Source organism: Bradyrhizobium sp. WSM4874 (genome assembly GCF_055811835.1).
In genome coordinates this window covers 1-56501 of record NZ_JBVVPR010000038.1, presented here as the reverse complement: position 1 = coordinate 56501, position 56501 = coordinate 1, and the positions used below count along the sequence as shown (strand labels likewise).

The 56501-nt window shown below is 64.3% G+C and carries 54 protein-coding genes (1 of these 54 running past the window's edge); 40 read left to right on the top strand and 14 right to left on the bottom strand.

Annotated elements, in window-relative coordinates; genetic code table 11:
* The 3 genes in view from AC0L3P_RS30015 to AC0L3P_RS30005 are tightly spaced (at most 15 nt apart) and all read left to right on the top strand, a layout consistent with a single transcriptional unit that may run on beyond the window.
* Positions 1–377, top strand: the end of a protein-coding gene (locus AC0L3P_RS30015; protein WP_354065886.1) for an FAD/NAD(P)-dependent oxidoreductase. It extends 1042 nt beyond the left edge of the window; only the last 377 of its 1419 coding nucleotides appear in the window; its start codon lies off the left edge, out of view; its stop codon occupies positions 375–377.
* On the top strand, positions 374–1495 hold the full coding sequence (locus AC0L3P_RS30010; protein ID WP_354065888.1) for an NAD(P)/FAD-dependent oxidoreductase: 1122 nt from the start codon (positions 374–376) through the stop codon (positions 1493–1495). Before AC0L3P_RS30015 ends, AC0L3P_RS30010 begins: the two co-directional genes overlap by 4 nt.
* A 15-nt stretch (positions 1496–1510) precedes the next feature.
* Complete coding sequence (locus tag AC0L3P_RS30005; protein WP_354065890.1) at positions 1511–1858, top strand: RidA family protein; 348 nt, start codon at positions 1511–1513, stop codon at positions 1856–1858.
* A gap of 264 nt (positions 1859–2122) precedes the next feature.
* On the opposite strand, the gene AC0L3P_RS30000 is transcribed toward AC0L3P_RS30005, so the two are convergent.
* Positions 2123–3457: a dicarboxylate/amino acid:cation symporter gene (locus tag AC0L3P_RS30000; protein WP_354065892.1), complete on the bottom strand. Its 1335-nt coding sequence runs from the start codon at positions 3455–3457 to the stop codon at positions 2123–2125.
* A 125-nt stretch (positions 3458–3582) separates the two neighbouring features.
* Between AC0L3P_RS30000 and AC0L3P_RS29995 the strand changes: the two genes are divergently transcribed.
* The 11 genes from AC0L3P_RS29995 to AC0L3P_RS29945 all read left to right on the top strand — a co-directional run bounded on the left by AC0L3P_RS29995 (position 3583) and on the right by AC0L3P_RS29945 (position 16885).
* On the top strand, positions 3583–4902 hold the full coding sequence (locus AC0L3P_RS29995) for a solute carrier family 23 protein (protein WP_473307513.1): 1320 nt from the start codon (positions 3583–3585) through the stop codon (positions 4900–4902).
* Positions 4903–4974: 72 nt separating this feature from the next.
* A complete protein-coding gene (locus tag AC0L3P_RS29990) occupies positions 4975–5811 on the top strand; it encodes an SDR family oxidoreductase (RefSeq protein ID WP_473307511.1) in 837 nt (278 codons plus the stop codon).
* A gap of 52 nt (positions 5812–5863) precedes the next feature.
* The gene (locus tag AC0L3P_RS29985; protein ID WP_473307509.1) at positions 5864–6670 is read left to right on the top strand and encodes an NAD-dependent protein deacetylase; all 807 of its coding nucleotides are present in this window, start codon (positions 5864–5866) and stop codon (positions 6668–6670) included.
* A 140-nt stretch (positions 6671–6810) separates the two neighbouring features.
* Positions 6811–8895: a hydantoinase/oxoprolinase family protein gene (locus AC0L3P_RS29980; protein WP_473307505.1), complete on the top strand. Its 2085-nt coding sequence runs from the start codon at positions 6811–6813 to the stop codon at positions 8893–8895.
* 2 nt (positions 8896–8897) lie between these two features.
* A complete protein-coding gene (locus AC0L3P_RS29975) occupies positions 8898–10556 on the top strand; it encodes a hydantoinase B/oxoprolinase family protein (RefSeq protein ID WP_473307503.1) in 1659 nt (552 codons plus the stop codon).
* 39 nt (positions 10557–10595) lie between these two features.
* Positions 10596–11594, top strand: coding sequence for a TRAP transporter substrate-binding protein (locus tag AC0L3P_RS29970; RefSeq protein WP_247400993.1), 999 nt, complete (start codon positions 10596–10598; stop codon positions 11592–11594).
* Between the two features lie 9 nt (positions 11595–11603).
* Positions 11604–12197 (top strand): TRAP transporter small permease subunit, encoded by a 594-nt coding sequence (locus AC0L3P_RS29965; RefSeq protein WP_354065906.1) that lies wholly within the window; start codon positions 11604–11606, stop codon positions 12195–12197.
* Positions 12198–12231: 34 nt separating this feature from the next.
* On the top strand, positions 12232–13536 hold the full coding sequence (locus tag AC0L3P_RS29960; protein WP_354204673.1) for a TRAP transporter large permease: 1305 nt from the start codon (positions 12232–12234) through the stop codon (positions 13534–13536).
* A 359-nt stretch (positions 13537–13895) separates the two neighbouring features.
* Positions 13896–15614 carry a pyrroloquinoline quinone-dependent dehydrogenase gene (locus AC0L3P_RS29955; RefSeq protein ID WP_275169622.1) on the top strand — a complete coding sequence of 573 codons (1719 nt, stop codon included), beginning with the start codon at positions 13896–13898 and terminating at the stop codon, positions 15612–15614.
* A 118-nt stretch (positions 15615–15732) separates the two neighbouring features.
* Entirely contained in the window at positions 15733–16083 is a 351-nt protein-coding gene (locus tag AC0L3P_RS29950) for a c-type cytochrome (RefSeq protein ID WP_275169621.1), read from the top strand.
* 34 nt (positions 16084–16117) lie between these two features.
* The gene (locus AC0L3P_RS29945) at positions 16118–16885 is read left to right on the top strand and encodes a substrate-binding periplasmic protein (protein WP_275169620.1); all 768 of its coding nucleotides are present in this window, start codon (positions 16118–16120) and stop codon (positions 16883–16885) included.
* Between the two features lie 85 nt (positions 16886–16970).
* Here the strand turns inward: AC0L3P_RS29945 and AC0L3P_RS29940 are convergent, their stop codons facing one another.
* A complete protein-coding gene (locus AC0L3P_RS29940; protein ID WP_473307499.1) occupies positions 16971–17615 on the bottom strand; it encodes a glutathione binding-like protein in 645 nt (214 codons plus the stop codon).
* Positions 17616–17731: 116 nt separating this feature from the next.
* On the opposite strand from AC0L3P_RS29940, the gene AC0L3P_RS29935 reads away from it, so the two are divergent.
* A complete protein-coding gene (locus tag AC0L3P_RS29935) occupies positions 17732–18376 on the top strand; it encodes a TetR/AcrR family transcriptional regulator (protein WP_473307497.1) in 645 nt (214 codons plus the stop codon).
* A gap of 170 nt (positions 18377–18546) precedes the next feature.
* Here the strand turns inward: AC0L3P_RS29935 and AC0L3P_RS29930 are convergent, their stop codons facing one another.
* Together AC0L3P_RS29930 and AC0L3P_RS29925 are read right to left on the bottom strand one after the other, a co-directional pair.
* Entirely contained in the window at positions 18547–20514 is a 1968-nt protein-coding gene (locus AC0L3P_RS29930; protein WP_275169617.1) for a methyl-accepting chemotaxis protein, read from the bottom strand.
* Positions 20515–20632: 118 nt separating this feature from the next.
* Positions 20633–21598 carry a 2-hydroxyacid dehydrogenase gene (locus AC0L3P_RS29925; protein WP_473307494.1) on the bottom strand — a complete coding sequence of 322 codons (966 nt, stop codon included), beginning with the start codon at positions 21596–21598 and terminating at the stop codon, positions 20633–20635.
* A gap of 144 nt (positions 21599–21742) precedes the next feature.
* Here AC0L3P_RS29925 and AC0L3P_RS29920 point away from each other — a divergent pair, with 144 nt between their 5' ends.
* The 4 genes from AC0L3P_RS29920 to AC0L3P_RS29905 all read left to right on the top strand — a co-directional run bounded on the left by AC0L3P_RS29920 (position 21743) and on the right by AC0L3P_RS29905 (position 24506).
* Positions 21743–22111: a YciI family protein gene (locus AC0L3P_RS29920; protein WP_275169615.1), complete on the top strand. Its 369-nt coding sequence runs from the start codon at positions 21743–21745 to the stop codon at positions 22109–22111.
* A complete protein-coding gene (locus AC0L3P_RS29915; protein WP_473307492.1) occupies positions 22108–23418 on the top strand; it encodes an RNA polymerase sigma factor in 1311 nt (436 codons plus the stop codon). The genes AC0L3P_RS29920 and AC0L3P_RS29915 overlap by 4 nt, the downstream gene beginning before the upstream one ends.
* A gap of 99 nt (positions 23419–23517) precedes the next feature.
* A complete protein-coding gene (locus AC0L3P_RS29910; protein ID WP_354065926.1) occupies positions 23518–24054 on the top strand; it encodes an SRPBCC family protein in 537 nt (178 codons plus the stop codon).
* A 38-nt stretch (positions 24055–24092) separates the two neighbouring features.
* Complete coding sequence (locus tag AC0L3P_RS29905; protein WP_354065928.1) at positions 24093–24506, top strand: VOC family protein; 414 nt, start codon at positions 24093–24095, stop codon at positions 24504–24506.
* 107 nt (positions 24507–24613) lie between these two features.
* On the opposite strand, the gene AC0L3P_RS29900 is transcribed toward AC0L3P_RS29905, so the two are convergent.
* From AC0L3P_RS29900 to AC0L3P_RS29885, 4 genes are all read right to left on the bottom strand, one after another.
* Positions 24614–24967, bottom strand: a complete 354-nt coding sequence (locus AC0L3P_RS29900; RefSeq protein ID WP_275169611.1) for a hypothetical protein — start codon at positions 24965–24967, stop codon at positions 24614–24616.
* A gap of 529 nt (positions 24968–25496) precedes the next feature.
* Positions 25497–25934, bottom strand: a complete 438-nt coding sequence (locus AC0L3P_RS29895) for a hypothetical protein (RefSeq protein ID WP_275169610.1) — start codon at positions 25932–25934, stop codon at positions 25497–25499.
* Between the two features lie 82 nt (positions 25935–26016).
* Positions 26017–26805 (bottom strand): SDR family NAD(P)-dependent oxidoreductase, encoded by a 789-nt coding sequence (locus AC0L3P_RS29890; protein WP_275169609.1) that lies wholly within the window; start codon positions 26803–26805, stop codon positions 26017–26019.
* A 118-nt stretch (positions 26806–26923) separates the two neighbouring features.
* Positions 26924–28588, bottom strand: a complete 1665-nt coding sequence (locus tag AC0L3P_RS29885) for a methyl-accepting chemotaxis protein (protein ID WP_275169608.1) — start codon at positions 28586–28588, stop codon at positions 26924–26926.
* A 314-nt stretch (positions 28589–28902) separates the two neighbouring features.
* On the opposite strand from AC0L3P_RS29885, the gene AC0L3P_RS29880 reads away from it, so the two are divergent.
* The 5 genes from AC0L3P_RS29880 to AC0L3P_RS29860 all read left to right on the top strand — a co-directional run bounded on the left by AC0L3P_RS29880 (position 28903) and on the right by AC0L3P_RS29860 (position 31690).
* Positions 28903–29265: a nuclear transport factor 2 family protein gene (locus AC0L3P_RS29880; RefSeq protein ID WP_354065931.1), complete on the top strand. Its 363-nt coding sequence runs from the start codon at positions 28903–28905 to the stop codon at positions 29263–29265.
* A 100-nt stretch (positions 29266–29365) separates the two neighbouring features.
* Positions 29366–29773, top strand: coding sequence for a YciI family protein (locus AC0L3P_RS29875; RefSeq protein WP_354065933.1), 408 nt, complete (start codon positions 29366–29368; stop codon positions 29771–29773).
* Positions 29774–29840: 67 nt separating this feature from the next.
* Positions 29841–30206 carry a YciI family protein gene (locus AC0L3P_RS29870; protein WP_275169606.1) on the top strand — a complete coding sequence of 122 codons (366 nt, stop codon included), beginning with the start codon at positions 29841–29843 and terminating at the stop codon, positions 30204–30206.
* 137 nt (positions 30207–30343) lie between these two features.
* Complete coding sequence (locus tag AC0L3P_RS29865) at positions 30344–31084, top strand: TetR/AcrR family transcriptional regulator (protein ID WP_063994768.1); 741 nt, start codon at positions 30344–30346, stop codon at positions 31082–31084.
* 120 nt (positions 31085–31204) lie between these two features.
* Positions 31205–31690, top strand: coding sequence for a DUF2852 domain-containing protein (locus AC0L3P_RS29860; protein ID WP_007596323.1), 486 nt, complete (start codon positions 31205–31207; stop codon positions 31688–31690).
* A gap of 189 nt (positions 31691–31879) precedes the next feature.
* Here AC0L3P_RS29860 and AC0L3P_RS29855 read toward each other — a convergent pair whose 3' ends face one another.
* Entirely contained in the window at positions 31880–33043 is a 1164-nt protein-coding gene (locus tag AC0L3P_RS29855; RefSeq protein WP_354065938.1) for an acyl-CoA desaturase, read from the bottom strand.
* A gap of 313 nt (positions 33044–33356) precedes the next feature.
* On the opposite strand from AC0L3P_RS29855, the gene AC0L3P_RS29850 reads away from it, so the two are divergent.
* On the top strand, positions 33357–34202 hold the full coding sequence (locus tag AC0L3P_RS29850; protein WP_473307487.1) for a serine acetyltransferase domain-containing protein: 846 nt from the start codon (positions 33357–33359) through the stop codon (positions 34200–34202).
* On the opposite strand, the gene AC0L3P_RS29845 is transcribed toward AC0L3P_RS29850, so the two are convergent.
* Positions 34159–34677 (bottom strand): DUF2231 domain-containing protein, encoded by a 519-nt coding sequence (locus AC0L3P_RS29845; protein ID WP_473307485.1) that lies wholly within the window; start codon positions 34675–34677, stop codon positions 34159–34161. The two genes, AC0L3P_RS29850 and AC0L3P_RS29845, sit on opposite strands and share 44 nt — an antisense overlap.
* Positions 34678–35091: 414 nt before the next feature.
* On the opposite strand from AC0L3P_RS29845, the gene tolQ reads away from it, so the two are divergent.
* From tolQ to AC0L3P_RS29790, 11 genes are all read left to right on the top strand, one after another.
* Positions 35092–35808 carry a protein TolQ gene (gene tolQ, locus AC0L3P_RS29840; protein ID WP_007596319.1) on the top strand — a complete coding sequence of 239 codons (717 nt, stop codon included), beginning with the start codon at positions 35092–35094 and terminating at the stop codon, positions 35806–35808.
* A 43-nt stretch (positions 35809–35851) separates the two neighbouring features.
* Positions 35852–36301 carry a protein TolR gene (tolR, locus tag AC0L3P_RS29835; protein ID WP_018453789.1) on the top strand — a complete coding sequence of 150 codons (450 nt, stop codon included), beginning with the start codon at positions 35852–35854 and terminating at the stop codon, positions 36299–36301.
* A gap of 3 nt (positions 36302–36304) precedes the next feature.
* A complete protein-coding gene (locus tag AC0L3P_RS29830; protein ID WP_354065944.1) occupies positions 36305–37264 on the top strand; it encodes a protein TolA in 960 nt (319 codons plus the stop codon).
* Between the two features lie 41 nt (positions 37265–37305).
* Complete coding sequence (gene tolB, locus AC0L3P_RS29825; protein WP_275169703.1) at positions 37306–38649, top strand: Tol-Pal system beta propeller repeat protein TolB; 1344 nt, start codon at positions 37306–37308, stop codon at positions 38647–38649.
* Between the two features lie 242 nt (positions 38650–38891).
* Positions 38892–41222, top strand: a complete 2331-nt coding sequence (locus tag AC0L3P_RS29820; RefSeq protein WP_473307482.1) for a putative bifunctional diguanylate cyclase/phosphodiesterase — start codon at positions 38892–38894, stop codon at positions 41220–41222.
* Between the two features lie 159 nt (positions 41223–41381).
* Positions 41382–42146 (top strand): N-acyl amino acid synthase FeeM domain-containing protein, encoded by a 765-nt coding sequence (locus AC0L3P_RS29815; protein WP_473307480.1) that lies wholly within the window; start codon positions 41382–41384, stop codon positions 42144–42146.
* A gap of 268 nt (positions 42147–42414) precedes the next feature.
* The gene (gene pal, locus AC0L3P_RS29810) at positions 42415–42903 is read left to right on the top strand and encodes a peptidoglycan-associated lipoprotein Pal (RefSeq protein WP_026232595.1); all 489 of its coding nucleotides are present in this window, start codon (positions 42415–42417) and stop codon (positions 42901–42903) included.
* Positions 42904–43090: 187 nt separating this feature from the next.
* A complete protein-coding gene (ybgF, locus tag AC0L3P_RS29805) occupies positions 43091–44122 on the top strand; it encodes a tol-pal system protein YbgF (protein ID WP_473307478.1) in 1032 nt (343 codons plus the stop codon).
* Between the two features lie 76 nt (positions 44123–44198).
* Positions 44199–45251: a tRNA lysidine(34) synthetase TilS gene (gene tilS / locus AC0L3P_RS29800; RefSeq protein WP_473307476.1), complete on the top strand. Its 1053-nt coding sequence runs from the start codon at positions 44199–44201 to the stop codon at positions 45249–45251.
* 266 nt (positions 45252–45517) lie between these two features.
* Positions 45518–47440, top strand: a complete 1923-nt coding sequence (gene ftsH, locus AC0L3P_RS29795) for an ATP-dependent zinc metalloprotease FtsH (RefSeq protein WP_007596301.1) — start codon at positions 45518–45520, stop codon at positions 47438–47440.
* Positions 47441–47643: 203 nt separating this feature from the next.
* Entirely contained in the window at positions 47644–48858 is a 1215-nt protein-coding gene (locus AC0L3P_RS29790; protein ID WP_473307556.1) for an ABC transporter substrate-binding protein, read from the top strand.
* Between the two features lie 248 nt (positions 48859–49106).
* Here the strand turns inward: AC0L3P_RS29790 and AC0L3P_RS29785 are convergent, their stop codons facing one another.
* Entirely contained in the window at positions 49107–50588 is a 1482-nt protein-coding gene (locus tag AC0L3P_RS29785; protein WP_473307474.1) for a hypothetical protein, read from the bottom strand.
* A 297-nt stretch (positions 50589–50885) separates the two neighbouring features.
* Here AC0L3P_RS29785 and AC0L3P_RS29780 point away from each other — a divergent pair, with 297 nt between their 5' ends.
* The gene (locus AC0L3P_RS29780; RefSeq protein ID WP_106941974.1) at positions 50886–51050 is read left to right on the top strand and encodes a Flp family type IVb pilin; all 165 of its coding nucleotides are present in this window, start codon (positions 50886–50888) and stop codon (positions 51048–51050) included.
* Positions 51051–51283: 233 nt separating this feature from the next.
* On the opposite strand, the gene AC0L3P_RS29775 is transcribed toward AC0L3P_RS29780, so the two are convergent.
* Positions 51284–52267: a phosphatase PAP2 family protein gene (locus AC0L3P_RS29775; RefSeq protein WP_473307472.1), complete on the bottom strand. Its 984-nt coding sequence runs from the start codon at positions 52265–52267 to the stop codon at positions 51284–51286.
* Between the two features lie 270 nt (positions 52268–52537).
* Here AC0L3P_RS29775 and AC0L3P_RS29770 point away from each other — a divergent pair, with 270 nt between their 5' ends.
* Positions 52538–53218, top strand: coding sequence for a TetR/AcrR family transcriptional regulator (locus AC0L3P_RS29770; protein WP_275169593.1), 681 nt, complete (start codon positions 52538–52540; stop codon positions 53216–53218).
* 150 nt (positions 53219–53368) lie between these two features.
* On the opposite strand, the gene pyk is transcribed toward AC0L3P_RS29770, so the two are convergent.
* Positions 53369–54805, bottom strand: coding sequence for a pyruvate kinase (gene pyk, locus AC0L3P_RS29765; protein ID WP_354065960.1), 1437 nt, complete (start codon positions 54803–54805; stop codon positions 53369–53371).
* On the bottom strand, positions 54802–55395 hold the full coding sequence (locus tag AC0L3P_RS29760; RefSeq protein ID WP_275169591.1) for a DUF1036 domain-containing protein: 594 nt from the start codon (positions 55393–55395) through the stop codon (positions 54802–54804). Before AC0L3P_RS29760 ends, pyk begins: the two co-directional genes overlap by 4 nt.
* A gap of 177 nt (positions 55396–55572) precedes the next feature.
* On the opposite strand from AC0L3P_RS29760, the gene AC0L3P_RS29755 reads away from it, so the two are divergent.
* Complete coding sequence (locus AC0L3P_RS29755; protein ID WP_473307468.1) at positions 55573–55875, top strand: DUF1244 domain-containing protein; 303 nt, start codon at positions 55573–55575, stop codon at positions 55873–55875.
* A gap of 209 nt (positions 55876–56084) precedes the next feature.
* Positions 56085–56357, top strand: a complete 273-nt coding sequence (locus tag AC0L3P_RS29750; protein ID WP_007596286.1) for a DUF2312 domain-containing protein — start codon at positions 56085–56087, stop codon at positions 56355–56357.
* Positions 56358–56501 lie beyond the last annotated feature (144 nt).

Genomic DNA, 56501 nt, shown 5'->3' with positions numbered 1-56501 from the left:
CAGATCTCGCCAAGGCCGACCGTGGCCGCGTTTTCCTCGATAAGCTGTTCCGTCCGGCGCCGCAGTTTCGCATTCCCGCGGGCGACACCATCGTCTGTCGCTGCGAGGAGGTCACTGCCAAGGATATTCTCGACGCCGTCGCGATCGGCGCGACCGGGCCGAACCAGCTCAAGGCCTATCGCCGCACCGGCATGGGTCCGTGCCAGGGCCGGCTCTGCGGCCTCACCGTGACCGAGCTGATGGCGCAGGCGCGGGGCAAGAGCCCGCAGGAGATCGGCTATTACCGGCTGCGCGCGCCGGTCAAGCCGATCACGCTCGCCGAGCTTGCCGCGGTTCCGAAGAGCGAAGACGACATCAAGGCGGTGGTGCGCGGATGACGAAAAACGTGGATGCGATCGTCGTCGGCGGCGGCATCCACGGATGCTCGACTGCGCTGCATCTGTGTCTCGCCGGCCTGAAGCCGGTGCTGATCGAGAAGGATTATGCCGGCCGCCACGCCTCCGGCGTCAATGCCGGAGGCGTGCGCCAGCTTGCGCGGCACATCCCGGAAATCCCGCTTTCGATCCGCTCGATGGGAATCTGGGAGAAGATCACCGACCTCCTCGACGACGATTGCAGCTTTGAGAGCTATGGTCAGGTTCTCGTCGCAGAGAACGAGGAGGAACTCGCGGTCTGCCGTGCACGTGTGGCCGAGCTCAACGCGCTCGGCTTCACCCACGAGGAGCTGATCGATGCGGCCGAGCTGCGGCGCCTCGTGCCTGCGGTCGCCGAGACCTGTCCCGGCGGCGTGGTCTCGCGCCGCGACGGCGCGGCCAATCCGGCGCAGACGACGACGGCGTTCCGGCGCAAGGCCGGGCAGCTCGGTGCGACCGTGCGCGAGGGCATTGCCGCCACGAACATCAGGTACACCGATGGCCTCTGGCATGTCGATGTCGGCGCTGAGAGCTTTGCCGCGCCGGTGCTCGTGAACGCCGCCGGCGCCTGGGCCGGGACCATCGCAGCCGCGCTCGGTGAGCCCGTTCCGGTCGAGACCGTGGCGCCGATGCTGATGATCACCTCGCGCGTGCCGCACTTCATCGATCCCGTCGTGATCCTGCGGGGGCGCAAACTGTCCTTCAAGCAATTCAAGAACGGCACGGTGCTGATCGGCGGCGGCCATCTGGCCACGCCCTATCAGGATCGAAACGAGACGGTGCTGGACTGGAAGAGCCTCGCGACCAGCGCCCGCACAGTGTTCGAGCTGTTCCCGGTGATGCGCGACGCGACGATCATGCGGGCCTGGGCCGGTATCGAGGCGAAGATGAAGGACGACATCCCGGTGTTCGGACCGAGCAGCCGCCACAAGGGCCTCTATCACCAGTTCGGCTTCTCGCTGCACGGTTTCCAGCTCGGCCCCGGCGCGGGCGCCGTCATGGCGGAGCTGATCGTCAACGGCGGCACCCAAACCCGCATCGGCGATCTCGGCATCGACCGTTTCCATCCTTCCACGCTCTAGCATCAAGAGGACATCATGAGCATTAGCCGCAGCATCCGCACCCCCATCATGCACCGCGCCGTCGAAGCCAACGGGTTCGTCTTCATTGGCGGCACCATCGCCGACGACACTTCGGTGTCGATGGGCGAGCAGACCCGCAACATCCTCGGCAAGATCGCCGGCTATCTGAAGGAAGCGGGCACCGACAAGTCGCGCGTCGTGAGCACCTCGATCTTCGTCACGGATCTTTCGAAGAAGAAGGAGATGGACGCGGTCTGGACCGAGTTCTTCGGCGACAATCTGCCGACCCGTGCCACCGTCGGCGTTGCCGATCTCGGCGGCAGCGCGCAGATCGAGGTCGTGGTCACCGCGCTCAAAGGCTAACGGCGTCTGCCGATGTGGACTGAAGCCCGGCGTCCAGCCGCAGGAACGACGATGCCAATCCAGGCCGTCGACGGCGCGCCGGTCCCGGCGCGTCGCCCCTTGCAGTGATTTTCAAAAACCCGACGCCCTGCCCCCAGCGCGTCGGGTGGAAAACATGAGTATCAATCCGTGATCCCAACGCGATAGTTGTGACTCGCGGCGCGCCAATTGACCACTCCGGGAAACTACCGCGTTGGAACCGGGCTCCGCCAACCTGCGCGCGGCCTAGGAGGCGGCGCTGCCGCCCGGTTCAAGCGCCTCACCCATCTCCAGCGGATGGGCCATGGTCTCGTGCAGCGCATCGCGGTCGAGCTCGCCCTCGGAGATGCTGATGACGACGCAGGCGACGCCATTGCCGATCAGATTGGTCAGCGCGCGGCACTCGCTCATGAACTTGTCGATGCCGACCAGGATCGCGATCGATTGGATCGGGATGTCAGGCACGATCGAGAGCGTTGCTGCGAGCGTGATGAAGCCCGCCCCGGTCACGCCCGAGGCGCCCTTCGAGGTGATCATGGCGATGCCGAGAATGCCGAGCTCCTGCCAGATGGTCAGATGGGTATTGGTCGCCTGCGCCAGGAACAGCGTCGCCAGCGTCATGTAGATGTTGGTGCCGTCGAGGTTGAAGCTGTAACCGGTCGGAATGACGAGCCCGACCACCGAACGCGAGGCGCCGAGATGCTCCATCTTCTGGATCATCTGCGGCAGCACCGTCTCTGATGACGAGGTGCCGAGCACGATCAGCAGCTCGTCCTTGATGTAGGCGATGAAACGCAGGATCGAGAAGCCGGCGAGCCGCGCGATTGCGCCGAGCACGACCACAACGAACAGGATGCTGGTGAGATAGAACGTGCCGATCAGGGCCGCGAGGTTGAGCAGCGAGCCGAGGCCGTAGGCACCGACGGTGAAGGCCATTGCGCCGAACGCCCCGATCGGGGCGACGCGCACGATGATGCGGATGATGCCGAAGAACATCTTCGCGGCCTTGTCGATCGCCTCCGCAATGGGCTCGCCGGCCTTGCCGAGGAACGCGATGGCGAAGCCCGACAGGATCGAGATCAACAGCACCTGCAACAGATCGCCGCGCGCGATGGCGCCCAGATAGCTGTCGGGAATGATCGCCAACAGATGGGCGACGATGCCTTCTTCCTTGGCCTTGGTGACGTAGGTTGCCACCGACTTCGGGTCGATCGTGGCGGGATCGATATTGAAGCCGTGCCCGGGCTGGAGCACCTCACCGACCAGCAGGCCGACCGCGAGCGCGACGGTCGAGACCGTCTCGAAATAGATTAGTGACTTCAGACCGACCCGGCCGACGCGCTTAAGGTCGCCCATCGAGGAGATGCCGTGCACCACGGTGCAGAAGATCACCGGCGCGATCATCATCTTGATCAGCGCGATGAAGCCGTCGCCGAGCGGCTTCAGGGCCTTGCCGAGATCGGGATAGAAATAGCCGACGAGCACCCCGAGTGCGATCGCGATCAGCACCTGGATGTAGAGGATCTTGTACCAAGGCTGGTGCCGCCGGTGGATGGCTGGCTGGATCGCAATCTGTGTCATAGAATAGGCCCCGGAACGTATTGATCTTGTTTGATTTGCATCATGTGATGGCCGCCGCAGAAGCGACAATCACATTTTTGTCTGTTCGCACGAAGATCGGTCGCTGCACCGCAACTGGGGGGAACATGCCGATTGCAACGGGCTCCGCACAGCGAGCGCAAGGCTATTTCCCGCGTTGGACTTTGAAGTCCTCCGGCGTGATCATGCCTGAGGAGCGGCTGCCGCTTGGGCAGACCGTCGTCTCCGGTCTCCAGCATTGCGTCGCAATGTCGGGCTCGACGATCATCGCGCCGTTGCTGATGGGATTCGATCCCAATGTTGCGGTGCTGTTTTCCGGCATCGGCACGCTGATCTTCTTCGTCATCGTCGCGGGGCGTGTGCCGAGCTATCTCGGCTCGAGCTTCGCGTTCATCGCGGTCGTTATCGCCGCCACAGGCTATGCCGGGCACGGGCCGAACCCGAACCTGTCGGTTGCGCTTGGCGGCATCGTCGGGGCCGGCGTCCTCTACGGCGTGATCGCGCTGATCGTGATGTGGTCGGGGGTCGGCTGGGTCGAGAGGCTGTTGCCGCCGGCCGTCACCGGCGCCGTGGTCGCCGCGATCGGCCTCAACCTCGCACCGGTGGCGGTGAAGGCAGTGAGCGCCAATGCGTTCGACACAGGAATCGGGCTTGCGACCGTTCTGATCATTGGCGTGGTTGCCGTTGGCTCACCTGGCTTGTGGCGCCGCCTGCCGATCATTCTCGGCGCGATCGGCGGATATCTTTTGTACTTGCTGTTCGCGAACGGCCTCGGCTTCGGCAAGCCGATTGACTTCACCCCGCTTGCGGCCGCGCCGTGGATTGGACTGCCGGGTTTTACCACGCCGACCTTCCAGGCCGATGCGATCGTCCTGATCGCGCCGGTTGCGATCATCCTCGTCGCCGAGAACCTCGGTCACATCAAGGCCGTCGGCGCCATGACGGGCCGGAGCCTCGATGACTATCTCGGCCGCGCCTTGCTCGCCGACAGCCTCGCGACCATCGTGGCGGCAAGCGGCGGCGGCACCGGCGTTACCACCTATGCCGAAAACATCGGCGTCATGGCGGCGACGAAGGTCTATTCGACCTTGCTGTTTGCCTTCGCGGCCCTGGTGTCGATCGTGCTCGGCTTCTCGCCGAAATTCGGCGCGCTGATCCTCTCGATCCCGGGTCCCGTCATCGGTGGGCTCTCGATCGTGCTGTTCGGATTGATCGCCGCGATGGCCGGCCGGATCTGGGTCGAGAACAAGGTCGACTTCTCAAGTCCGGCAAACCTGATCACCGTCGCGGTCGCGCTCACCGCAGGCGCCGGCGATCTCACGCTCAAATTCGGCGCCTTCACGATCGGCGGGATCGGCACCGCAACCTTTGGCGCTATCATCCTGTATCAGATACTGACCTCGCCATTCGCGCGCCGCGCCGAATGAATCGCAGCGATGCGCTGAGGGATGGAACAAAAAGCCGGTTCCGTCGCTGATCAGGCATCCCGGAGAGAACCCATGCCACAAACCGATCGCTCGACCTCGTTTCACTCGCGTCTTGTCGGCCAGTACGCGCTGGTGACCGGCGCCTCCCAAGGCATCGGCCGTGCCGTCGCCATCCGGCTTGCCCAGGAAGGCGCGACCGTCGCCATCAACTATTTCGGTCACCCTGAAGGGGCCGAGGAGACACTCGCGCTCGCGCGGACGGCATCGGGTGACCGCGGCCACGGCAGGCTCGATCACATCATCGTCAAGGCCGATGTCGGTAATGAGCAAGAGGTCGCCGCGATGTTCGAGACCATTCTGCCGCGCTGGAAGCGCCTCGACTGCCTCGTCAACAATGCCGGCTTCCAGCGGGAATCGCCGAGCGAGTCGCTCGACATCGAAACCTATCGCCGCATCATCGACGTCAATCTCAACGGCGCCGTGTTCTGCGCCCAGAAGGCGCTCGCGCATTTCGTCGCGCGCGGCGGAGGCGGCAGCATCATCAACTGCTCCAGCGTGCACCAGATCATTCCGAAACCCGGCTACCTCGCTTATTCCATCAGCAAGGGCGGCATGGCCAATCTGACGCGCACGCTGGCGCTGGAATTCGCCGGCCGTGGCATTCGCGTCAATGCGGTTGGCCCCGGTGCGATCGATACGCCGATCAACGCGGCCTGGACCGGCGATCCGGAAAAGCGCGGCGTGGTCTCCAGCCACATTCCGCTGGGTCGCGTCGGCACGCCGGAAGAGATCGCTGCGGTGTTCGCCTTCCTCGCCTCGGATGATGCCAGTTATATCACGGGGCAGACCATCTATGCCTGCGGAGGCCTGACGCTGTTTCCCGAATTCCGCGAGAACTGGGCAAGCTAGCGGGCTTCCTCGCCATCTGGCGAAACCGGCCTGGGCAGACTACATCTGCGCCATGACAAACCATCCGCTCCGGGATTTCGTCGGCCAGCACGAAAATCTGTTCGTGCTGACCGGTGCTGGCTGCAGCACCAATTCGGGCATTCCCGATTATCGCGACAGTCACGGCAACTGGAAGCGGACCCAGCCGGTGAACTTCCAGGCGTTCATGTCTGAAGAGCATACGCGCCGGCGCTATTGGGCGCGCAGCCTGATCGGCTGGCGGCGGTTCGGCCAGGCGAGGCCGAACGATGCGCATCACGCGCTCGCCCGGCTCGAGACGAGCGGGCGTTGCGGAATGCTGCTGACCCAGAACGTCGACCGGCTGCATCAATCCGCGGGCCACCGCCAGGTGATCGACCTGCACGGAAGGCTCGATCTGGTCCGCTGCATGGGCTGCGGCCAAAAGACCCCGCGGAGCGAATTCCAGGAGACGCTCAGCCACGCCAATGCGGAATGGTTGACGCTTGATGCCGCCGATGCACCCGATGGCGATGCCGACCTGGAGCATGCGGATTTTTCGTCGTTCAAGGTGCCGGCCTGCGAAGCCTGCGGCGGCATCCTCAAGCCCGATGTCGTGTTCTTCGGCGAGAACGTCCCGCGCGACGTGGTCGCTACCGCGCAGGATCATCTGGCGCAGGCCGACGCCATGCTCATCGTCGGCTCGTCACTGATGGTCTATTCCGGTTTTCGGTTCGTGCAGGCTGCCGCGCAGCGGCAAATCCCGATCGCTGCGGTCAATCTCGGACGTACCCGGGCCGATGATCTCCTCACTCTGAAGGTCGAGGAGCGCTGTGAAGCGGCGCTTGCATTCCTGCTCTGATCGCGCGGGCTGCGAGCACGCCTTGCCTATTGCATAGGTGCCAAGCAGAATAGCTGGACACAGCATGTTCCTGTCGTCCATGGCATGGAAATTGCTGCGCTTTTGTCCTCAGTCTCGACGATCAGCACGGAGAATTTGGAATGCTTGAGGGAGCCGAGGTGCGGCTTGCCGTCGATATCGGTGGCACGTTCACCGACATCGTGCTGGACGTGGGGCAGGATCGCAAGACGCGCAAACTGCTGACGACGCCGCAGCGGCCCGAACAGGCGGTGCTCGATGGCATGCGGCTCATTCTCGCTGATGCGCGTGCCCATATCAGCGACATCGACGTCTTCATTCACGGCACGACGCTCGCGACCAACGCCATCATCGAACGTCGCGGCGCCAAGACGGCGCTGATCGCGACCGAGGGCTTTCGCGACGTGCTCGATATCGGCACCGAGAGCCGCTACGACCAGTATGACCTCACCATCGACAAGCCGAAGCCGCTGGCGCCGCGATCCCTGCGCTTCACCGTGCCGGAGCGTATCGACGCCCACGGTGGCGTCCGCCTCCCGCTGGACGAAGCTGCGGTGCGCGCGCTCGCGCCAAGATTGCGTGCGCTGAACGTCGAGAGTGTCGCGATCGCGTTCCTGCACTCCTACGCCAATCCCGAGCACGAGCGCCGCACGGCCGCAATCATCAGCGAGGAGATGCCCGGCATTTCCGTGACCGTATCGTCCGCGGTGTGCCCGGAGATCCGCGAATATGAGCGCACATCGACTGCGGTGGCCAACGCCTATGTGCAACCGCTGATCGACGGTTATCTCGCCCGCATGTCCGACGCCTTGCAGGTCGAGCAGTACCGCGGTGCGATCTATCTCGTCACCTCCGGCGGCGGCGTCACCTCGATCGAGACGGCACGGCGCTTTCCGGTGCGCCTCGTCGAATCCGGTCCTGCCGGCGGCGCCATTTTCGCGGCGCAGATCGCGGCGCGTCTCGGCGAGAGCAAGGTGCTGTCCTTCGACATGGGCGGCACCACGGCAAAGATCTGCCTGATCGAAAAATTCCAGCCCGAGACCTCGCGCGTGTTTGAGGTCGATCGCGCTGCACGCTTCCTGAAAGGTTCGGGTCTGCCGGTGCGGATTCCCGTCATCGAGATGGTCGAGATCGGCGCCGGCGGCGGCTCGATCGCCCATGTCGATGCGATGAAGCGCGTCACGGTCGGCCCCGAGAGTGCCTCGTCGGAGCCCGGGCCCGCCTGCTACGGCCGCGGCGGCCTGCGCCCGGCCGTGACGGATGCCGACGTTGCGCTCGGCATGATCGACCCCGACGATTTCGCGGGTGGAACAATCAAGCTCGACCCTGAACTCTCGAAGCAGGCGCTGCTGCGCGCCGTGGGCGAGCCGCTGGGTTTGTCGGCGGAGACTGCGGCCTATGCCGTGCACGAGGTCGTCTGCGAGAACATGGCGAGTGCGGCGCGCGTGCATGCGGTCGAGCGCGGGGAGATTGTCGGTCAGCATACGCTGATCGCCTTCGGCGGCGCGGCACCGCTGCATGCAGCGCGCGTCGCCGAGAAGATCGGCGTCTCCCGCGTGATTGTCCCTTCCAATGCCGGCGTCGGTTCGGCCGTCGGCTTCCTTGCGGCTCCGATCGCCTATGAGCTGGTGCGCAGCCGTCATGTCCGGCTCGACGATTTCGACACCGATGGTGTTTCCGACCTGCTCCAGGAGATGGTTACCGAAGCGCGTGCGCTGGTCGAGACCGGGGCGGCCGGTGCGCCGGTGCGCGAGCGCCGCGCCGCCTTCATGCGCTATGTCGGCCAGGGCCATGAGATCTCGATCGAGTTGCCGAACCGGCGGTTGACGGCGACCGATCTGGCCGGCCTGCGCCAGAAGTTCGAAACGGATTATGCGGCGATGTTCGAGCGATCGATCCCGGGTGCGGCGATCGAGGTGTTGAGCTGGTCCGTGCTTGCGACGACCGAAGCGCGCAATCCGGCTACGGTCGCGGCCGTTACGCGCAAGCCCGCCGGGAAGGCGACCGGAAGCCGCAAGTTCTTCGATGGCCGGGCGGGGGAGGTGATCGAGATCCCGCTCTACCGCCGCGAGGATATGGCGCCAGGCGCGACGATTGCAGGTCCCGCCGTGATTGCGGAGGACGAAACGTCCACCTTCGTCTCCAACAGTTTTGACGCGCATATCGACGGTGCCGGCAGCATCGTCATGGAACGGAAGGCGGCCTGATCATGAGCAAGGCAAGCGGCGCGAGCCTGATCGACCTTCAGATCATGTGGCACCGGCTGATCGCCGTGGTCGAGGAGCAGGCGCAGGTGCTGCTCCGCACCGCCTTCAGCCCGATCGTGCGCGAATGCGGCGACCTCTCGGCCGGCGTCTTCGACCTCAAGGGACGAATGCTGGCGCAGGCGGTGACCGGCACGCCCGGCCACGTCAACTCGATGGCGGAATCCGTCAAGCACTTCATCACCCACTTTCCGGTCGAGACGATGAAGGAGGGCGACGCCTACATCACCAACGATCCCTGGATGGGCACCGGTCATCTCAACGATTTCGTCGTCACCACGCCCTGCTTCAAGGACGGCAAGCCGGTCGCGCTGTTTTCCTGCACCAGCCATCTCATGGACATCGGCGGCATCGGCTTCGGACCCGACGCCACCGACGTGTTCATGGAGGGGCTCTACATCCCCATGCTGAAGCTGATCGACCAGGGCGTCGTCAACGAGACGCTGATGGCGATGATCCGCACCAACACGCGGCTGCCGATCGACACCGAGGGCGACACCTACTCGCTCGCCGGCTGCAACGACGTCGGCTGCGAGCGCCTGGTCGAGATGATGACCGAGTTCGGCATCGACTCGCTCGATGCGCTCGGCGACTACATTTGCGACCGCTCGCGCGAGGCCGTGCTGGCCGAGATCGCCAAACTGCCGAAGGGCACCTGGCGCAACACCATGGTGGTCGACGGCTATGACGCGCCGGTCTCGCTTGAGGCGACGCTGACGATCTCGGACGAAGGCATTCACGTCGATTTCGACGGCACCTCGGCCGCGTCCAGGTTCGGCATCAACGTGCCTCTGTCCTACACCATCGCCTACACCGTGTTCGGTCTCGGCTGCGTCGTCGCCTCGCAGATCCCGAACAATGCCGGCTCGCTCTCGCCGCTGACGGTGTCGGCTCCGCCAGGCGCGATCCTCAATGCGCCGAAGCCGGCGCCGGTCGCCTCGCGTCACATCATCGGCCAGATGCTGCCCGACGTCGTGTTCGGCTGCCTGCGCCAGATCATTCCGGAGCGCGTGCCCGCGGAAGGCACCTCGTGCCTGTGGAATCTCAATGTGCGTGGCCAGACCCGCTCGGGCGCCGGCGGCAATTACGGATTCTCGATGGCGGTGACCTCCAATGGCGGCACCGGCGCGCGCTTCGTGAAGGACGGGCTGTCGGCGACCGCCTATCCTAGCGGCGTGCGCGGCACGCCGGTCGAGATCGCCGAGACGCAGACGCCGCTGATCTTCTGGCGCAAGGAACTGCGTCCGGATTCCGGGGGAGCAGGGCGCACCCGCGGTGGCCTCGGCCAGATCATCGAGGTCGGCAGCGGCGTCGATGCGCCGTTCGACATCCTGGCGGCGTTCGACCGCATCGATCATCCGCCGCGGGGCCGCGATGGCGGCAAGAACGGCGAGGCCGGCTATGTCGGCCTGAAGTCCGGCAAGAAGCTGCGTGGAAAGGGCTTTCAACAAGTGCCGCCGGACGACCGGCTGGTGGTGCTGACACCAGGCGGTGCCGGCATCGGCGATCCCCGGGAGCGCGCGCCGAGAGCCGTCAACGACGACATCGAAAGCGGCCTCGTGTCTGCCGACAACGCGGTTGCAGTTTATGGGCATACGCGATGACGCCTCAGGCGTCGTGCGCGTAGCAAACGGAGGGGCTCAATGATCACGCGACGGAATTTTACAGCGGGCGCAGCAACGCTGCTCGCAGCCGGCCACATCTCGACCCGCGCGCGGGCGGCGACGGTGAGCTGGGACATGTCGACGGTATGGCCCGACGGCAATTTCCACACCCAGAACGCGTTTGCCTTCGCGGAGGAGGTGAAGAAGCAGAGCGGCGGCTCGGTCGCGATCACCGTGAAGGCCGGTGGCCAGCTCGGCTTCAAGGGCCCCGAGCATCTGCGCGCCGTGCGCGACGGCCTGGTGCCGCTCGCCGACGTCCTCAATATTCAGCAGGTCGGCGACGAGCCCTTCATGGGCGTCGAGAGCATTCCCTTTCTCTGCGGCTCGATGGACGAATTGAAGGTGTTGCACAAATATGTGCGGCCTGAATACGAGAAGGTCGCCGCGCGCAACAACCAGAAGATCCTCTACATCGTGCCGTGGCCGACGCAATATCTGCATCTCAAGGTCAAGGTTGCCGATGTCGACGGGTTGAAGAACATCAAGATCCGCGTGCCCGACAAGAATGCCGTCGATATGCTGGCCGTGGTCGGCATGGCGCCGGTGATGATTCCGTGGGGCGAGACCATCCCGGCGCTGGCCTCGGGCGCGGTCTCCGGCGTATCCACCTCGGCGGTGTCGGGCGTCGACGGAAAATTCTGGGAATTCCTGAAATACATCTACCCGACCAACCACGTCTGGTCGTCGCAGATGCTCACCGTCAACCTCGATTCCTGGAAGGCACTGAGCGCCGATCAGCAGCAGCTCGTCGCCGGTATTGCCGCCAAGATGGAGCCGGGCTTCTGGGCGAACTCGCTCAAGGCGGACGTCGACAGCCTCAATCGCCTCAAAGAGGGTGGCATGGAGGTGGTGCCGGTCTCGGAGGCCATGATCACGGACATTCGCGCCAAGACCGCGCCGCAGCTCGACGCTTTCGTCAAGCGCGTGCCGGCGGCCGACAAGCCGGTGCGGGCCTATCTCGCCGAAATGAAGCGCTGAGGCCGGGCCGTGGTCAGCGTTTCGCCGGCAGCTCCGCAGAGTCTCAACGCAGCGGCGCCGGCGCCGCTGCGCATCCTGCTCGACGGCATTGACCGTCTTGGCCGGCTGGACGGCTGGATCGGTGGCGGCTGCCTGCTGATGCTGACGTTGCTGATGCTGTGCGAGGTCGCAACGCGCTTCCTCTCGAACTTCCTGCCGTTCTTTCCGCCCACGATCTCGATTGCGTGGGAATATTCCTCCTATCTGATGGCGGCGTCCTTCACATTCGGCGCTGCCATGACATTGCGCGTCGGCGGCCATATCCGTGTCGTGTTGCTCCTGAAGAACGTCCCGGCCCCGTTTCAGCGCGCGCTCGAAATCCTGTCGGCCGCCGCCGGCTTCGCCTTCATGGCCTTCCTGACATCGTCGATGGCGAAGTTCGCCTTCGGCGCCTATGTGCGCGGCCAGGTTTCGACCTCGAGCGACACTCCGCTGTGGTTTCCGCAGGCCGTCGTCACCTTCGGCATGCTGCTGCTGACGCTCCAGTTCCTGGCGCGCGCGATCCAGGCCGTGCTCGGCCTGCCGCTGGAGGATCACCGCATGAAGGCCTCGCCCGTCGAATGATCGCCCTCGCGCCAGCCAGCGGACACCGGATTCCATGACCATTGAAGTCGTCGCTCTCTTCGCGATGCTGTTTGCGCTTCTGGCGTGCGGCGTATGGATTGGCCTAACGCTTGCGCTCACCGCGACGCTGCTGCTGGCGATGTTCCGCTCGATCCCGCTCGACAAGCTGCTGCCGCAATACGCCTGGAACATTTTGACGACGCAGGAGCTGCTGGCGCTGCCGCTGTTCATCCTGATGGGCGAGTTGCTGTTTCGCACCCGTCTGTCACGTTCGCTGTTCCAGGGGCTCGCGCCCTGGGCGGGGCTGCTGCCGGGTCGTCTTCTGCATGTGAACGTGATCGGCTGCACCATCTTCGCGGCGATCTCCGGCTCGTCGGCGGCGACGACGCAGGTGATCGGCCGCATGTCGCTCAACGAACTCACACGCCGCGGCTATTCTCGCGACATCGCGATCGGCTCGCTCGCCGGCGCCGGCACGCTCGGCTTCCTGATCCCGCCGTCCAATATCATGATCATCTATGGCGTGCTGGGCGACGTCTCGATCCTGAAACTGTTCACGGCCGGCGTGCTGCCCGGCCTGCTGCTGGCCGCCACCTTCATGGGCTGGGTGATGCTGCACACGACCCTCAACCCCGGCATGGTGCCGGAAACGGAAGCCAAACTCTCGCAGGTGCCTTGGCGCGAACGTTTTGCGGCGCTGAAGGACCTCGCGCCGGCGCTGTTCCTGATCGCCTGCGTGCTCGGCTCGATGTATGGCGGACTGGCGACGCCGTCGGAGGCCGCAGCTGTCGGCGTGTTCGGCGCGGCGCTGGTCGCCTGGGCGCAAGGCTCGATGTCGCAGCAGGTGATGCGTGACGTGCTGATCGGCTCGGTCGTGACCTGCTCGATGATCGCGCTGATCGTGCTCGGCGCCTCGATCCTCGGCAACGCTGCGGCCTTCCTCGGCATCCCGCAAACAGTCGCCGCCTTCGTGAAGGGGCTCGGGCTGTCGCCCTTCATGCTGATCGTGGTGTTGATTTTATTCTATCTGATCCTCGGCTGCTTCCTCGATGGCTTCTCGATGATCGTGATGACGCTGCCGATCGTGCTGCCGATCGTGAAGGGCGCGGGTTTCGACGAGATCTGGTTCGGCATCTTCCTGGTGCTCGCGGTCGAGATGGCTCAGATCACGCCGCCGGTCGGCTTCAACCTGTTCGTGATCCAGGGTCTGACCGACGACGGCCTCGGCTACATCGCGCGCGTCACGATGCCCTATCTCCTCATCATGGTCGGCTTCGTTCTGCTGCTGACGCTCTGGCCAGGCATCGTCACGATCCTCCCGAGGGTGCTGTACGGATAAATCCGTCTTGGGGCCTTGGCGTTACCGCCCCCGCACGCAGCAGTCTGAGATCTGCGAGCCGAGACAAACCGTCAGCGCACCTGACGTTTCCAATCCGCGCCGCGCGTCAAATTCGCTCCGTGCACGTATTGTATCTTTGCGCTCCTCGTCATCCGGCGTACGCTGCCGGAGCGAGGATAAGCGCAACTGCAACCAGTCCAGAGAACGTAGCACCTTTTGGCGATGTCCGCCGAGAGAGACCGAGAGCCGTTGATGGCTCGTATCGGATGGAGAAGAACCGACAGATAGCGGACTGCAGCATCCCTCGCGGCGGCATCTGTGAGACGCACGTTAAACAAACATAAAAGCGGGAGGAACGGATGAAGAAGCGTTGGTGTAAGTCTGGTCTACCTCTTGTTGCCGGCGCGACGCTGATGGTGTCGTCAGCCTTTGCCCAGTCCGTGGATACTGCGCGGATCGAGAACGGCGGTCAGAACGATTGGCTGACCTATCACGGTTCATACAAATCCTATCACTACAGCCCGCTGGCGCAGATCAATGCAAACAACGTCGGTAATCTGAACGTTGCCTGGACCCATATTCCAGGACGCTCGACCCGCGGCCTGCAGTCGATGCCGCTCGCGGCGGATGGCGTGCTCTATTACTCGGGTTCTTACAGCCGGGTCTTTGCGCTCAACGGCGCGACAGGCGAGGTGATCTGGTCCCATTTTCCGGAGCTCGACGAGGCCCTGATCTCCCGTCAGACCCATTCCCCCTACAATCGCGGCGTAGCGCTCGGCGAGGGCAAGGTTTTCGTCGGCACCATGGATGGCAGGGTTCTTGGCCTGGATATGAAGTCGGGGAAGGTCCTCTGGGAAACCAGGCTGATCGACTCGCAGAAGCTCACGGTCGGTTTCACCGGTGCGCCGCTTTACGCGAAGGGCACGGTGGTCATCGGAGCGCAAGGCGGTGAATGGCCGGGCCGCGGCCCGATCTTCGGCCTGGATGCCACCACCGGGAAGAAGAAGTGGGAGTTCTTGACCGTCGCCGGCACCGACGAGGCCATGAAGACGTGGGGAAACGATTCCTGGCGCACGGGCGGGGGCGGTGGCTGGATGCCGGGCACTTACGATTCCGAGACCAATACAATCCTGTGGGGCACCGCAAACCCGGCGCCGCTCTACGATTGGTCGGGCGCCGATTACAAGACGCAAGGCGCGCGTCCGGGCGACAATCTCTACACGAGTTCGGTGATCGGTCTCGACGTCGATACCGGCAGGCTGAAATTCCATCATCAGGAGTTGCCGCACGACGCCTGGGATTTCGACAGCGCGGTCGGCGAGTTTGTGATGCTCGAACGCGACGGTCAGAAGTTCGTAGTTCACCCGAACAAGGGCGGTTTCGTCTTCGTCTATGACCGCAACCTCGCCGTGAAGAATGTCTGGCGGCTCGTTGAGAACATCAATTTCGTCAAGGATATCGATCCCAAGACGGGTGCCTTGATCGGCCGTCGCGACTTCACGGCCGGGAAGGTTACCGAACCGCCGCTGTGCCCCTTCATTGGCGGCGGCGTCAGCTGGAATGCCGGCTCCTACAACCCGAAGACCGGCCTGTACTACAAGATCGGCCAGGAATGGTGCATGACGCTCGACGTCCAGAAGACGACGCCGGTCACAGCGCCCCAGGTTCAGCTCAACATCGGCGCCGATTTCAAGATGGTACCCCCTCCGGGCGGAGAGATTTATGGACATCTCGACGCGCGCGACCCCATCACCGGCGCCAAGAAGTGGGAGGTTCGCTATCCCGAGCCTCCGCTCGGAAGCGTGCTGTCGACTGCGGGCAATCTCGTATTCGTGCCCGACTCCCGCGGCATCCTTCATGCTTACGATGCCGAAACCGGGGCCGAGCTGTGGAGCCACAACAACGGCACGGGCCACCAGGGCGGCATCGTCAGCTATTCCGTCAATGGCAAGCAGTACATTGCCGTGGCCGCTGGCTTTGGCGGGATGCTGGCGGACGAATACGCGCCAAACTTCGGCGGCGTCTACAAGAGCATGCCGCGTGATGACGGGGCGCTCGTCGTCTTCAGCTTGAAATAAATCATCGCAGATTGCCGGGGAGCAGGCGCAAGCTTGCTTCCCGTGCATTGGAATTTTCGGGTGTGCTTCAGGACTCGTGCTTCGGGGCGTGGCGCTTCAGGATATGGAGCTGGATACCTTGAACTTGCATGTGAAGAAGATCACCGCGCTGCTATCGGCGGTGCTGGGCGCCTCGTCGCTGTATGCCGCACCGGTTCAGGCGCAGTCTGTCACTCCTGTACCCGACAACGGGACGTTCGACGTCGAACAGCTATTCGCGGGGACTTGCGGCTTTTGTCATTCCGCTGGCGGCCGGGCCGCCGGCAAGGGACCGCAGCTGATGGATTCCCCGCGCGACGACGACTATCTGCACAGCCGCATCAAGAACGGCAAGTCTGGTGCGATGCCGGCATTCGGCGGGGCCTTCACCGACGCGCAGATCGACCAGATCGTCAAATATATCCGCGCCCTGAAGCCGCGCGAGGGCTGAATCGATCGGGCCGATGTCGATACGAGGACGCGGAATGAAGACAGTTCTCCCGCTTGTGGTCGGCGCCGTGATCGCACTGCTGAATCCTGCGCAGGGGCGAACCCTGGACGCGATCCGCGCGTCCGGCGTGCTCGGATTGTGCGCCCATCCGAACTCGCTTCCGTTCGCAAGCAAGGCCGCCGATCCTCCCGGCTTTCAGATCGAATTGGGCCAGGCGCTGGCACACGAGCTCGGCGTCTCCCTGCGACTCGATTGGATCATCACCCAGTACCAGATGCGGAGCGCCGGTTGCGATATCGTTCTGGATGTCATCGCCGACCGCGAAGCGCAGGGTGAAACCCGCTTGAGAATCTCAAAACCGTATTATCGCACGGGCGTCGCACTCGCCGTCCCCTCATCCAGCGCGCTCGCCTCGTTCCAGAGCCTCAACGAGCATACCAAGGTCGGGGTGCAGGTCGGCTCCGTCGCTGCCATGATCATCAGCCAACGGCACGTCCCGACGTCGACTTTCGGCTTCGAGAGCGACAGCCTCGATGCCCTGTCAAACCATGAGATCGATGCCGCTGCGGTCACACCCGCCGCGGCGAGTTATTTCAACCTGACGCATCCGGACAAGGCACTCCGCATCCTGGATCGCGACGAGTCCATAGCCGATCTCAACTGGAACGTCGCGGTCGGCATGGTCCGTCCGGATGATGCATTGCGCGACACCATCGATGGAGCGGTTGAACGGCTGCGAAACGACGGCACGATCGATAGGATATACCGACGCTACGGGGTCGTACTCCACGCGCCGAAATAGCCAATTGTTCCGGGGCGCGGTCTGTCGCGCTGTTTAACCGGTCGTCCCGGCGCATGGGCCGGAACGACGGTCGTTTCGAGTGCCGCTACGCCGCAGCCTTCTTCCGCGCCTGCTCGGCCTTGTACAGCTCGAACTCTTCAGCGATCGCCTTGGCGATCGACGGACGTTGACGCTGGCGTTCGTAATAGGCCTTCACGTTCGGCCATTTGGCGAGCTCGATCGGCGGCGTCGCCATGGTCCAGTTGATGACCGTGACGAGATAGGCGTCGGCGACGCTGAAATGGTCGAGCAGGAAGTCGCGCCCCTTCAGGTAATCGTCGAGGTAGTCCAGCCGCGACAGGTTCTTCTCCAGCGCATAGGCTTTCGTCTCCTGCGGCGCCTTGCGGTCGAGCACCGGGATGAACAGGCCCTTGTGCAGCTCGGTGCCGATGAAGCAGAGCCATTGATGCAGCCGCGTGCGATCGATGCCCGCTGCGGCACCGAGGCCCGATTGCGGGAAGCGGTCGGCGATATATTGCAGGATCGCGGCGTTCTCAGTTAGCACCACGCCCTCATCGGTCCGCAGTGTCGGCACCAGGCCGATCGGGTTCACGGTTCGAAAGTCAGTGCCGTCGCTCAGCACTGTCTTGGTCGGCGGGTCGACTTCGAGATAATTCGCTTCGGCGCCGGCTTCATAAAGCGCAACGCGGGTCGCCATCGAACAGGCGAGCGGCGAGAAATAAAGATCCATCTTGAGCCTCCTTGGGCAATTCCTCGATGTGACTTCTGGAGTGTCGCTCAAACCGGCCAGATTGATTTTTGTACTGTCTTGCATATTATAGCGGCGGTCAAGGATTAAATTGCGAAATGGTACAAAAACAGAAGCCGCCAGCTGCTGCCACTGCACCCAAACGCCGTGGCCGTCCGCGCGCCTATGAACCCGACGTCGCGCTTGGCAAGGCGCTCGACCTGTTCCGCACGCAGGGTTTCGCGGCCACCTCGCTCGACGATCTCAGCCAAGCCACCGGCATGAATCGCCCGAGCCTCTATGGCGCGTTCGGCGACAAGCGCGAGCTCTACATCAAGAGCTATCAGCGCTACCGCGAGGAAGCGCGCGCATCGATGGTGGAGATCTTTCGCCAGGAGATGCCCGTGCGCCAGCGGCTGGAGCGCATCTTCGCCTCCGCGCTGAACATCTATCTCTCCGGCGAGACCGGCCCGCGCGGCTGCTTCACCGTGGTCACGGCGGCCTCCGAGGCGGTCGGCGATCCCGAGATCCGGGCCATGGTGCTCGATGGCCTCAACGAGCTCGACAAGGCGTTTGCGAGTTGCTTCCGCCGCGCCAAGGAGAAAGGCGAGTTGCCCGAGAGCGCCGATCCCGCCGTGCTGGCGCAGCTCGCTTCAGCGACCGTGCACTCAATCGCCATCCGCTCCCGCGCGCGTGTGTCGCGAAAGGAGCTCGAGGCGATCGTAAAGGGGGCGATCGACGTGATAGTGGGAGGAAAGAGCTAGGCAGTGCGTGGCGCGAGCTATCTCCCAAACGTGGTCCTGGCGAAAGCCAGGACCCGTAGCCACCGAATCTGGTTTGGCGAAGATTTGGAGTTGCCGCCGTCGCGCCGCAGCTTCTCCCTTGGGTAATGGGTCCTGGCTTTCGCCAGGGCGACACTGAGTTTGTAGCCTCGCTACGCCGCGCGAATATGCGCGAGGAAGCGATCCACCTCGTCGCGCAGCCGCTGCGATTGCTTTGACAGCTCGATCGCCGAACCCAGGACTTCCTCCGCTGCTGTTCCCGTCGCGGCGATGCCGGCGGTGACACCCGCGATATTTTGCGAGACCTCGCCGGTGCGGGCGGCTGCCTGCTGGACGTTCTGCGCGATCTCCTGCGTCGCGGTGCCCTGCTGGCCGACGGCGGCGGCAATCGCGGCAGAGATCTCGTCGACCTCCTGGATCGTTGCGCAGATCGACTGGATGCCGTCGACTGCGCCGGTGGTCTCGCCCTGTACCGCCGTCACCTGCGCGCCGATCTCCTCGGTCGCCTTGGCGGTCTGGGTTGCCAGCGCCTTCACCTCGGAGGCGACCACCGCAAAGCCGCGGCCGGCTTCGCCCGCGCGCGCCGCCTCGATCGTCGCGTTGAGTGCCAGCAGATTGGTTTGCTCGGCAATACCGCTGATGAAGGAGACGACGTCGCCGATTTTCTGCGCGGCGTCGGCCAGACTCTGCACGCGCTCATTCGACCGTCGCCCGTCGCTCGCAGCTTTGCCGACGACCGCCGTCGCGTGCGCAAGGCGCCGGCTGATCTCGGTCATCGACGACGACAGCTCCTCCGCGGCGGCAGCAACCGTCTGCACATTCTCCGAGGCGAGCGCCGAGGCCGACGACACCGTGCCGGTCTGCTGCCGTGACCGCTCGACGATATCAGACATCGAGCGCGCCGTGTTCTCCATCTCGACTGCGGCCGAGGAGACCGTGGTGACGACGTCGCGGATGCTGGCTTCGAAATTGTCGGCGAGCGCGGCGAACGCGCGTCGCTTCTCCGCTTCGGACTGCACCTTGGCCTCGAGCTGATCGGCCTGGAGCTTGTTGAAGCTCATCGCATTGTCACGGAACACCGCGACCGCCCTCACCATCGCGCCGACCTCGTCATTCGCCTTGCTGGCGGGGACGGCAACATCGAGATGTCCGTCGGCCAACTCGCGCATCACCGTGGTGATGGAGATAATCGGACGCGAGATGCTGCGGGCGATGAGATAGCCGACGATTGCGGCGAGCACGAGCCCGAGCGCGGCGATGCCGAATGCCAGCAGCCAGGCTCGGTCGGCGGAGGCCACATAGTCGGCATTGTCCATCACCAGTTCGACCGCGCCGAGGGGCTTGCCGGAAAAATCCCTGATCGGTCCGAGCAGCGCGGCCACCGGCGTTGTGTCGAGCTTGGCCTGCCGCATCGTGAAGTCACCGCCGGCGGCGCGGCCGTAATCGGTCGCGTCGAAGAAGCTCTTGCCCTTCAGCGTGCCGCCGAACAGCTTGAAGCCGCCGCCGTCCGCGAGATGGAAGGCGATGTCGACATGGCGGTTGGTCTTGAAGTCGTCGAGGAAGGACTGGCCGAAGGTCAGGCCAAATTCCACTGAGCCGAGATGCTTGCCGCCTTGCGCGATCGGCACCACGCCGCGGATCCCGAGCCCGGCCAGGCCGCCCTCGAGGCCGACCACGACCTTGTGCTCCTGATTGGCCATGATCACGGTTTTGCGGAAGCCGGAGAGGTCATCGCCGAATTTAGCAGGCTGGTGCACGCGCAGGAACGAGGTCGCGGGCGCCACGTGGAACTGGAACTGTTCGACTCCGTACTCCGATTTGGTCGCGGCAAACACCGGCCCGAACAGGCTGACCAAGGCATTGCGATCCTGCTTGGCCATCGCGTCCTGCGTCGCCGGCATCGCGGCGACGACGGCGCTCATGGCGGCGGCGCGGCGGGACTCCTCGGCGATGCGCGATTGCAGGGCATCGTAATGGCTGCGCAGCTCGCGCTGGTCGGCGCGGTCGATGATCCCCGCGATGATCCACATTGCACCGAGCACCGCAAACAGCGCGGTCGCCGCTGCCGTTACCGCCAGCGCAACCGTGATCCGCATCCTGAGGCCGAGCGTAAAGCGCATGTGCGACTCGTTCGTTGAGCGTTGATTAACAACGCGTATCAACTTCTCGCTAAGAGAGGGTGAACGGGATACCGGCCGGCGATCAGTGATTTTACGGGCTCGGGTGGCACATGAGGTCTCAGTATCCCCGCGCCCGGTCCACCACGTTCTCCAGCACACCACCCGCCTCGAACCGCGCGATCTGCTCGGCGACATAGGCCGAGATCGCATCGGCGTCGGTGTCGGCGGCGTTGTGCGGGGTCAGCAGCACCTTGGGATGGGTCCAGAACCGGCTGTCCGCCGGCTGCGGCTCCTGCACGAAGACGTCGAGCGAGGCGGCGCCCAGCGTGCCGTCGTCGAGGCAGGCCAGGATGTCGGCTTCGTTCTGAAGGCCGCCGCGGCCGGCGTTGATCAGCACGGGCGCACCGAGCGGGCTTTTGCGGTTGAGCTTGGTGAAGACATCGCGGTTGAGGATGCCGTGTGTATGGGGCGTCAGCGGCAACAGGATGACGAGAATATCGGTCGTGCGCAGGAACGCGTCGATCTGCCCGGCGCCATGGAAGCATTCGACGCCCGCGATGGTGCGCGGGCTGCGGCTCCAGCCGGCGACACGGAAACCAAGCCGCCGCAGCACTTCGGCCGCATCGGTGCCGAGCGTGCCCAGTCCCATGACACCGACCGTGACCGCGCTCGCCGGCCATTGATAGGTCGGCTCCCAGCGCTTTTCGCGCTGCGACTGGCGCAGATAAAGCTCCTGGCGGTGGTGCATCAGCACGTGCTGCACGACGTATTCGGTCATGCGGCCGGTCAGATCAGGCACGGCCACGCGCACCAGCGGCACGTTCGGAAGGCTCTTGTCCGCCATCAGCGCATCGACGCCGGCGCCCAGATTGAAGATCGCACGCAGATTGGGGAAGGAGCCGAGATCGCCCGGCACCGGCTTCCACACCGCGGCATAGTGCACCTCGGCCGGATCGAGCCCGGCATCGGGCAGCAGCACCACGCGGCGGCCGCCGCCGACCGCGTCGAACCGGGCCTTCCAGCGCTCCGGCAGCCAGTTTTGCTGCGTGCTGTTGATCAGGACGGCCAGTGTGCCCACGGTCATTCGAAGTGCCTCTTGAGGTTCCGCTTTTGATGGCCCTCCTTGGCACGATCTGTCGGATTTTTCTTGCAATTTTTTTCCGCAGCCGTGTCGGGGCGAGGCATAGTAGATCGTCTTCAAAACAAGCGTTCAGAGAAGGTACTGCCCATGCTTTATGCGATCCTTTGCTATCACGACGAGGACTTCGTCGGCTCCTGGAGCAAGGACCAGGATGAAGCCGTGATGAAGAAGCTCGCCGTGGTGCAGGAGAAGCTGACACAGCAGGGCCGGCTCGGCCCGGTGGCGCGGCTGCTGCCGACCACTGCGGCAGCGACGCTGCGCAAGGAAGACCCGCCGTTGGTGCTCGACGGCCCCTACGCGGAGACCAAGGAGCAGTTGCTCGGCTTCTACATCGTCGATTGCAAGAACCTCGACGAGGCGCTCGACGTTGCGCGTGACCTCGGATCGGCCAATCCCGGCGGCGCCTATGAGGTACGCCCGGTAGGCGTGTTCAGGCCCGGAGGGAATCTGACGTGAGCGAGGCCGATACCGCCTGGATCGAGACCGCGCTGACCTCGGCGCGCCCCCAGGCGGTCGGCGCGCTGCTGCGCTATTTCCGCGATCTCGACACCGCCGAGGAAGCGTTTCAGAACGCCTGCCTGCGCGCGCTGAAGACCTGGCCGCAGAACGGACCGCCGCGCGATCCCGCGGCCTGGCTGATCATGGTCGGCCGCAACGTTGCGATCGACGAGGTGCGCCGCACCCGCAAGCAGCAGCCGCTGCCGGACGACGACCAGGCGATCTCCGATCTCGACGACGCCGAGGGCGCGCTCGCGGAGCGGCTCGACGGCTCGCACTACCGCGACGACATTTTGCGGCTGATGTTCATCTGCTGCCATCCAGGGCTGCCGGCGACGCAGCAGATCGCGCTGGCGCTCCGTATCGTCTGCGGCCTGACGGTGAAGCAGATCGCGCGCGCCTTCCTGGTGTCGGAAGCGGCAATGGAGCAGCGCATCACGCGTGCCAAGGCCAAGGTGGCGGAGGCCGGGACGCCGTTCGAAACGCCGGGCGCGGTCGAGCGTTCGGAGCGGCTCGCCCGTGTGGCCGCGATGATCTATTTGATCTTCAACGAGGGCTATTCCGCGAGCGGCGACACCGCCGAAATCAGAAAACCGCTGTGCGAGGAAGCGATCCGGCTGGCGCGGCTGCTGCTGCGGCTGTTCCAGAGCGAGCCAGAGATCATGGGGCTCACGGCGCTCATCTTGTTGCAGCATGCTCGCAGTGCCTCGCGCTTTGCCGCGGATGGCTCGCTGATCCTGCTGGACGACCAGGATCGTTCGCTGTGGAACGGCACGATGATCGCGGAAGGCCTCGCGCTGATCGACAAGGCGATACGCCATCGCCGCAGCGGGCCCTACCAGATCCAGGCAGCGATCGCCGCGCTGCATGCCCGCGCGTCGACGCCTGAAGAGACCGACTGGGCTCAGATCGACCTGCTCTATGGTGCGCTGGAGGTGGTGCAGCCGTCGCCGGTGGTGACGCTCAACCGCGCGGTCGCGATTTCCAAGGTGCGCGGCCCGCAAGCCGCGCTCGACCTGATCGAGCCGCTGGCGCCAAAGCTTGCCAATTACTTCCATTTCTACGGCGTGCGCGGCGCTTTCCTGATGCAGCTCGGCCGCAACGACGAAGCCCGCATCGCATTCGACCGCGCCATCGCTCTCGCCAACACGTCCGCAGAAGCGGCTCACATCCGCATGCATCTCGATCGCCTGATCCGGGACAGCCAGCCCAAGGTCGCAAATGGCGGCGCAAGGCAAGACGCCAAAGTCAAGGCGCCAAGGTGACGTAGGGAGCGCCTGCTTCGGGCGTAGCAAAATTTCCGCCTCGCCTTGTCGGGCCCGGCGCCCTCCCTTCGTCCTAGGACCGTATCCAGGGAGCCATTCATGCTGAAAGCTATTGCCGTCATCGCCGTCCTGTTCGTAGTCGGAATCGTGGGCGTGCTCGTCTTCGCCCTGACGAAGCCCGACACATTCCGCGTCGAACGCAGCCTCGCCGTGAAAGCGCCAGCCAATGCGATCTATCCGCAGGTCGCCGATTTCCATCGCTGGACCGCCTGGTCACCCTACGAGAACCGCGATCCTGCGATGAAGCGGACGTTTGGCGGCACCGCGCAAGGCAAGGGCGCGACCTATGCCTGGGACGGCAACAACAATGTCGGCGCCGGCCATATGGAGATACTCGAGGCGAGTGCGGCGTCAAAACTCCGCATCAAGCTCGATTTCGAGCGGCCTTTCGAAGGCCACAACACCGCCGAGTTCACCTTTGTGCCGCAAGGCGATGCCACACTGGTCACGTGGGCGATGTCCGGTCCGGCCCCGTTCCTGTCTAAGGTCATGCAGGTGTTCATCAACATGGACAACATGATCGGCAAGGATTTCGAGGCCGGCTTGGCGAGCCTGAAGAAGCTCACCGAGAAGTAGCGCCGTCACCCCGAACGAAAGCCAAAAGGAGAGAAACGATGCTCAATGCATATCTGTTCTACCAGGACACCTGCGAGGTGGCGTTCAATTATTACGCCAAGGTTCTCGGCGGCAAGATCGATGCCATGATGCGTTCGTCGGACGCACCGCCGGACATGGCGGCTGCGCCCGGCCGCGAGAAGACGATCATGCATGCGCGGATGTCGCTGCCCGACGGCGGCGTGCTGATGGGGTCGGATGCGCCGCCCGAGCATTTTCACAAGCCGCAGGGCTTTTCGATCTCGCTCACGGTCGCGGACCCCGCGGAGGGCGAGCGCAAGTTCAACGCACTCGCCGATGGCGGTAAGGTCACCATGCCCTTCAGCAAGACCTTCTGGGCCAAGGGTTTTGGCATGTGCGTCGACAAGTTCGGCATTCCCTGGATGGTGAACTGCCCGGCCGAGGGAATGTGACAGGCGCGATCGCCTGACGCGCCAAGCGGCGATCCCCTCTCCCTGACGACGCGGGAGAGGGGCGCGCATGAGGCCGTTGCGTCATGCGCCGATCGACAGCATGTCCATCAGCGGATTGATCCTGTCACGTCATTGCTCGGTGATTGGGACGACGGAACGCAGCGCGGGCAGATCACGAGCTTGGTCCCGAGCTGCCTGTCGTTCTCCGCTTCGATTTCGTCATGGATTGCCCACCACGCCGCGGAGTACGGGCGCAAGGTGCCGAGTACTTTTTCCCGCTCCTGATTCGGATCACTCGCCGCGGGAGCTTGGGTCGCCACACGACGCTTCATGACAGAGGGACGGTTCGGATCCTGACCGAGGCCGTCCCATGCGATCGGACGGCGTTCCTGCGCAGGCGCGACCGCGCATCCCATGAGTGTTGCGCAAAAAGTGAGCAAGACAAAGCCGTGTCGCATCATGCCGGACCCTTGGGTGTTGTATGCGACGCGCCAACTCCGCTTGCCGAAGCTTGCGTCGCACCGCTCAAATGGAACCTAAGGGAAACGCGTGGCCGACATGGCCGAATATGGATTCTCCTGTCGCACCACATTGCGAGAGCAGTGAGGCCGCTTCGTGAAATGATGCGGACCGCATCGCACAACAACTGGCGCAATATTAGGCTGTGAACTCCGGGACAGAATCGTTATTTATTTCGTCATAAATCTAAAAACTGGGGCGGGCGGACTTGGAAGGGGAGCGACCGATGGCGGCGGCGCTGCAGATCAACTTTGCACTTTGGGGTATGCTCATCTGCGCGAGCATGGAATTGAGCCAGCTGATCCAGAGTTATTATTAGGGCTCACGAAGCGCGTGACCGGCCCAATTTTGCCGGCGCGCTTGTTTGCTGGCTCACGAAGCAACGCGATGAGCGTGAAGCTGACGCTCGCGATCATCGAAACGATGTGGTAGCGCGGCGCTGCGGTGCGGGCGCTTGGGTCCGCCTGATCATCACCGGCAGCGCGGATAGATCGCGGCGAGGTCGCGCCCCTTCAGCAGAAGCAACCGCGACGACAGGCCGCCGCGGCGGCTGATCCAGTCGCGCACCGGGCCGGGATAGGCCGCAAGCACCGCATCTGATGCTTCCGGCTCGGCGTAGAAGCGCCCGCGTCGATCGACCGAGCGCGCCGCATGGAAGCCGAGCACGGCACGCTTGGTGACGCAAATCCGCTCGCCCGGCACGATGCTCAGCAACAGCGTGCAGGCGGACAGGCAGGGACCGTCGATCACGACGCGCTCGCCGCTCTCGCGCACCTTCTCGAACAAATCGAGGAACGGCCCGACCTGTCCCCCGGGCGACTGGATGATGCGGATTTCGGCCAAGGCAGGCGTGGCGGCGAGCAGCGCGGATGCGAGCATCAAGGCCTTGATGAGGGTGACGCGTCGCATGAAGCCTCCGCGAATTCGAGTCCATAGGATAGGTCAACGAGAAGAGGTGGGTGACGCTTCGCTAAGCCAACCTACGCCGTGTCTATCCGTTCCGCCGTTCGCCGCGCAGCGTCGGCAGGCCGATGCCCGCCGCATCGAAGCCGCCATCGACGGCCAAAATTTGGCCGGTGATGTAGCTCGATCGTTCCGAGCAAAGGAAGTAGATCGCTTCGGCAAGTTCCTCTTCCAGGCCGTAGCGGTTGAGCGGGATGGCGTCGTGATAGTCGGCGCGGATCTCCCTGGTGTGCACCTGCTTTGCCATCGCGGTGTCGACCGGCCCCGGCGCGACCGCGTTGACGCGGATGTTGAGGGACGCAAGCTCGACCGCGAGCTGCTTGGTGAGGTGCGCGAGGCCCGCCTTGCTGGTGCCGTAGGCCGAGCGCAGCGTCGAGGCGCGCACCGCCGAGATCGAGGTGATGTTGACGATGGCACCGCCATTGCCGTCGCGCATCAGCGGCACCGCCGCCTTGGTGCAGAGGAACGGACCGGTGAGGTTGACCTCGAGCACGCGCCGCCAGTCGGTCTCCGACGTCTCCATCAGCGGCGCGAACACGGCAATGCCGGCATTATTGACGAGCGCGTCGAGCCGGCCAAACCGCCGCTCGAGCATCGCCATCGCGGCGGCAACCGCGGCTGCGTCCGAGACGTCGCAGGTCAACGCCAGCGTGGTCTCGTCCCGGCCGATCTCGGCGACCGCGCGGCCGAGCAGCTCACCCTCGATGTCGAGCAGCGCCACCCGCCAGCCCTCGGTCAAAAACTTCTTCGCGGTCGCAAGCCCGATGCCACGCGCGGCTCCGGTGACGAGGGCGATTTTCTGCGGGGAGGCGGTCATAGCTTATCCGTGGTTCGGGAGTTGAGGCGGTCTCCCTACCATGAAAGCCGTGAGGAGACGCGACAAACTATCGCGCCTTTGCTCTTCGAGGCTCTCCTTTTGCGGCCGCGCAGGGCGCCTAAGCAAGCTCCGCCGTGGCGCGCTGCATGTTGGCCGACATGTCGGCCGTCACGATGCTCTGTTCCTCGACCGCGGCGGCGGTGGAGGCGATGAACTCGTTGACGCCGGCGATCGCGACCTTGATCGCGGTCAGTGAGCTTGCAACGTCGCCGGAGATGGTGTTCAGCGCGTCGATTTCGGAGGTGATGGTGTCGGTCGCCTGCTTGGCCTGGTTGGCGAGGCTCTTCACCTCGGAGGCGACCACGGCGAAGCCGCGGCCGGCTTCGCCCGCGCGCGCCGATTCGATCGTGGCGTTGAGCGCGAGCAGGTTGATCTGGCCGGTGATGCCCGAGATCATCTCGACGATGCCGCTCATCGCCTGCGCCGCCGCGTTCAGCCGCTGCGCTTGGCCGTCGGCGGCCTCGACGCGGGTGGTCGCGACCTTCGAATTCTCGCGTGACTTTGCCATGGTCGCGGAGATCTCGCGAATCGAGGCACTCATCTCTTCGCTGCCGGCCGCGACCGCCTCGATCAGACCGCGCGCGTTGTCGGCCTTCTTGCGGCCGATCGCCTGCGCGGTGATGTCGGTGGCATATTTCACCACCTTGTAGGGTTTGCCGTTGAGGTCGAGGATCGGGTTGTAGGACGCCTGGATCCAGATTTCGCGGCCGCCCTTGGCGATCCGCTTGTATTCGGCGGCCTGGTATTCACCGCGGTTGAGCGTCTCCCAGAACTGGCGATAGGCCGCCGAATTCTTTTCGTTCGGCTCGATGAACATGGAGTGGTGCTGTCCCTTGATCTCCGCCAGCGAATACCCCATCGCCTTCAAGAAATTCTCGTTGGCGGTGCGGATGGTGCCATCCATGTTGAACTCGATCACCGCTTGCGATTTCTGGATCGCGGCGAGCTGTCCGTCATTGTCGGCCGCCTTCATCTTCTGCGCGGTGACGTCGGTCGCGAATTTCACCACCTTGAACGGCTTGCCGGTCTCGTCGAGGATAGGGTTATAGGTCGCCAGAATCCAGATTTCGCGTCCGCCCTTGCCGATCCGCTTGTATTCGGCGGCTTCGAACTGGCCGCGGTTCAGCCGCGCCCAGAAGTCGGCGTAGGCCGAGCTCGCGCGATCTTCCGGCGTGACGAACATGCTGTGGTGCTTGCCCCGGATTTCGTCGAGCGAGTAGCCCATTGCGCCCAGGAAATTCTCGTTGGCGGCGACGATGGTGCCGTCCATGTTGAATTCGATCACGGCCTGGGCACGGCTGATCGCGGCGATCTTGCCCGCGTCCTCCATGGTCTTGACCTTGTATGCCGTGATGTCGGTGGCGAACTTGATGAAGCTCACCACCTTGCCGTTCTCGTCGCGCAGCGGCGCGTAGGAGGCGTGGACCCAGACTTCCTTGCCGTTCTTGCCGAACCGTTTGTATTGCGTGGTCTGGAACTCGCCGCGGTTCAGGCTGGCCCAGAAGTCGCGGTAACGGGCGCTCTCCCGTTCAGTCGGGCTGACGAAGATACTGTGATGCTTGCCCTTGATCTCCGAGAGCGAATAGCCGCTCATCTTGAGGAGATTTTCATTGGCATCGAGAATGGTGCCGTCGAGGCCGAATTCGATCACGGCCTGGGACCGGTCGAGCGCCTCGACCTCCGCGACTGCGTGCCTGACTTTCTTGCTCTGGAAATTGAACACGTAAGCTCCGCGTCATGCTGAGGGGCGAATCAGCCGGATTGTCATACCGTTCGCTCAAGCCAAAAAGTTGCATGCTGTTCTTGAGCAACTGTAAATTCCTGCACGAGGCGGCACCCGTTCAGTCATTTCACGTGCGCGCGCCATGTTGCTCAGGTCGCAAGCATTCTCGATTCATATGCACGGCGGAGTTCATAGGAGGCCCGTATTTGTACGGCCGCCGCGTTGCATTATTTTTCGCATGGTTGAAGCCGTGCTCGATGTCGGCGCGGCCGTGCGTCGACCGTCTTCAAGACGATTGTCCATGGAACCGCTCGATGACCGACCCCGAACACCTGATTCGAGACCTCTTCGCCGCCTATCTCGGCAACGACCGGCAACGGGTCGCCGACGCGTTGGCGGACGACTTTCGCTTCACCAGCCCGTTCGACGACGACCTCGAGAAGGCGGCCTATTTCGAGCATTGCTGGAGGGACACCGGCTGGATTGCGCGGCACGACATCGAGCGGATTTTCGTCCAGGGCGACGAGGCCTTCGTCACCTATCTCTGCTTGGCGACAGATGGCAGGAGCTTTCGCAACACCGAGTTCTTCACCTTCGCCGGCGGCAAGGTTCGTCGTATCGAGGTCTATTTCGGCGCTGCCCGGCAGGACGGTCGTTTCCTGCCGCAGGCGCGCTAGCGGCCAGCGCAATCATCTCCAGAATAATTTTCGTCACCTGTCGGTTTCGTCAAGGTTCGCTCGTCTTGGGTAAGGGCGACTAAGCAAGCAAGGAACCTCCATGCGATTCATGATGCTGATGATCCCGCTCGGCTACGAGACCGCGCCGCCGGATGTCCAACTCGATCCCGAGCGTGTCGCCGCGATGATGCGCTACAACGAGGCGCTGAAGGACGCCGGCGTGCTGATCACGCTCGACGGCCTGCATCCGCCGTCGATGGGTGCGCGCGTCTCCTTTGCGACCGGTGAGCCTGTTGTGACCGACGGCCCCTTCACTGAGGCCAAGGAAGTCTTGGGCGGCTACTGGATGATCGAGGTCGATTCGCGTGGCGAGGCGATCGCCTGGGCCAAGAGATGCCCGGCCTCAGCGAACGAAATCATCGAGATCCGGCAGGTGCAGGAGATGGTCGATTTTTCGCCCGAGGTGCAGGAGGCTGCCGCCGGGTTTGCCGACCTGAGAAGCAAATAACCAAGGCGGCCGCCGCGGCCGAAGTCCCGGATTTTTCTCCAACCCACCAAACCTGAGGACACCCCCAATGAGCACCGAACACACGTTTCTCGCCGTCTATCTCGGCAGCATGACCGGCACGAAAATGGCAGCCTGGCACGCGATGCCTGAGGCTGAACGGAAGGCGAAGGAGCAGGAAGGCATGGCCGCCTGGCACGGCTGGGTCGAAAAGCATAAGGGCGTCATCGTCGAGATGGGCGGCCCACTCGGCAAGACCCGCAGGATCGACGCCGGCGGGGTCACTGAGGTCAGCAATGCGCTGACCGGCTTCACGGTGGTGCGCGCGGCCTCGCAGGAGGCCGCTGCAGAACTGTTCAAGAACCACCCGCATTTTGCGATCTTCCCGGGCGAGTCCATCGAGGTCATGCCGGTGCTGCCGATCCCGGGGCGTTAGTCCCCGGGGCGCCAGGCCTGGCATCATTCCGAGGTCCGATGGTTCGGATCGCCCCGGAACGACTGCGGGAAATACGGGGCTGATCAAACCGTCGCCGCTAGTGACCTTCATGCCCGGCTCATGTAAAGCTCGTTCACATGAGCTGGCGCAAGGAGACGCGCCGCGCCGAGCGCGGCTATCACCACGGCAATCTGAAGGAAGCCCTTTTGCAGGCCGCCCTCGGGCTGATCGCCGAGAAGGGCGCGGCCGGCTTCACCTTTGCCGATGCCGCGCGCATGGCCGGCGTCAGTGCGGCGGCGCCGTACCGGCATTTTCGCGACCGTGAAGAACTGCTGTCCTCCATCGCGCAACGCGGCTTCGAGCAGTTCGAATCGCGCCTGACCGCGGCCTGGGACGACGGACGGCCCGACACCGTCACGGCGTTCGAGCGTGTCGGCAGGGCCTATCTCGCCTTCGCCCGCGAGGAGCCCGCGTTCTACAACGCGATGTTCGAATCTGGCGTGCCGGTGGATTCCAATCCGGCGCTGCAGGCCGCCAGCGAGCGTGCTTTCAACATTATTCGTGCCGCGGCGGAGCGGCTTGCCGCGCTGGCGCCACCGGGCACGCCGCGGCCGCCGGCGATGATGATGGCGTTGCACATCTGGTCGATGGCGCATGGTGTGGCCTCGCTGTTCTCGCGCGGCGATGCCGCGCGTCGAAAGCTGCCGATGTCGCCGGACGAGCTGCTCGAAGCTGAGGTGCTGATCTATCTGCGCGGTCTCGGCTTCCCGACCGATCGCCGTCCTCCGGCGAAAAGCGCCGAGCCGCCGCCGGTGCCACCGGAGGCATCCTCCGGTTCAGGCGTGCCGCCCGGTGGCCCCTGGGGCAAGCCGAAATAAAGTTACCCAAATAATTCCCGCGCCCTGTCAGGCGGTCGGCTTGACAAAATCGCGGGATGATCTACCTATGTAAATGTTATTTACATTCACAACGGCGCTGATGCCGTCATGGAGAGGGAAATGGCCTACACCGCTGATGTCAATCGATGGCGCGGCCCTTCGGACCAACACTACGAGCGCCCCCACATGCTCAATACGCCCTGGCATCCCGGCTGGATCGCCGTGACCATCCTCGGCTTCATCATCTGGTGGCCGATCGGACTTGCCCTTCTCTTTTTCACACTCGGGAGCAGAAGAATGTCGTGCTGGAGCAACCAGGATCGCTGGCAGAACAAGATGGAGCGGATGCAGTACAAGATGGACCGTATGCGCGGCCGAATGGAGCGCCACGGTTTCGGCTTTGGCTTCGGCCCGCCCTCGAGCGGCAACCGCGCCTTTGACGAGTACCGCACCGAGACGCTGCAGCGGCTCGAGGAGGAGCAGGTCGAGTTCAAGAACTTCCTCGACCGTCTGCGTCACGCCAAGGACAAGGAAGAGTTCGACCAGTTCATGGCGCAACACAAGACACGCCCGACCCCGCCGCCGACCGACCAGCAGCAGGGTTGATCTCAAGGTTGATCTCGGGACTGACGCCTCTCAAAGCCGTCAGGCGCATGCCCCCAAAGTCCTGATGGCCCCGAGCCGCCCGCCTGCGCAACCCGCAGGCGGGCGGTTTGGTTTTGGGAATGCGCGGCAGGCCGCCGCGACCGTCTGGAAAGTCCTCGCCCGGAGAGCCCCGGTCCGGAGAGACCTTGGTCAGCGCGCCGTGGCGAGCTGCGCGCGAACCGACTCCAGGAAGTGTTCGTAAGCGTAGTCCACGATCTCATTGAGTGATCGCGTTCGCGCGAACATCGCCTTGGCCTCGGCGAGAAACTCCTCGCGGGTCGGAATCTTCGGCAAATGCAGATGCGTCAGTGCATCGACGCCTTCGTGCGCGCGACTCAGGATCTCGTGCAGCGTCGGCAGTTGCAACTGGGCCAAATCGGCCCGGCGTAGTGCTGACGAGATCGCGTGCGCCAGTGTCTGCGCATCGAACCGTCCGGCCAGCTCGCGGGCCGCCCGGTTGATGACGCGTGCGCCGAGCGGCTGCTCGTTGCGCAGCACCTGCTCCGGCGGCGACTTCATGTTCCAGACAACGCCGAACCAGGACAGCACCTTCAGGATGTAATAGGTGACGTCGATTTCCCACCAGCGAAAGCCTTGCCGCACGCTGCTCTGATAGGCGTGGTGATTGTTGTGCCAGCCCTCACCGAGGGTGAACAAGGCCAGCAGCCAATTGTTGCGGGAATCATCGCCGGTCACGTACCGCTTGCGTCCATGCACATGGGCGAGGGAGTTGATGCAGAACGTCGCGTGATAGACCACCACGGTGCTCCACAGGAAGCCGACGACGAGACCGGACCATCCAGCAACCAGGAAGCAGAGCGCAGCCAGCGTAACGGCGGGCAGCAGCTCCAGGCGATGCAGCCACATCAGCTCCGGATAGGCGGCGAAATCGCCGACCTTCACGAGGTCGGTGCCATCGTGCTGCCGGTAAAAAATCCAGCCGAGATGGCTGTAGAGGAAGCCTCGGTGACGCGGCGAATGCACGTCGTCTTCGGTATCGGAATGGAGATGATGATGTCGATGCTTGGCCGCCCACCACAAAACGCTTTTCTGGGCGGTGCTTTGCGCGAGCCAGGCCAGGATGAACTGAAACACCCGGCCGGTTGCAAAAGCCCGATGGGAGAAATAGCGGTGATAGCCTGCTCCGATGGCGAACATGCGCACGACATACAGCGAGGCGCAGATCGCGAGGGCTTGCCAGGTGACGCCGGTCCAGATGGCGGCAACGCAGCCGAGATGGACCAGCAGGAACGGCAGGGCGGAGGGATACATGATGTCGTCGTGTTGGTCGTCGGCGGAGGTGTTGGGCGACATGTATTGGCGTGACCTTGGATGACGGGGATTCGGGATTCGCTTCGGCAGCACTGAGGGCCGCTGTGTACGACAAACCCGGGGATGCGGACCACTGCGGGGTCTTGAACGAGATACTTTGCCTGAACACCCGGGCCAGCGCGGTAGCACGAACCTCAGACCATAGCTTCGGCCGGGAACTCGACTGACTCCATATATATGATCGCGGCCGCCTGGCATGCAAGCTCGTAGCCTCACGGGGAGCGTGGCGTGCGGGCTGCCGACCGCCTATATCCGACAGTGAAAAGGAAGCGTCAAAACACCGCAGGCGGCAACAATGACGGAAGCTGCGATCATGCCGAGCGAGAGTCTCTGGCAGAAAATTCGCGACGAGGCGCAGCGCGCAGCGGCAGCCGACCCCATCTTCGGCAAGGCTCTTGTCGGTCTCATTCTCGCCCATGACGATTTTACCGCCGCACTTTCCGATCTGATCGGACGCCGGCTTGGCGGCAGCGCGGCCGAACGCGAGCGCTTCACAACATTTTCCCGCGACGCCTTTGATAGCCAGCCGGATCTGATCGAGGTGGCCGGCCGCGACCTGCAGGCCATCGTGCACCGCGATCCCGCCATCGCCGGACTGTTGGCGCCGCTGCTGCACTTGAAGGGCTACGTCGCCTTGCAGGCCTGGCGCGTCTCGAACTGGCTCTGGCATCATAACCATCGCGATGCGGCGCTGCTGTTTCAGAACGAGGCATCGAACGTCCTGCAGGTCAGCATTCATCCGGCGGCGAGCATGGGATCGTCGGTGTATCTCGACCACGCCACCGGCATAGTGATCGGTGCCAACGTGATCATCGGCGACGAGGCCACCATCCTTCAGAACGTCAGCATCGGCCGCAGCACGGAACTCCCGGCGCGCTCGCCGCGCATTGGTCGCGGCGTGTTCATCGGCTCCGGCGCGACAATTCTCGGCGACGTCAGGATCGGCGATTTTGCAAAGATCGGCGCCGGCACGGTCGTGACGAGCGACGTGCCCCGGGGCTGCACCGCAATCGGCAATCCCGCGCGGCTGACCACTTGCCCGAGCCCGCCGCAGCCGTCTGACTCGCCCCCACGTCATCAAGCGACGTGCTCCTCGTTCAGGCGGCGCGGCGGTGGCGCTCGCCGCCATGATGCGGGGTGACCGGCTCCGAACTGGTCTGGCCCGGCGCGTCCAGCACCGCGACATGATGCCGGTAGACCATTTCCCAGCCCTTCCATCCCGTGAACAGCAGGATGCCGACCACGATCAGCGAGAGCGCCACGCCCCACGGCTTGACCGCAGCCTCCGCGCCTTGCGCGTAGCGAAGGTAGAAATTGATCGCGGCGAGCACGACGGCCACGAGATTGCCGATCATGTGATACCAGGCATCGTTGAGACCGCGGATACGCGGCTCGCTGAGGAAGTCGACAAAGCCCGCCACGGCGGCAACGAGCGCCATGACGATGCCGGCGCCGAGCAGCCAGATCGCGGCTCTGGCCCAGAATCCGTCACCGGTTCCGATGAAGGCGAGATCGGCGATGGGCGCGCCGACCAGGAAGGCGATGGGGAACGGGATGATCATGGGGTGGAGCGGATGATCGCCGATAGCGGCGGTCGTCTTGGGGTTGATGCTCATGGCAAAACCTCGCCGAAGGTTGATTTTCCGGACAATCGCCAAGGCAAGGGCTGGTTCCTCCGCCCTGATGTCCGCAACCGCCGGGCCGGCAGCTTGCCAACCGCCTGCAACGCCTGGCTTTCCTGCAGCCAAATTCGGTTCCGGTAACCCCGCATTAACCATCGCCGGGCTCTGGTAAGGGCGGACAATCGCGCCCAAAGCCCGAAGTCAAGCCGCTGGGGTCGAGGCCCATAGTTTTGACATCTTGGCAGGGAATGCAGGCGGCCGGCTTTGGACGAGCCCCCCTGCACCCCAAAAAGATTAAGGCTTTGAGCGGGCTTGCCGGTCGCGCCGGTGCTAGCGCGGCAGTTGGGAACCGGCGGTGATTTGCCGGCCGGGACATTAGGTAACGATCGCCTTGAGAGGATACCGCTTATGAATCCGGCCGACGTGGCTCAGTCAGCCCTTCCGGTTGCCGCTTCCGCGGACGTGTCGCTGATCGCGCTGTTCTGGCAGGCTCACTGGATCGTGAAAGCGGTGATGCTGGGGCTTCTCGCCTGCTCTGTCTGGGTCTGGGCGATCGCCATCGACAAGATTTTCCTGTTTGCCCGCACCCGCCGCTCGATGGACCGTTTCGAGCAGGCTTTCTGGTCCGGCGAGTCGATCGAAGACCTCTATCGCACGCTCTCGGCCAAGCCGACGCATTCCATGGCGGCCTGCTTCGTCGCGGCGATGCGCGAGTGGAAGCGTTCGTTCGAGAGTCAGGCCCGCTCGGTCGCAGGCCTTCAGATGCGCATCGACAAGGTCATGAATGTCTCGATCGCCCGCGAGGTCGAGCGGCTGGAACGCCGGCTGCTGGTGCTCGCCACCGTCGGCTCCGCTGGCCCCTTCGTCGGCCTGTTCGGCACCGTCTGGGGCATCATGTCGAGCTTCCAGTCGATCGCGGCGTCGAAAAATACCTCTCTGGCGGTGGTGGCCCCCGGCATCGCGGAGGCGCTGTTTGCGACCGCCGTCGGCCTTATCGCCGCCATTCCTGCCACTATTTTCTACAATAAGTTCACCTCCGAGGTGAACCGGCAGGCCCAGCGGCTCGAAGGCTTCGCCGATGAATTTTCAGCCATCCTGTCGCGCCAGATCGACGAGCGGGGCTGACGGACGGCATGTATAGTGTGAAGGGCAATTTGGGCACCAGACCATGGGCATGAACGTTGCGAGTTCGTCCGGAGGCGGTGGGCGCCGTGGCCGGCGCAAGCCGGTCGTGGCCGAAATCAACGTCACGCCGATGGTGGACGTGATGCTGGTGCTGCTCATCATCTTCATGGTGTCGGCGCCGATGCTGACGGTCGGCGTGCCGCTCGACCTGCCGCAGACCCAGGCCAAGAGCCTCGAAAACAACGACCAGAAGCCGATCCAGATGTCGGTCGACATCAAGGGCAAGGTGTTCATCAACGACGCCGAGATCGCGATCAACGAACTGATCCCCAAGCTGAAGGCGATCACGGACGCGCGCGGCGGGCTCGAGGAACGCATCTATCTGCGGGCCGACAAGAAGGCCGATTACGGGACGGTGGCCAAGGTGATGGGCCAGTTGTCCGGCGCAGGATTCAAGAAGCTGGCCCTCGTCACGGAAGCGGATCAGGGGTAGACCGTGAAGGTGAAGGTCGACAAGACACTCGTTGCGTCGATTGCCCTCCACGTCCTCGTGCTGGGATGGGGGCTCGTCACCTTTAGCAGCAGGGCTTTCGTCGCGCCGGAAGAGTCGCTGCCGATCGACATCATCTCCACAGACCAACTCGCGCAGATGATGTCGGGGCAGAAGACCGGCGACAAGAAAGAGCCGAAGCCGAAGGTCGAGAAGATCGCGGAAGCCAAGCCCGAGGAAGACGCCGTCGGCAAGGTCACCGAGAAGAAAGAGCTGATCAAGACCAACTCGACACCCGAGCCGCCGCCCAAGCCCGTCGAGAAGCCGGTCGAGAAAAAGCCAGAGCCGCCCAAGCCCGTGGCTGAAGCCAAGCCCAAGGAAGAGCCGAAGCCGCCGGAAAAAAAGCCTGACCCGGCCAAGGAAGATCCGATCGCCGAACTGCAGAAAAAGCTCGAAACCAAGAAGCCGCCGCCCAAGCCGCCCGAGCAAAAGGTCGCGGCGGTGCAGCCGCCGCAGCAGCCGAAACCCAAGGAGCGCAGCTTCGATCCAGCGCAGATCCAGCGCGATCTCGACAAGCGCGCCGCGACCCGGCACGAACTCGCCGGCTCGACGCTGAATGCGTCGGCCTCGCTGGGATCGACGACCGGAACGGCCGCCAACAACATTGCGACCTGGCGGGGAGCCTTCCAGGGGGCGGTGAAGCGCTGCTTCACGCCGACCTATAACGGGCAGGATGCAGATCAATACGAAGCCGACATCGACATTCCCATGAAGATCGACGGATCGCTCGCCTCCGAGCCGATCGTCGTTGCGGTGAGGGGACCGTCGCGGTCGATCGCACAGGCGGTGGCGGAGAGTGCCAGACGCGCCATCGTGCAGTGTCAGGTCTATTCGTTCATGCCGAAGCAGCAATACGAGAGCTGGAAGCTCATTCCGATGACTTTCGGCCTGAAAGACATGTTGTGACATCCGAACAAAAGAATTTTGCGATGAATGACGTTCGATCGATGAACCGCCGCCGCTTCATGACCCTGACCGGATCGACGCTCGCGATGCTGGGGGGCGGCCACGCCTTCGCCCAGGGCCAGCCGCGGCTTCGCATCGACCCCACCGAGTTTCGGCCGATCCCGATTGCGATCACCAATTTCGTGCCGGGCTCGCCGGCCGACGGCGACGTCGGCAACGGCGTCACCCAGGTCATCACCAACAATCTGAAGCGCTCGGGCCTGTTCGCGCCGGTCGACCAGGCCGCTTTCATCGAGCGCATCAGCAACATCGACGTCGCGCCGCAATTCGAGAACTGGAAAACCCTCAACGCGCAAGCCCTCGTCACCGGCCGCATGACGCGGCAGCCGGACGGCCGCCTCAAGGCCGAATTCCGCTTGTGGGACGTGGTCACCGGCCAGCAGCTCGCCGGCCAGCAATATTTCACCTCGCCGGAATATTGGCGCCGCATCGCCCACATCATCTCCGACCAGATCTATGAGAAGCTGACCGGCGAGAAGGGCTATTTCGACAGCCGCGTGGTGTTCGTCGACGAGACCGGGCCGAAGGAGCGTCGCGTCAAGCGGCTCGCGATGATGGACCAGGACGGCGCCAATGTGCGCTATCTGACCCGCGGCTCCGACCTCGTGCTGACGCCGCGCTTCTCGCCGAACTCGCAAGAGATCACCTACATGGAGTTCGGCCAGGGCGATCCGAAGGTCTACCTGTTCAACATCGAGACCGGCCAGCGCGAGATCGTCGGCAACTTCCCGGGCATGACCTTTGCGCCGAGGTTCTCGCCGGACGGCCAGCGCGTCATCATGAGCCTGCAGCAGGGCGGCAATTCCAATTTGTTCGTGATGGATCTGCGCTCGCGCTCCACCACGCGCCTCACCGACACGCCCGCGATCGACACCTCTCCGTCCTACTCCCCGGACGGCACCCGCATCTGCTTCGAGTCCGATCGCGGCGGCAGATCGCAGATCTATGTCATGGCTGCAGGCGGCGGAGCGGCGCAGCGCATCTCCTTCTCCAAGGACGACAACAACGCCACCTATTCGACGCCGGTGTGGTCGCCGCGCGGCGATTACATCGCCTTCACCCGGCAAGGCGGCGGGCAGTTTTCGATCGGCGTGATGAAGCCGGACGGCTCCGGCGAACGGCTTCTCACCTCCGGCTACCACAACGAAGGTCCGACCTTCTCGCCGAACGGCCGCGTGCTGATGTTCTTCCGCGATCCCGGCGGCAGCGGTGGGCCGTCGCTGTTCTCCGTCGACATCTCGGGGCGCAACGAGCTGAAGGTGCCGACGCCGGGCTTTGCCTCCGACCCGGCATGGTCGCCGCTATTGTCCTCGACATCGGGCTAGCCGCCGCCCGCGGCGCGCGATGATTTGACCGCGCGCCTTTTCCGAAAACTTGGCGCGATGTTTCCCCGCGATAATTGTTCTTTAAGGTTGCACTCGGCAAACTTTTCCCATGGGTTTGTTTCTATTGATGTATTTCGACTAATGGTCGCTCAAAACAACTCGACTTTAACGATGTTCCCTCAGAAAGACTTCATACCGGATCGGTAAAACTGCGCTCCAGACAGGACGCGCGTAAACACCAGATGCAGTTTGCAAGTCAGAGCGGAGAGCCGGAACAGCGGCCGCCGAAAACTTCGGCGGCGCAAATCGATTCGCTGTTCGAAGCGCCTGGTCCGCTGCTGGCAGGACTCATTTTCGTGTCGATCGGTGCGGCCCTCACCGCCTTGAGGACGGGCGAGCCGCTGATCTGGGCGTGCGTCGCACTTCTTGTCCTGGCCGGGACCGCGCGGGCGATCGACCTGCGCCTCTATCAGGCACGTCATGCGGTCATGACCGTCGAGGCGGCCGCACGCTGGCAGAAGCGCTATCAGATCGGGGCAAAGATCCAGGCGGCTGCGATCGGCATCTGGTGCGCCACCGCCCTGTTGGCCACGGACGACGCCGTGGCCCACATGATCGCGTTGTCGGTCACCACCGGAATCGCGGCGGGCGGCGCGGGCAGGGCATATGGCCGGCCTGCGATCTTCCACCTCCAGGCCGTGCTGATTTTCGGCCCCGCCGTGCTGGCCTTGGCGCTGCGTGGAACGCCCTACTACATCGCGATGGCGCTGGTCAGCGCCGCGTTCCTGATGGCGATCATGCAGCTCTCGGTGAATCTGCACCGAATCTTCATGGGAGCGGTCGTGGCACGGGAGCGTGAAGCCGCGCTCGCCGGCCAGTTCGATACGGCGCTGAACAACATGCCGCACGGCCTCTGCATGTTCCGCGTCGACGGACAGCTGGCGGTCATGAACCACCGCTTCGGCGCAATGATGAATCTGCCGGAAGGTCTTGCGCAACGCGGCGTCAACGCGCGTGACATCGTCGCGGCATGCGTCAGCGCCGGATCCATCTCGGCTGGGAGCGGCGAGCGGATCGTCACGGACATCGAGAGTTCGCAAGCCACGGAGATCATCACCGCCGATCCCGATACGCAGCGAAACCGGTCGTTGTCCTGGACTGTCCAGCCGATGGCTGACGGTGGCGCAGTGGTGCTGCTCGAGGACATTACCGACCGTCGCAGCGCCGAAGCCAAGATTACGCATCTGGCGCGCTACGACGACCTCACCGCGCTCCCCAACCGCGTTCATTTCCGCGACGAGATCGAACGGCTGCTGGCGATCTCGCACGATGCCGAGCGCCTGTCCGCGCTGCTGTTCGTCGACCTCGACCAGTTCAAGCAGGTCAACGACACGCTCGGCCATCCCTGCGGCGACCAGCTCCTGTGCGCGGTCGCCAACCGTCTGCGCGAGATGCTGCGCCCGGAGGATTTCGTCGCCCGCTTCGGCGGTGACGAATTCGTCGTGTTCCAGGAGAACATCTCCTCGCCCGAGGACGCCGCTGCGCTGGCGCGCCGGATCGTCGAACGGCTGAGCGAGCGCTACCGCATCGACAATCATCTGGTCGAGATCGGCGCCAGCGTCGGCATCGCGTTGACCGCGCCGGAGGGCGTCAGCGCGGACACGCTGCTCAAGAACGCCGACATGGCGCTGTACCGGGCCAAGGCCGACGGCCGCGGCACCTTCTGCTTCTTCCGCGACGAGATGGCGGCGACCGTCGAGGCGCGCCGCATCCTCGAGCTCGATCTGCGCAAGGCGCTCGCTAACGAGGAGTTTGAGCTGTTCTACCAGCCGCTGGTCAATCTGAAGTCCGGCAAGATCACGACGTGCGAGGCGCTGCTGCGCTGGAATCATCCGGTGCGCGGCACGGTCTCGCCGGTCGACATCATCCCGGTCGCCGAGGACATGGGGTTGATCGTCGATCTCGGCCGCTGGATCCTGCGCCGCGCCTGCATGGAATGCATGAAATGGCCGGAGGGCGTCAGCGTCGCCGTCAACTTCTCGCCGCAGCAATTCCACCAGCGCGACGTCTTGAGCGAGATCCGCTACGCACTCGAGGTTTCGGGGCTCCCGGCGCATCGGTTGGAGATCGAGATCACCGAATCCTCGCTGTTGCGCAACACCCAGCTCACGCACGACATCCTGTCGCAATTGCATGCGATCGGCGTGCGCATTTCGTTGGACGATTTCGGCACCGGCTATTCGAGCCTCAGCTACCTGCATAATTTCCCGATGCAGAAGGTGAAGATCGACCGCTCCTTCCTCGAAGGCATCGATGCCGACCGGCCGCTGACGCTGCTGCGCGGCGTGGCGCGGCTGTCGGCCGATCTCGGCATGGCCGTCGTGGTCGAGGGCATCGAGACCAATGATCAGCTCGAGCTGATCAGCGCCGACGGCACCGTGACCGAAGGGCAGGGCTATCTGTTCAGCCGGCCGGTGCCGGCGGTCCGGATTCGCCAATTGCTCAATGCCTCGCATGGCCGCCGCGGGGCTGACGACCAGATCGTCATGGTGTCCTCGCGCTCGATCGCCTGATCTTTCATCTCTGCTCCTTCAATGCCTTGGCTCTCGTTCGCCCGTGTTTTTGCGGGCTGCAAAGGTTAACCCTAACGTTTCTAAGCCTTTGCAATTCCGTTAATGAACCATTAATCTCGTCACACTCGCAGAAGTTGCTTTGGAGTGTAGGGGTACTGGATGACGTCTGGAGCTGAACCGCAAACGGTGCTCCTTCCGCGGGGAGCCGCTCTGTTTGACCGCATCGATTACCGCCTGATCGAAACTCCCGAGGACCGAGACAACCTCTATCTGATGCGGTACCGGGCCTATCTGCACGCCGGACTGATCGAGCCGTCGGAGTCGCGGCGCGTGACCGATCGCTTCGATGATGCGCCCAACACCTGGAATTTCGGGGTCTATGTCGATGGAGAGCTCTGCAGCTCCGTTCGCATTCACGTCCTGACGTCGGACTGGCGGATGTCCTACACGACCGAAGTGTTTGGCGATGTCCTGCATCCCCGCCTCGACCGCGGCGAAGTTCTCATCGATCCATGCCGGTTTGTTGCTGATCCCGAAAAGCACCAGCGTTTTCCGGAGCTGCCCTATCTGACCGTGCGGCTGGCTTTCGTGGCTTGCGATCATTTCAACGCCGACACCGGGCTGGCCATGATCCGGACCGATCATCAGGCGTTTTATCGTCGCATCTTCCTGCACGAGACCATTTCACCGGAGCCCCGCGGGTTTCCGGGCTGGCCTACCAAGAAGGCCGTGTTGATGGCGTCCGATTTCCGCAACCAGCGGGAAAAGGTCCTGACGCGCTTTCCGATCATGCGCTCCAGCGCTTTTGAGCGGCGCATGTTGTTTCAACGCAGCATCCCGCGCCAGGCGGCCCCGCGCCCGGTGTCGCTGGCCACGCAGCGGACCCCTGATGTCGCCGCCTCGGCAACCGGTTCTGCCCGCTAGGCCCCAGGTCTGGACCGAGGGTCTCCACTGGGGTCTCCACGCGACGAGCCTGAAATTCCAGCAAAGGCCGCGGTTTTTGCCGTCGGCGCGGCTTGCCTTCACCGTCGCGCCACATTTACAACCCATTAACCATGACGTTTGCTTTTCGCTGGTTGGGGGCATTTGACCGGCTGTGGCAAGGTTCCATCAAGGTTGACGGAACGTTCGCTTAACCAACCCCCTGTAGACCGGACAGCAGTGGACGAAACGTGAGCGTGGAGGCTCCGGAATGAAACATCCTATGCGCATCCTCCAGGGATTGAAGCTGGCCGCGGTGCTTGCCGTCGCGTTGTCGATGGGTGCCTGCGCCAACAAGAACTCTGCCACGGATGCGATGGCCAACGCGGCAACGCCGGGCAGCCAGCAAGACTTCGTCGTCAATGTCGGCGACCGCGTGTTCTTCGAAAGCGACCAGACCGATCTGACCCCGCAGGCGATCGTGACCCTGGAGAAGCAGGCGCAGTGGCTCCAGAGCTATCCGCGCTACAGCTTCACCGTCGAAGGTCATGCCGACGAACGCGGCACCCGCGAATACAACATCGCGCTCGGCGCTCGCCGCGCCCAATCGGTGCGTTCGTTCCTCGCCTCGCGCGGCATCGATCCGAACCGCATGCGCACGATCTCGTACGGCAAGGAGCGGCCGGTGGCCGTTTGCAACGACATCTCCTGCTGGTCGCAGAACCGCCGCGCCGTCACCGTGCTGAACGCGAGCTCCTGACGACCGGTCAGGCGCCGTTCATCTTCAGAAACCGATTATGCCGGCGCCCTTTCGGGCGCCGGTTTCGTTTCAGCGATCTGTGACAGAAACCCGTTTGTTACAGTCACGGTTTTGGCGTACTCCCCTTCAATGTGTGGCGCGTCGAATGTTCGGTCGCAGGCCATTTCGCTTTCGTCGTCAGGGCAAGATGTCATCCAGATTTAAGCTCTTCACCGGCACCGTGGCGCTCGCCGCGCTGCTCTCGTTGTGCTCGCCCGCCCTCGCACAGTCGGACGATGCAGATCCCGAGATGCGGATCGAGCGGCTGGAGAACCAGCTGCGCCAGCTCACCGGCCAGAACGAAGAGCTGCAATATCGCAACCGCCAGCTCGAAGAGCGGCTGCGAGCGCTCGAGGGCGGCGCGCAAGGTGCGCCCGGCCAGGCGCCGGTCCAGCCCAACGTCGCGGCCATGCCGCCCGCGCAAGCCGCGCCGGCCTATCGCCAGCAGCCGCCGCACCAGCAAGCGGCCCAGCCGAATTACGAGCAGCCGCAGATCGCCTCTCCCGCGCCGATCGTTCAGGAGCAGCCTGCGCCCGGTGCGCCGGGCACGCGCCGCCGCGGCGATGCCTTTGACCCGAACCAGAGCCCGAATGCGCCGGGTGCGCCGCGCGCGCTCGGCGGCGGGCAGCAACCGATGCCTGCAGGTGCCCCGAGCGGCGCGCCCGGCGGCCGTGGCGCCGGCGAACCGCTCGATCTCGCCAACACCGGTCCGCGCTACCAGCAAGGGGTGCCGCCGGCCCAATCCGGATCTCCGGCATCATCAGGCGCCCCGGCGCTGACGACCCTGCCGCCCTCGGCCACGCCGCGCGACGAATTCGACCTCGGCATCGGCTACATGCAGCGCAAGGACTATGCGCTGGCCGAGCAGACCATGAAGAATTTCTCGCAGAAATATCCGAGCGACCCGCTGCTCGGCGACGCGCAATACTGGCTCGGCGAGAGCTATTTCCAGCGCCAGCAATATCGCGACTCCGCGGAAGCCTTCCTCGCCGTCACCACCAAATACGAAAAATCCGCCAAGGCGCCGGATGCCCTGCTGCGGCTCGGCCAGTCGCTGGCGGCGCTGAAGGAAAAGGAGGCCGCGTGCGCCGCCTTCGGCGAAGTCGGCCGCAAATATCCGCGCGCTTCCGCCGGCGTCAAAGCCGCGGTCGACCGCGAGCAGAAGCGGGTGAAGTGCTGATCCGCGGCGATTGATCCTGACAAGGCGGATCGCGCTGCGCTAAACATTCGGTCCATCCGCGGACGATTGCAGCGTCATGTCAGAGGACAATTCACCGATCTCGGCGCGTGAGGCCAAGCGCCTCTTCGCAGGCCTGAAAGGCGCGCAGGGACTATTGCTCGCGGTCTCCGGCGGGCCCGACTCGGTCGCGCTGATGTGGCTTGCGGCGCGCTGGCACCGCAGCCTCGCGCGCGGCCCGCGTCTCAGCGTCGTCACCATCGACCACGGCTTGCGGCCAGAGGCGGCGCGCGAGGCGCGCGAGGTCAAGCGTCTGGCGACCGGGCTTGGCTTGCCGCACCGGACCGTGCGCTGGCGCGGGGCAAAGCCGAAAACGGGACTGCCGGCCGCCGCGCGCGAAGCCCGCTACCGTCTGCTTGTGCAGGCCGCGCGTGTCGCCGGTGCGAGCCACGTGCTGACCGCCCACACCCGCGACGACCAGGCCGAGACCCTGTTGATGCGTCTTGTCCGCGGCAGCGGATTGGTCGGGCTGTCGGCGATGGCCCGTCTCACCGAGCGCGACGGCGTCGTCCTTGCGCGTCCGCTGCTCGATGTTCCGAAGTCGCAGCTGATCGCGACCTTGAAGCGGGCGAAGATCAGCTTTGCCGACGATCCCACCAACCACGACCCTGCCTTTACCCGGCCGCGGCTGCGTGCGCTGCTGCCGCAGCTCGCGGCGGAGGGCGGTGATGCCCGCAGCCTGGCTCGGCTCGCGGCAAGGCTGGCGCGCGCCAATGCGGCCGTCGAGGTGCTGACCGATGGAGCCGAGCGCTTCCTCCGTTTGCGGGATCGCGGCGATGCGCCGCAGGCCGTCGTTCGAAGCCTTGAAGCCTCCGCGTTTGCCGCCCTGCCGGAGGAGGTCCGGCTGCGGATCCTGCTGCGGGCCATCAACGCGATCGGGCACGAGGGACCGGCGGAACTCGGCAAGGTCGAATCCCTCCTGGCCGAGCTCGATCAGGCCATTGCCTCGCGTCCCCGCGCACCCGCAAATGGCCGGCCAGCCCTGAAGCAGACGCTTGCAGGAGCCCTGATCAGCCTTGCCGGGGGGCGTATCCACATCGCGCCGGCGCCGTCCCGGCGCAAGGCGGGATAGGGGCGGATCATGGCACCGGCTCGTTTCGCGAGCGCGCCGTGAGGACACCTTAACCAGGCAGGAAAAACCCGGATCAGGGCGCCATTATTTCAGCGGGAATCGGACTAAGATGGGCTAAATAGTCCCATCTCGTTCCCTTGGCAGCGACCGGAGCGACACCTAGATTGTATCCGTCTAACCGAGAGGATTCCTTGGGGATTTCCTCGCGCTGCCCAATAACTGCCCAAGGCTCAGGCCGCGATCCGCGCGACCACGAAGGAAGATCGATGAACGCCAATCTGCGCAATTTCGCCCTCTGGGTCATCATTGTCCTGCTGCTGTTGGCGTTGTTCACGCTCTTCCAGAATCCGGGTCAGCGCGCCTCCTCGCAGGACATCGCCTTCTCCCAGCTCCTGAGCGAGGTTGACCGTGGCAATGTGCGCGACGTCGTGATCCAGGGGCCGGACATTCACGGCACCTTCACCAACGGCTCGAGCTTCCAGACCTATGCGCCGAGCGATCCGACGCTCGTGAAGCGCCTCTATGACAGCAAGGTGCAGATCACGGCGAAGCCGCCCGGCGACAACGTGCCGTGGTTTGTCTCGCTGCTGGTCTCCTGGCTGCCCTTCATCGCGCTGATCGGCGTGTGGATCTTCCTGTCGCGGCAGATGCAGGGCGGCGCCGGCAAGGCGATGGGCTTCGGCAAGTCGCGCGCAAAAATGCTGACTGAAGCGCATGGCCGCGTCACCTTCGAGGACGTCGCCGGCGTGGACGAAGCCAAGCAGGACCTGCAGGAGATCGTCGAATTCCTGCGCGACCCCGGCAAATTCCAGCGCCTCGGCGGCCGCATTCCGCGCGGCGTGCTGCTGGTCGGCCCTCCCGGCACCGGCAAGACCCTGATCGCGCGTGCGGTCGCGGGCGAAGCCAACGTGCCGTTCTTCACCATTTCCGGTTCTGACTTCGTCGAGATGTTCGTCGGCGTCGGCGCCAGCCGCGTCCGCGACATGTTCGAGCAGGCCAAGAAGAATGCGCCCTGCATCATCTTCATCGACGAAATCGACGCCGTCGGTCGTCACCGTGGCGCTGGCCTCGGCGGCGGCAATGACGAGCGCGAGCAGACGCTGAACCAGTTGCTGGTCGAGATGGACGGCTTCGAGGCCAACGAGGGCGTGATCCTGATCGCCGCGACCAACCGTCCCGACGTGCTCGATCCCGCGCTGCTGCGTCCCGGCCGCTTCGACCGTCAGGTCGTGGTGCCCAACCCGGACGTCGTCGGCCGCGAGCAGATCCTCAAGGTCCACGTCCGCAAGGTGCCGTTGGCGCCGGATATCAACCTCAAGACCATCGCGCGCGGCACCCCGGGCTTCTCCGGCGCCGACCTGATGAACCTCGTCAACGAAGCCGCGCTCACCGCCGCCCGCCGCAACAAGCGGATGGTGACCCAGGCCGAGTTCGAGGAAGCCAAGGACAAGGTGATGATGGGCGCCGAGCGCAAGTCGCTCGTCATGACCGAGGAAGAGAAGCTGCTGACGGCCTATCACGAGGGCGGCCACGCCATCGTCGGCCTCAACGTCGTCGCGACCGATCCGATCCACAAGGCGACCATCATTCCGCGCGGTCGTGCGCTGGGCATGGTCATGCAGCTGCCCGAGCGCGACAAGCTGTCGATGTCGCTGGAGCAGATGACCTCCCGCCTGGCCATCATGATGGGCGGCCGCGTCGCCGAAGAGCTGATCTTCGGCCGCGAGAAGGTGACTTCGGGTGCGTCGTCCGACATCGAGCAGGCGACGCGTCTGGCGCGCATGATGGTGACGCGCTGGGGCCTGTCCGAGGCGCTCGGCACCGTGTCCTACGGCGAGAACCAGGATGAGGTTTTCCTGGGCATGTCGGTGTCGCGCACCCAGAACGCATCGGAGGCGACGGTTCAGAAGATCGACACCGAGATCCGGCGCTTTGTCGAAGAAGGCTACAACGAGGCGACGCGTATTCTCACCGAGAAGCGCGCCGATCTCGAAGCTCTCGCCAAGGGCCTGCTCGAATTCGAGACGCTCTCCGGCGACGAGATCATCGACCTGCTCAAGGGCAAGAAGCCGAACCGCGAATCCGTGCTTGAGCCGACCACCCCGCGCGCCTCCGCCGTGCCGCCGGCCGGCAAGTCGCGTCCGCGGCCCGATCCGGATCCCGGCCTGGAGCCGCAGCCGCAGGCGTAATCGCGAACGACAGATTGAATTGAAAAACGCGGCGGAAACGCCGCGTTTTTTGTTGGGTGGTGCTTTTCGAACGTGGGCAACTGAGCATCTCGCAACGAACAGGCCCCGCGACTCATAGCGATTGGAGTCTGCGGTGATGTCGTGGCATGCTCTCCTCAATGAACGCGCGGCTCGACCGCGCAGACAAAGGGGAGGGCAAGCCGATGCGCTTTGCGAGGGCATTGGGCGCGCTTGGCGCCGTATCGTTCGTGACATTCTCGTTCCTGTCCGCCCCATCCGCCGCCGCCGAAATGCGCGGCGTCAGCGCGACCGAGATCAGAATCGGCCAGACCATGCCCTACAGCGGGCCGGTGTCGGCCTTCGGGGCGCTCGGCAAGGGCGAGGTCGGCTATTTCAAGATGCTGAACGAGAAGGGCGGCATCAACGGGCGCAAGGTCAATCTGATCTCGCTCGACGACAGCTATGCGCCGCCGAAATCGGTCGAGCAGACCCGCAGGCTGGTGGAGAGCGACGAGGTGGCACTGATCTTCTCCTCGATCGGTACCGCCCACAACACGGCGATCGCGAAATACCTCCAGTCCAAGAACGTGCCGCAGCTCTTCATCGGCTCCGGCGCCTCGAAATTCGCCGACGTCGCGCAATATCCGCAGGCGACGATGGGCGTGCAGGCGCCGTTCCGCTATGAAGCGCGGCTCTATGCGCGTTACGCGCTGGCGAAGAATCCGAACGCGAAGTTCGCCGTTATCTCGCAGAACGACGATTACGGCCGAGACTATCTCGCCGGGCTGAAGGACGTGCTCGGTGCAAACTACGATAGCGTCGTCACGGGCGCGACCTACGAGATCCAGGACCCTACCATCGATTCCCAGATCGTGAAGCTCAAGGCCTCGGGCGCCGACGTATTCGTGATCGCGGCGACGCCGAAATTCGCGGCGCAAGCGATCCGCAAATCCTTCGAGATCGGCTGGCGGCCCATGACGTTCCTGTCCAACGTTGCGGTGTGGGTTTCGACGGTGATGGAGCCTGCGGGACTGGAAGCCGGCACCGGCATCCTCTCCACTGCTTACGTGAAGGACCCCGACGATCCCGCCTGGAAGGACGATTCCGGCGTCAGGGGCTGGCGCGAGTTCATGACCAGATATTTGCCGGAGGCCGACCAGCACGACACCAATTACGTCAACGCCTACAACAGCGCCATGGCGCTGGAGGCGGTGCTGAAAGCCTGCGGCAATGATCTGTCGACCGAGAACATCCTCAGGCAGGCGTTTGCGATCCGCGATCTCGAATTGCCGATGCTGCTGCCCGGCATCAAGGTCAACACCGGCACCACCGACCATGTCCCGGTCGACCAGATGCAGTTCATGCGCTTCAATGGCAAGAGCTGGGAGCGCTTCGGCGAACTGCAGACGGGCAATTGATGATTGATGAGGGATCGGCTTTTTGGTCGATCCACTGCGAGTCCGGAACTCGATCATCTCTCCCGATTGGGGAAGGTTTGACTTCCTGGACGCCCAATTCAAAGCGCTGATCGTCGTTCGCGAAATTTGCTGGATCGGTCCACTTTCCGACGAAGTCGGCTAAGGAGCAGACGGCGAAGTGGCCCGAGCGCCTGTTCAGGTCTGCTTCACGCTTTGAAGCGGACGTCCCATTCACGGGAGCTACGTTTTCACTTCGGCGGCGTCGCAGCCGCACCGTCCCGAACATGGATCACTGCGATGTCGTCCGTATAGATCCGCTTCCAACCCTTGAGCATGTCCAGGATCTGCGGTCCGGGCGCATCGGCGGTCAATAGCGTTGCGTCGATCTTGTATTCGTCGAGCAGGCGCGGAAGCAGCTCGGGCTTCCTGCCCTCGGTCGCCTTGAAGAAGTCCATGACGAATTTCTCGCCATAGAGCTCGGCGCGGCCGTCCACGTAAACAGGGACGTCGCGCGAGATCAGATAGCCGCCGAACTGGTAGGCGTTGAAGACGCGCTGGACCCTGCGTTGTTCGAGCAAGTCGACTGCCGCGACCGGGGTCTGCGTCATGGTGAAGGTGAAGTGGTGATGCCGCATGTAAAGCGAGGTCGAGGTCCAGCTCGCGGCCACGATCATCAGCGCGCCAAGCGCGGTGACATAGCGGGCCGGCCAGCGGTCGGCACCGGTTGCGTCCGGCTGCGGGCGCGAGGCCAGCTGGCCCAGCGGCTTCGCCAGCACCAGCGGCACCAGGAACGCGAACGCCTCGATGCTCCTGACGTGGGTCAGCGCGCTCCAGGTCAGGAACAGGATCAGGAATATCCTGGGCGCCGAGAGCACGAGGCCGCGATAATAGCCGAATGCGATCAGACCGAGCAGGGCGCCCTCGAACGAGGAGAAGGTGGCAAAGTTCGCCGGCATCCATTCGTAGATCAGCGAGAGCAACTCGCCCAGGCTCAAGATGTTGGTCGCGCCCAGCAGCGTTCTCCAGCCGTACGGCGTACAGCAACTCGCGACCAGTGCACCGATCCCGAACAGCACCCAGCGCAGGAACAGCTGCAGCCGCCGTCCTTTCTCGGCGTGCTCGACGGCCTCGAGCGAGATCGGACCGATCAGCGCCAAGCCGAGCACGAAGCCGCCATGCAAGTTCGCCCACAGCGCCATCAGCGGCAGCCAGTACCAGGACGGTGCGCTCCTGCGGTCGGCAGCCGCCATCAATAGGCCGACCCACGCCACCATGACAGGCAGCGCCACGATGTGGGGACGCGCCAGGACGTGATGCAGCGACAGCAGCAAGGCCAGCATCGCAAACAGCACTGCGCGGGGCGCCTCGATCTGCGCCTCGAGCAGATGGACGAAGATCGCGGCCGTGAGCGCGACTCCCATCGCGGTGAAGATGACGGGACCTGCCCAGCCCCCTTGCGCATGAGCGAAAGCGAACAGCACCTGCGACAGCCACGACGTTGAAATCCACGGCGCGCCCGTCCGCGTGAAGGAAAAGATGTCCGTGTACGGCATGGCGCCGTGATCCAGGATCCATTGTCCGATCTTGATCTGCCAGAACGAGTCAGAGTCCTGAAGCAGCGTGTCGCCGACATACACGAAGAAGAGATAGGCACCCGCACCGACGCACAGCGGCACCAGGGTTCGCGCACGACCCTGCACCGTGATGCTGTTGGCAAAGGAAAGGGACATGCCGCCTCGTCGTCCTGTTGTTTCTGTCGGGGTGCCGAGCGGTCGACATTGGACCACGGTGGTCATAATTCCGGGTAAACCAGTCCTACGGGGCGGCTTGATATCTCAACATTTAACGGATCGTTTTAGATTTCGGTTTACCATCGGCGAATACACGCAAACCGCTCTGTGTTTCCGCAGTCGAATTAACTGCGGCGCAATTCTTTGCCACTACGTTCGGTTCCATGGTCAAGCGGCGCTGGGAAGCCCAAAAAGACCAGATCAGTTGTAGCCTCGTGTACTCATTTGGAGCTCTTTATGAAGAACCTCGTTGCGCGTTTCGCGAAGGATGAATCCGGCGCCACCGCCATTGAATACGGTCTGATCGCCGCCGGCATCGCGCTGGCGATCATCACTGTCGTCAATAACCTGGGCACCACGTTGAACGCCAAGTTCACCTCGATCTCGACCAGCCTCAAGTAAGGCCGGACGGATTGCTGATTTAGAGAGCCCCGTCCTTGACGGGGCTCTCTGCTTTTTGGCCGACGATTTCCGGATCTGGGAGGTTGTGAAGCTGCAGCAAGCTTGTGCGGCGGCAAAACGTCTGCCGCAGCTCCAAGAGCGCAGACGGAAGTGCTCGCACCGTTGAGAAGATTGAAGGTTGAACGTTGCTGGTGGGACAGCGCTACGCGGACCCTAGGGCAACTTGCCGCCCGTCATTCCGCGAGGCCGGTCTGCCAGACCGCCGACGGTGCAGGCGCGGCAGACGTTTGCTGCGCGCGGCGGTGCCATTCGAGATAAGATTTCGCCGCCCAGATCGACGCTGCGGCGACTGCGATGCCGCCGGCGACGTCGATGACGTAATGCGCGCCGATCACCGGAGTCGCCGCGATCATCAGCAGATTGAGTGCGGCCGCGATGCCGCCGAGGCCGCGCACCGGCCACAGCGCCCACATGTAGAGCACGGCGGACGCGGCGTGGAAGCTCGGAAACGAGACAATGCCGGCGAGGAAGAACAACCGGAGCTCGTGCAGGCTACCGTCGCGAAGCGCGAGAATGTCGCGCAACTGCCCGGCATAGATCGCGGTGTTGATTTCGGGAAAATGCGCGGCGGACAGCTGCAGCCCCCAATAGGTGCCGATCGCGGGCACGACGGCGGAGATCGCGATGGTGACCGCGAGCGCGAGGCTCATCGCGAGCATGAACAATTGCAGCCGCATATAGTGCGCCGTCAGTGCCAGCACGACGGGGATGCCCAGCAGCGGCAATTTGATCAGCCCGTATCCGCGAGCCAGACAGTCCGCGAGCCAGGGATGGTCGTTGACGTATCGCGCGATCGGTTCGGGATCGAGGCCGAGAGCACGGTCGATCGCAAGCAGCGCCTGGTCCTGCAGTGGCCAGTTCAGCTTGGCCGCCACATAGCTGAGCGGTCCGACGATTGCGCAGGTGAGAATGATCTGTCCGATCGTGCCGAGCGAAAACAGCAGCTTCGGGTCGGCAAGCTCGCCTTTGACGATGCGGTGGCCATAGGCCACCGCGAGCAGGAGTGCAGCGACTGCCAGCGTCACGCCGTAGGCGACCGGTTCGAGGCTCAGGCCGGTGAAGGAGAGACCGAGCGCCAGCAGGGTGCCCATGGCTGCGATGGGAAGCCAGTTCAGGTGGAAGAGCTGCCAGGCGGTCCGGGCGTCCGTGTCGACCATGCTGCACCGAGGTGGGATCGCAATACCGCAGCACAGTCGCGGGGCAGGTTTAAGATGGCGGTAACGATCGTGGTTACCCCTTCACCAAAGCAGTTCGCGAGGTTTTCAGCTGTTTGAGCTCGCACTTATTTTTGGCGTGACGCTTCATGCATTTGCACCTTGTCATCCACTCTGAATAGTTGTTCAGTCCTTGCGGGGCGATTTGCGACATCAGTGACGAAGCGTTCGGCCGCAGGGCGTGCGGCTGGCGTGTGGGACAGGAAGCGCGCCATGGTTTATCGGCGGACGCATCAAGTGGTGAAGCGCCTTGCGGCTCGGCGCAGTGCGATACTGGCGGCGGCGCGGGAGGCAGCGGCGGAAGGCGGGATGGCGGCGGTGCAGATTGCGCCGGTCGCGGTTCGCGCCAGCGTCGCGGCGGGTACGGTCTACCGCTACTTCCCCTCCAAGGCCGATTTGATTTCCGAATTGATCGCCGAAGTCTCCCGCGACGAGCTCACGGCGATCCGGCGAGCCGCCGATGCCGCACCGGGGCCGTCGTCGGCGCTGGCGGCGGCCGTGACCACCGTGGCGGTCCATACCCTGTCGCAGCGCAGGCTCGCCTGGGGCATCCTGGCCGAGCCGGTCGATGTCGATGTCAGCGCTTCACGCCTCGCAAGCCGGCGCGAGATCGCGGGCGAGATGGCCTCGCGGATCGACGCCGCAGTGCGCGCCGGCCACCTGCCGGCGCAGGACACCGCGCTCGCCGCAACCGCGCTGCTCGGCGCCCTGCACGAGGCCTTGGTCGGACCGCTCGCGCCGGACAATCTCGACGATCCCGCCAGGATGCGCGATGCGGTGCAGACCGTGACGCTGCTGGCGCTCCGCGCGGTCGGCGTCATGGACGCCCGCGCCAGGGGTCTCGTCGTGCAGCAGACGCTGCTGCCGACGGCGAAAGCGCTGGTTGGGGTCTAAAACGTCCGCCTGATCGACCGGGGACCTGATCGCGCCCAGGCCATTGCCCCAGCTCGCCTTTGCGACAAACCCCAGCACATTCGCCGGACCCGCCGGCTACTGTGCATGGGGTTGTTTTCGACGTTTTTTGTTTGCCGCGTGCTGGCGGACCTAGATATTCGCTTCGCCCTCGGGGCCGACCGAGGCGATGCGCACCATGTTGGTGGTGCCGGGGATGCCGAGCGGCACGCCGGCGACGATGATCACGCGCTGGCCGGCCCGGACGAAGCCGTCGCGGAACGCGATCTGGCCGGCGCGGCTCACCATGTCGTCCTGGTCGCGCGCGTCTTCCGCCACCACGCAATGCACGCCCCAGACGACCGACAGCCGGCGTCCCGCCGCGACGTTCGGCGTGATCGCCACGATCGGCGGCTTCGGCCGCTCGCGCGCCACGCGCACGGCGGTCGATCCCGAGCTGGTCCAGCAGATCAGGGCCGGCAGGTCGAGCGTCTCGGCGATCTGCCGCGCGGCGTCCGCGATGGCGTCGCCGGCGGTAGCTTCCGGGGCGGGCCGCTGTGCGGTGATGACGGAGCGATAGATCGGGTCGCGCTCGACCTCCTCGCCGATGCGGTTCATGGTCGAGACGGCCTCGACCGGGAATTTGCCGGCCGCCGATTCCGCCGACAGCATGATGGCGTCGGCGCCTTCGTAGACGGCGGTGGCGACGTCGGAGACCTCGGCGCGGGTCGGCACCGGCGATTGGATCATCGATTCCAGCATCTGGGTCGCGATCACGACCGGCTTGCCGGCGCGCCGCGCCATGCGCGTCATCTGCTTCTGCAGGCTCGGCACGCGTTCCAGCGGCAGCTCGACGCCGAGGTCGCCGCGCGCCACCATCAGGGCGTCGGAGGCGTCGATGATGTCGGCCAGGCGATCGATCGCCTGCGGCTTCTCGATCTTGGCCATCACCGCGGCGCGGCCGCGGATCATCTTCTTGGCCTCGAGCACGTCGTCCGCGCGCTGCACGAAGGACAGCGCGATCCAGTCGACGCCGGTGACCAGCGCCGCCTCGAGGTCGGCGCGGTCCTTCGGCGTCATTGCCGAGACCGGCAGGTCGGTGTCGGGCAGGCTGACGCCCTTGCGATCGGACATCCGGCCGCCGACCACGACGCGCGTCACCGCGTGCTCCTTCGAGGTCTCCTCGGCGATCAGCCGCACCTTGCCGTCGTCGAGCAGCAGCGAATGGCCCGGCCGCAGCGCGGCCAGGATCTCCGGATGCGGGAGCTGGACGCGGGTGGTGTCACCCGGCGCCTTGTCGGAATCCAGCGTGAAGGTCTGGCCATTCTGGAGCTGGACCGCGCCTTCGGCGAACGCGCCGAGCCTGAGCTTTGGTCCCTGGAGATCGACCAGAATGCCGATCGGCCTTCCATAGCTGCTCTCGACGTTGCGGATCGTGGCCACCAGCTCCCGCATCTTGTCGTGCGGGGTGTGGCTCATGTTGATGCGGAACAGGTCGGCGCCGGCCTCGAACAGGCGGCGGATCATCGCGAGGTCCGAAGAGGCGGGTCCAAGGGTCGCGAGAATCTTGATACGGCGAAGACGCCTCATGGCTTACTTCCAGACGGGGGCGAGGGAGCTGGCGGGAGGCCAGGCGCGGCGGGGGGCGTACCACCGGGCGGGCCATTGGGCAAACCTGGAACCCCGGGACCAACCGGGCCGGGTAGACCGGGCACGCGCTGCTGTTTAGACGGCTGCTCGTTGGCATCGGTGAGCTGCACCGTCCAGGCCCGCTGCTCGCCGGTGTCGACCTCGAAATAGCCGGTCCGGTCATAGCCGCGCGCGAGGCAATCCTCGGTGCCGCGGATGGTGAACTCCTTGTCGCGCGAGCACATGAAGGCTTGGCCCGACCATTCGCCGCCGCGGTCATAGTCGATGGCGTAGATGTAATAGAAGCGGGCCACCAACGTTCCGCGCAGCAGGGTCTCGCAGGAACGGGACGAGATGTTCCACCAGCCCTCGGTGGTCCAGCCCTCGGCATCCTTGTAGCCGAGCGCGATGCCGACCCGGCTCGATGTGTTGTTGCAAAGCCGGAAATCGGCGGAGGCCGGGCTGGCCCAGAGGCACAGCAGGCCAACCACCAGCACCGGGACCAACCGGGCGAGCAGGCGAAGGGGGGAGCGGGGAGATTCGGCGATCATTGTCGCGGAAGCTATATCAGATCATTGACGATTTGGCGTAGGGCCCGGGAACTGTTCCGAAGCCGGCTTCGCGCCCGTCTGCGCCGCGATATGGCAAAATCTGTGACAGGCCCCACCTGATCTCGTAAGGGTGACCCATCCAGGTCACAGCCAATTCGTAAGCCGAGGGATCCAGCCATGGCAATCGACGACAAAACCAGAACGGAACTCGAGGCTGCCGCTTTCCGGCGCCTGGTCGATCATTTGAAGGCGCGGACAGACGTCCAGAACATCGACCTGATGAATCTCGCGGGCTTCTGCCGCAACTGCCTGTCCAACTGGCTCAAGGACGCCGCTGACGCCCAAGGCGTCGCCTTGAGCAAGGACGAGAGCCGGGAAGCCGTCTATGGCATGCCCTACGAGGCCTGGAAGTCGAAATACCAGGGCGCGGCCACGCCTGAGCAGCTGGATGGCATGAAGAAGGTTCATCCCGGGCACTGAACGCCCTCGCCGCCAGCCTGATATCCGGTGCCCTTGAGTCGCATCACACAACAGCTTTCTTCGAAACGCCGCAGGAAGGTGTGGGCGCGCTGTGGACGAGCGCGATGCTGCCTTGAACGCGAGAGGTCCGAACCCTAAGGGTCTAACCAGCACGCGCGGTGAGGATGCCGGCGTCACCTCGTTTTGCCAGTTCCATTGGGAGTACCAAGATGGCCACCTCCGCCGCCGTCCGCGACGACGAGCCCGCGACGAAATTTGCCAAGGACCAGCTCAAGTCCATCATCGAGCGCATCGAGCGGCTGGAGGAAGAGAAGAAGGCGATCTCCGACGACATCCGCGACGTCTTCGCCGAGGCCAAGGGCAACGGCTACGACGTCAAGGCGCTGCGCACCATCGTGCGCATGCGCAAGCAGGACCCGAACGAGCGCGCCGAGGCCGAGACGATTCTCGAGACCTACATGCAAGCTCTGGGGATGATCTGAGCTATCGCGGTGGGGGGGGGGGGCGCCCGGCCCGCGGGGGGGGGGGTTTTGTGGCCCGGGCGCCGCCCCCCGCGCCGGGGGGCCGGGAGGACGCGTTGGTGGGGGGGAGGGGGGGGGGGGGGGGCGGGGGAAGATAGGCGGGCG

Coding starts and splice junctions, on each gene's coding strand:
- AC0L3P_RS30010 (WP_354065888.1), top strand. CDS start 374: ATGACGAAAAACGTGGATGCGATCGTCGTCGGCGGCGGCATCCACGGA.
- AC0L3P_RS30005 (WP_354065890.1), top strand. CDS start 1,511: ATGAGCATTAGCCGCAGCATCCGCACCCCCATCATGCACCGCGCCGTC.
- AC0L3P_RS30000 (WP_354065892.1), bottom strand. CDS start 3,457: ATGACACAGATTGCGATCCAGCCAGCCATCCACCGGCGGCACCAGCCT.
- AC0L3P_RS29995 (WP_473307513.1), top strand. CDS start 3,583: ATGCCGATTGCAACGGGCTCCGCACAGCGAGCGCAAGGCTATTTCCCG.
- AC0L3P_RS29990 (WP_473307511.1), top strand. CDS start 4,975: ATGCCACAAACCGATCGCTCGACCTCGTTTCACTCGCGTCTTGTCGGC.
- AC0L3P_RS29985 (WP_473307509.1), top strand. CDS start 5,864: ATGACAAACCATCCGCTCCGGGATTTCGTCGGCCAGCACGAAAATCTG.
- AC0L3P_RS29980 (WP_473307505.1), top strand. CDS start 6,811: ATGCTTGAGGGAGCCGAGGTGCGGCTTGCCGTCGATATCGGTGGCACG.
- AC0L3P_RS29975 (WP_473307503.1), top strand. CDS start 8,898: ATGAGCAAGGCAAGCGGCGCGAGCCTGATCGACCTTCAGATCATGTGG.
- AC0L3P_RS29970 (WP_247400993.1), top strand. CDS start 10,596: ATGATCACGCGACGGAATTTTACAGCGGGCGCAGCAACGCTGCTCGCA.
- AC0L3P_RS29960 (WP_354204673.1), top strand. CDS start 12,232: ATGACCATTGAAGTCGTCGCTCTCTTCGCGATGCTGTTTGCGCTTCTG.
- AC0L3P_RS29955 (WP_275169622.1), top strand. CDS start 13,896: ATGAAGAAGCGTTGGTGTAAGTCTGGTCTACCTCTTGTTGCCGGCGCG.
- AC0L3P_RS29945 (WP_275169620.1), top strand. CDS start 16,118: ATGAAGACAGTTCTCCCGCTTGTGGTCGGCGCCGTGATCGCACTGCTG.
- AC0L3P_RS29940 (WP_473307499.1), bottom strand. CDS start 17,615: ATGGATCTTTATTTCTCGCCGCTCGCCTGTTCGATGGCGACCCGCGTT.
- AC0L3P_RS29935 (WP_473307497.1), top strand. CDS start 17,732: ATGGTACAAAAACAGAAGCCGCCAGCTGCTGCCACTGCACCCAAACGC.
- AC0L3P_RS29930 (WP_275169617.1), bottom strand. CDS start 20,514: ATGCGCTTTACGCTCGGCCTCAGGATGCGGATCACGGTTGCGCTGGCG.
- AC0L3P_RS29925 (WP_473307494.1), bottom strand. CDS start 21,598: ATGACCGTGGGCACACTGGCCGTCCTGATCAACAGCACGCAGCAAAAC.
- AC0L3P_RS29920 (WP_275169615.1), top strand. CDS start 21,743: ATGCTTTATGCGATCCTTTGCTATCACGACGAGGACTTCGTCGGCTCC.
- AC0L3P_RS29910 (WP_354065926.1), top strand. CDS start 23,518: ATGCTGAAAGCTATTGCCGTCATCGCCGTCCTGTTCGTAGTCGGAATC.
- AC0L3P_RS29905 (WP_354065928.1), top strand. CDS start 24,093: ATGCTCAATGCATATCTGTTCTACCAGGACACCTGCGAGGTGGCGTTC.
- AC0L3P_RS29900 (WP_275169611.1), bottom strand. CDS start 24,967: ATGATGCGACACGGCTTTGTCTTGCTCACTTTTTGCGCAACACTCATG.
- AC0L3P_RS29895 (WP_275169610.1), bottom strand. CDS start 25,934: ATGCGACGCGTCACCCTCATCAAGGCCTTGATGCTCGCATCCGCGCTG.
- AC0L3P_RS29890 (WP_275169609.1), bottom strand. CDS start 26,805: ATGACCGCCTCCCCGCAGAAAATCGCCCTCGTCACCGGAGCCGCGCGT.
- AC0L3P_RS29880 (WP_354065931.1), top strand. CDS start 28,903: ATGACCGACCCCGAACACCTGATTCGAGACCTCTTCGCCGCCTATCTC.
- AC0L3P_RS29875 (WP_354065933.1), top strand. CDS start 29,366: ATGCGATTCATGATGCTGATGATCCCGCTCGGCTACGAGACCGCGCCG.
- AC0L3P_RS29870 (WP_275169606.1), top strand. CDS start 29,841: ATGAGCACCGAACACACGTTTCTCGCCGTCTATCTCGGCAGCATGACC.
- AC0L3P_RS29865 (WP_063994768.1), top strand. CDS start 30,344: ATGAGCTGGCGCAAGGAGACGCGCCGCGCCGAGCGCGGCTATCACCAC.
- AC0L3P_RS29860 (WP_007596323.1), top strand. CDS start 31,205: ATGGCCTACACCGCTGATGTCAATCGATGGCGCGGCCCTTCGGACCAA.
- AC0L3P_RS29855 (WP_354065938.1), bottom strand. CDS start 33,043: ATGTCGCCCAACACCTCCGCCGACGACCAACACGACGACATCATGTAT.
- AC0L3P_RS29850 (WP_473307487.1), top strand. CDS start 33,357: ATGACGGAAGCTGCGATCATGCCGAGCGAGAGTCTCTGGCAGAAAATT.
- AC0L3P_RS29845 (WP_473307485.1), bottom strand. CDS start 34,677: ATGAGCATCAACCCCAAGACGACCGCCGCTATCGGCGATCATCCGCTC.
- tolQ (WP_007596319.1), top strand. CDS start 35,092: ATGAATCCGGCCGACGTGGCTCAGTCAGCCCTTCCGGTTGCCGCTTCC.
- tolR (WP_018453789.1), top strand. CDS start 35,852: ATGGGCATGAACGTTGCGAGTTCGTCCGGAGGCGGTGGGCGCCGTGGC.
- tolB (WP_275169703.1), top strand. CDS start 37,306: ATGAACCGCCGCCGCTTCATGACCCTGACCGGATCGACGCTCGCGATG.
- AC0L3P_RS29820 (WP_473307482.1), top strand. CDS start 38,892: ATGCAGTTTGCAAGTCAGAGCGGAGAGCCGGAACAGCGGCCGCCGAAA.
- AC0L3P_RS29815 (WP_473307480.1), top strand. CDS start 41,382: ATGACGTCTGGAGCTGAACCGCAAACGGTGCTCCTTCCGCGGGGAGCC.
- pal (WP_026232595.1), top strand. CDS start 42,415: ATGAAACATCCTATGCGCATCCTCCAGGGATTGAAGCTGGCCGCGGTG.
- ybgF (WP_473307478.1), top strand. CDS start 43,091: ATGTCATCCAGATTTAAGCTCTTCACCGGCACCGTGGCGCTCGCCGCG.
- tilS (WP_473307476.1), top strand. CDS start 44,199: ATGTCAGAGGACAATTCACCGATCTCGGCGCGTGAGGCCAAGCGCCTC.
- ftsH (WP_007596301.1), top strand. CDS start 45,518: ATGAACGCCAATCTGCGCAATTTCGCCCTCTGGGTCATCATTGTCCTG.
- AC0L3P_RS29790 (WP_473307556.1), top strand. CDS start 47,644: ATGCGCTTTGCGAGGGCATTGGGCGCGCTTGGCGCCGTATCGTTCGTG.
- AC0L3P_RS29785 (WP_473307474.1), bottom strand. CDS start 50,588: ATGTCCCTTTCCTTTGCCAACAGCATCACGGTGCAGGGTCGTGCGCGA.
- AC0L3P_RS29780 (WP_106941974.1), top strand. CDS start 50,886: ATGAAGAACCTCGTTGCGCGTTTCGCGAAGGATGAATCCGGCGCCACC.
- AC0L3P_RS29775 (WP_473307472.1), bottom strand. CDS start 52,267: ATGGTCGACACGGACGCCCGGACCGCCTGGCAGCTCTTCCACCTGAAC.
- AC0L3P_RS29770 (WP_275169593.1), top strand. CDS start 52,538: ATGGTTTATCGGCGGACGCATCAAGTGGTGAAGCGCCTTGCGGCTCGG.
- pyk (WP_354065960.1), bottom strand. CDS start 54,805: ATGAGGCGTCTTCGCCGTATCAAGATTCTCGCGACCCTTGGACCCGCC.
- AC0L3P_RS29760 (WP_275169591.1), bottom strand. CDS start 55,395: ATGATCGCCGAATCTCCCCGCTCCCCCCTTCGCCTGCTCGCCCGGTTG.
- AC0L3P_RS29755 (WP_473307468.1), top strand. CDS start 55,573: ATGGCAATCGACGACAAAACCAGAACGGAACTCGAGGCTGCCGCTTTC.
- AC0L3P_RS29750 (WP_007596286.1), top strand. CDS start 56,085: ATGGCCACCTCCGCCGCCGTCCGCGACGACGAGCCCGCGACGAAATTT.